We start from the raw sequence: 56,552 nt of genomic DNA, 5'->3' as shown, positions 1-56,552 counted from the left end.
GACATGGTCGAACAAGGCACCTTTCGACGTGATCTTTACTTTCGCCTGAATGTCGTGAGCATCAACCTTGTGCCACTGCGTAACCGGCAAGAGCAAATCATTCCGCTGTTTATGGATATGGTGCAACAAGAAGCGCAATACTTCGACTGCCCCGCGCCTACACCAACCGATACGTTACTCCAACAATTGCTCTGCCACCGCTGGCTGGGTAATGTCCGCGAATTACGTTCGGCAGCCAAACGCTTTGTGTTGGGCATGCGGCCCCTCGATTCGCCGGTAAAAGATGCTCGGTTCATGCCGTTGAAAGAGCGCCTGCAGCAAATCGAAAAGTCATTGATCGAGGAGTCGTTGAAACGTCATGCGGACTGCGTGGAGCGTGTCGCCGCAGAACTGGGCGTTGCCAAGCGAACGCTGTATTACCGTTTGAAGCATTTGAACATATTGACCTAGGCATCCACCTAAACTCGACGAAAACATCTTTAGAAACACTTCAGAAATACTTTAGAAATATAATTCTGGAACGTTTTCTACCTCTTCTGCCACTCAATTGACGAGCCTAGGCTCTGAAGATTTTAGGCATGCTATATGTCTATTATTTAGGCACTGACTATATTGAAATCAGGTGATTAATATGGCTATTGACACTATTACCGGATACAACAGTAATAATATTTACACAAACGGATACGGAAGCGGAAACGATATCACCGGCGCATTCGGCGAGATAGACAACGACACCTTCACGGCGCTTCAACTACAAAATCAGCGCCGGAAAAATGGGCAGAACCACTACCAAACCGTAGAAGGCATGAAGGTCGACTTCAACAACAAACTTATGCAGCAGATTGGCCAATCAAAGGGTTAAGCATCAAACGACTTGTCTCCTCAGTTCATTGATGGAGGAGGCAAGTCCCCACCGATACACTTGGAGTGTCAAATGCTTTCGAAAACCGAGTGGGTCTCACAGCCTCAAACGCTTGTACAAAGAAACGACATGACAACGCCTGCCGACTCCACGCTCGACAGCCATTTTTTTGCCTCCGCGTTGATGAGCGATAGCAGTCCAAAGCCCTCGGCTCCGGCCATTGGCGCTCACTATCTGGCGGAGCAATCCACTGCCCTCAAGAGCAAGTCAGACCTGGTATCCAGAGGGTTGAAAGACTTCGCCAGCGGCAAGCACTCCCTAAAGGCAATGCAAGTGCCCCTGGCGTTGGTTGAAAGCAAGGAACTCCTGTCAGTTTCAGTGAAAGTCATCAAACACAGTATTGCAATGGTGGAAAAAACCACCAATCTGCAATAGGAAACCTATGCGCAGCCGTCTCATCACTTGTTTACTGTTAACACTGGCACTCCTCCTTGCCGGCTGTGGTGAACGCATCGAACTTCACCGCCAACTGTCCGAGCAGGAAGCCAACGATGTCATTGCCGAGCTGGCGGATAAACAAATCCGCGCCCAAAAGACATTGGAAAAGGACGGTGTGGTCGTTCGGGTGAAAACCAGCGACATCGCCCGCGCGGTGCGCACGCTGGAGGCCGCGGGGCTGCCCAGAACCGCGCGTTCCACGCTGGGAGAGATTTTCCGCAAGGAGGGTGTCATCTCCACCCCCCTGGAGGAACGGGCCCGTTACATCTACGCGTTATCACAGGAACTGGAGGCCACGTTATCCAACATCGACGGGGTCATCGTCGCGAGGGTGCATGTCGTGTTACCCGAACGCGTGGCCCCGGGCGAACCCGTTCAACCTGCATCGGCCTCGGTCTTTATCAAGCATGACCCGCGCCTGGACCCCGACAACATCAGACCACGTGTGCGCAGAATGGTCGCCAGCAGCATCCCAGGCATGACGACCACGGTGGACAACCCAGAAAAGCTCACCGTCACCTTCGTACCTGCAACCGCCTATGTCGAACAGGAACGCCTGACCTATTTCGGGGCTTTCTTGGTACCCGAGAAAGATCTGACGTTTTGGCAGACAGCGCTGGCAGCACTGCTGATTGCGTTGGCGCTATCGGCCGCAGGGTTGGCATTCTGGCTTCGGAAAAAACTAAGCCCGCAAATGGCACAGGTCAATGACCCACCAAGCACCGCACTCCATGAATGAGCTGTACCAATGGGCACGCTGGTGGACATCTCCCTGGAGCCATTCGCAACAGGACTGGTGGCCCTTCGACTTGGACTCACCTGCCGCCAAGACACTGTGCCGAAGCCGGCATGAACGCATAGGTGTCGCACTGGGCATTACCCCGTGCCTGCCGATTCACCCCTCCCCAGCCCTGTTGCACTTGGTGCTGGCACCGACCGCGCAACGGGAACTGATGCTGGCGCTGGTCGAGGGCATTTACCATCCACAGCACGACAGCGCCTTGAGCACGGATCAACGCGAATGGTGCGCGCGTCTGTCCATGGCGCTCCCCCCCGCGTCCCACAAACCCAGCGTCGACCCTCTGTATTACCTGCGTAGCTGGGTTGACCCTGCCATCTGGCAGCGCCTGCGGCTCAGCTTCTCCCGCCAGCGGGTGCAACTACTCGAGAGCGCACTTCAGATACCAGCCGCCAGCAAGCTCGACACTGTCTGGCAAGCCGTGATCTGGCGTGCCAGCGCCCTGGCCAACAATGTCACCCTACCCGCGGAGAACCTCAATCATGCTCTGCCGACGCAAGATTGAATTATTGACGTCTTCTGCCAGCCTGTCACAGCCCGTGATCTCAAGGGAACTGCTCGCCGACAACCAGCGCGCAGAACATGTGCTCGACAACGCCCAGGCGCAGGCCGAGACGCTGCTGCAGCAGGCGCAAGAGCAGAGCGCGCAAATACTCAAGCAGGCGCACGAAGAGTTCTGGCAGCGTGCCAACCACCAACTGCAGCGGTGGGAAGCCGAACGACAGACAATCGGCGACCAGTGTGAAAGATTCGCCACTACCATCACCCAACAGGCGCTAAGCAGCTTGCTGGAGATGACCCCTCCCGCTGAGCGCATCAGTGCCTTGCTCAACAAGTTGCTGGACCCACTGATCCCCCGCCCCAACGCCGCGCTGGCCTGCCATCCCGCCGATCAAGCACACGTGGAGCAGTGGCTGCATATCAACACCGAGGTGCGCTGGAGCCTGCGTCTGGACGACGCCCTCCCGCCCCAGACACTCATCCTGGAAACTGAAGAAGGCAGTTTCCACGTTGAATGGCAGCGCGCCGTCGAGAGCTTGTTTCTGCTGGACCCGCAGCCGCCGCGCAAGTAGGAAATATCCAGAAATGCCCGGACATTGCCACTGCATGATCGGCGCCTGGAACCGTTACCAAATTTGAACCACACACAGGGGCACGTCACTGGAGGATGCCCCTATGAACTTTGATTACCGGCAGCACCAACAGCAGTACCGAAAGCTGGACACCGTCACAAAACAAATGGATCAGATGAGAAAAACGCCCTACGAGGAACTGGATAGCGAAACATTCGCGGCGTTGTTGAATCAGACGCTGGACACAAAGATGAGTGCGAACCAGCTTCTGACTACCACTCAGGCCCTGACCAACTACCGGGCCGATCAGGGAAAAATCGTCTTCGATGGTATTCCCTGAGTATGGTTGAGTACAGGACGTGGGCACTCGCGAATCGAGGCCCCCCCTGCCAACACGCTGCAGTCCTCGTCCTCCCCGCAACCTCCGCTTCCGCCAAATTCAGAGACTTCCCATGAATAACAAGACTGACAAGCCTGACTGCTTGCGCAACGTTTCGCCTAATCACACGCAAAAACGTCGCTGTTGGCCCGGTCTGATCGTACTGCCTTGGCTGCTGAGCGCTTCACACAGCAGCTTCGCTGCCATCCCTCCCGAATGGAAAAACACGGCCTACGCCTACGAGGCCGAGCACAAACCGCTGCGCGAGGTGCTCGAAGACTTCGCACAGACCTTTGGTACCCAACTGCAAGTCGAAGGCCTGCTGGAAGGCATCGTCAACGGCAAGATACGCGCAAACACCCCACAATCGATGCTCGACAGGCTGGGCGTGGAACACCGCTTCCAGTGGTATCTGTACAACAACACGCTCTATATCAGCACCTTGGACCAGCAAGAGTCGACGCGACTGGAGGTTTCCTCCGAGACCATCGCCGATCTCAAGCAGGCACTGACTGATATAGGCTTGCTCGACAGCCGGTTCGGTTGGGGCGAGTTGCCCGAGGAAGGCGTCGTACTGGTTTCCGGCCCGCGGCGGTACATCGAGCAGATCAAGCAATTCAGCAGCCAGCGTCGCTCGCCGGACGAGAAGCAAAATGTGTTGAGCTACCCGTTGAAGTTCGCTAACGCGGCGGATCGTTTGGTGGATTATCGTGGAGAGAAGCTGAAAATCCCCGGGGTGGCCAGCATTTTGCGAGGGCTGCTGGAGCCACGTCCCTCGTCGGCTATCTCAGACATGAACTCACGTCCCGCGGCTACCCAGCCCTCCCCTTTGGTGCCGAATGTTCCGCGCCTGGGAAACCCGCTGCTAGGCCAGATGCTCGGCACCAACACCGGGCAACTGGAAACGGGCGCGACACTGACCCCACGCGCTCCTGCGAGCAGCAGCCGCATCCGCGTCGAAGCCGATGTGCGCAACAACGCTGTGCTGATCTACGACTTACCCGAGCGCCAGGTCATGTACCGCGAGTTGATCACCCAACTCGACGTCGCACGCAAGCTGGTGGAAATCGATGCCATTATCCTCGACATCGAGCGCACGCAACTGCGTGAGTTCGGGGTCAACTGGGGCTTCCAGAACAGCCGCTTCAGCGCGGGCTTCACGAATTTCGCACCCGGCACCACTTCCCAGCTATCAATTGAAAACCGCGATCGCTTCTACGCCGACATCCGCGCGCTGGAGGCCAAGGGGCTGGCAACCATGGTCTCCAACCCTTCTGTACTGACTCTGGAAAACCAGCCTGCGGTCATCGACTTCAACCGCACCCAGTACCTCACGCCCGGCCGCGACAACGTAACGATCATGCCGATCATCGTTGGCACCAGCTTTCGTGTCATACCGCGGGTCATCACCAGCCGCGGCAGCCATCAAGTGCATTTGGCGATCGATATCGAGGACGGTAATTTCGGTGCGCCCAACCCCGTGAACGGCAACCCCAATACCAGCCAGGGCAAGGTCAGCACCCAGGCGGTCATGGCGGAAAAACGCTCCTTGGTGGTCGGTGGCTTCCATGTCACCGAAAGCACAGACAAGCAAAACAAGGTCCCGCTGCTGGGGGATATTCCACTGCTGGGCAAGGCGCTGTTCTCCTCAACCGAACGGCAGAACAACCGGCGTGAACGCCTGTTCATCCTGACCCCACGGGTGATCGGCGACCAGTCCGACCCGTCGCGCTACCTGCCGCAGGCCGACCAGGCAGAACTGCAGACCGCCCTTGCGCCGCTGGCCAGGCGCACGGCCCCTCACGCGCCGGTGATCAAGCGCAGCGACATTATCAACACTATGGCGCGCCTGGTCAGTGGCGAAGTGCCCAAGACGTTCAAGGCGGCCCCCATGCCACTGAGCCTGAACACCTTGTGCGATACCCGAAAATTACTTGAGCTAAACACCGAACGCAGCCAGTGGTATGCCGGCCCGGAATACAACGTGGCCGTCGTGGTGCTGCGCAACACGTTCAACCGCAATGTGCGCATCGATGAGAAGGAGTGCAGCAATTCGCACACCCTGGCCGTCAGCGTCTGGCCACGTGCGTGGCTCAAGCCGGGTGAAGAAGCCGAGGTGTTTATCGCCATGCGCCCGGTGGTCAAGGATGAACATCTCGGTGTACCTCGCCCCTCATTGATCAGCCCAGCCCAGAAGGCCAAACCATGAAGCACAAAATGTTATACGCCTCCCTGATCGGCGCGGTGTTGCTTGTCGCCGGTTGCACCCCAACCTGCAAGGGCGACTCCTGCTCTCGCCCGCAATCGTCTCCGAACAAGCTGATCATCTGGTGGCCACCGCAGATGCGCGCCGAACCCGGCCCGGCGGGAGAACGTGCGGACTATCAAACGGTGTCGCTGGAGCGATGACTGCCCCCGAGCTGCCTGCTGCTCAACGCTGTTCAAGCTCAGGCAGCTCGAGGGTTTCACGCTTGGCTTCATCATCCAGCTCACGCAACGTGCGATAGATGATGGCTACGGCCTGCAAGGTTTCCCGAGGGATGCTGGCCCCCAGCTGTTGGGGGTAGAGGGTGCGGGCCAGCCAGACACACTGAATCACCGGAACCTCTGTGGCCTTCGCCCGCGCGATCAACTGGCGAGCATCGGCGTCCGTGCCTTTGTCCACCAATAGAGGCAGCGGGGTTTTTCCAGGGCGGTAATACAAGGCCACGGCAAAGTGTGTCGGGTTGACCACCAGCATGTCGGCCTCCTCCAGCTTGGGCAGCTTGACCTTGGGCTCCTCCTGGGCCAACTGGAAGGCGAGCGAGCGCCGTTGCCCTTTCACGTGGGGGTCGCCTTCCATGTCCTTGTATTCCTTGAGTACCTCCACCTGGGTCATGCGCATGCGCTTGGCAAAAAAGTGTTTTTGCATGGAAAAATCGATCAGCGCCAACACCAGCAGCAACCCCAGACAAGCGTGCAGCAAGTGGCGGAACAACGTGATCAATGCGAGGAGGTAACTTTGCAGGTCGCTATTGGCCAGGTTAATCAATGCACCCAGCGACGGCATGATCACCACGTACAACACCAGACCCAGCAGCAACGCTTTGGCGATACTCAACAACAGGTTGATCAACGACTGTGCGGAGAACATCTGCTTGAGTTGATTGAGCGGATTGAGGCGATTGAAATCGAGTTTCAGGACCTCTGGTGCAAACAGTAATCCGATTTGCATCCAACTGCTGATCAGCTTCATCGCAATCGCCACCCCGGCCATCAACAGGGCGAACGAAAAAAACAGCGCCAGCCCCTCGAACAACACTTCTTCCAGTGCTCGCATAAAGGGTTGGTTCATGCGCGATATCGGCAGCACTATCAACTGCTGGAAACGTTGCATGCTGGTCTCGGCCGTCATCAGCGCGATCTCGCTGATGGCCGTCAACACCAGCAACTTGCCCACATCCTGGCTTTGGGAGACCTGGCCTTTCTTACGCTGGTCCCGCAGTTTTTTGGCCGACGCGGGGTGCTTCTTTTCGCCTGAGTCACTCATGCTGAACCGACCTTGAACAGCAGCGCCAGTGAATGCTTGAGATCACCGAGCAGGCCCATGCGACCGACAATCAAGTCCTGTAACAACGCAAAATACAACAGCAGAATGCCGAGCCCCGCGAGGCATTTGAGCGGCGGCGCCAGCGTGCTCACCTGCAACTGCTGACTGTAAACCCCCAGCAACGCAATACCGAATTCCAGCAATAACAGCACCGCAATGAAGGGCGCGGCGTAGAGCATCATGTGCATGAAGGTGTCGCCGAGCAGATCCACAAACACCCCCATCCCGTTGGCCGACGGCAACGGGAACCAGACCGTGGGCGGCCATATCCGGTAACTGTCCCAGATCACCTGGGTCAGTGCCCCCAAGCCGACGCTGACCATCAACAGAAATATCGCCAGTTGCTTGAACATGTGCCCGCAGGGTGTCGCGTCCGGCCCCAGCGACGGGTTGAGCTGCCCACCGGCCAGGGCGCCGCGCTGGTTGTCCAGCAACGCCCCCACCGACTCGAACATCCAGAACGGCATCGACAGCAACACCCCCAGCACAAGCCCGAGGATGACCTCCTTGAGGACCAACCCGCCAAGCATCAGCATCGAATAGTCCTGACCCGCCAACAGCGCATGGATGCCCGGTGCCGGCAGCAAGGCCAGCACCATCACGATGGCATGCCGGGGCATACCGCGAATATGTTGAAAACAGAATGCCGCCACCAATATGGCGCACGGATAGATCCGCGCCATGGCGATGATCAGGCTCGGTAGATACTCCACATACGGCAGCACAGGCCAGGCCTCAGTTCAGGGCCGAACGGCCGATCATTTCAAAGGTCAGGTTGATCAACTGGATCAACTCAACACCGATCCAGCGGCCGGTAAGGATCAGCGTGATCCCCACCGCCACCAGCTTGATGCCAAAGGGCAGCGTCTGATCCTGAACCTGCATCAGCGCCTGCACCAGCGAGGTCATCACCCCTACCACCACGGCCACGATCAACGGCGGCGCCGACAACACCACCACCAGCAACATGCCCTGCTTGAACAGCACGATAGGTTCCATAAGCGACTCAGAGATAGGAAAGGAACAGGCTGTCGAGCAACCGTGACCAGCCGGAGACCAGCACGAACAGGAGCAATTTGAGCGGTAGGGAGATGGTCATCGGCGAGACCATCTGCATGCCCAGCGCCAAGAGCAGGTTGGAGACGATCAGGTCGATCACGATAAACGGGATGTAGATCAGAAAGCCGATCTCGAACCCGGCCTGCAACTGCGACAACACAAACGCCGGGACCAGCAGGATCAGGTCCTCACGCTGGACCTCCCGGGCCATTTCGGCAGGCCACAGGCGCGCCGTATTTTCCAGCAGATGGGTCAGCACATCCGGGTCAACATTGCGCAGCATGAATGTACGCAGCGGTTGGATGGCCTCCCGGCCGGTCTGCTGCATGCTTTGCACACTGCTGAGGTCCAGCGGCGAAACCTTGACCACCTCCGCTATCTGGTAGCCGACAGGCGCCATGATAAACAGCGTCGCCGCCAGTGCGATGCCGTTGATGGCCATGCTCGGCGGCACCTGCTGCACGCCGATGGCGTTGCGGGTAATCATCAGCACGATCACGATCTTGAGAAACGCCGTGCACACGATCAGCAGCATGGGCATCAATGACAACGCGCCCAGAAACAGCGCCAGAACGAGAGGATCGATTCCTTGCAAGCTCATCGGGAAAAATTCACACGAGACATCTGCAACCCGAGGCGCCCGTCCACCTCCACCAACTGCCCGAGGCCAATGGCTCTGTCACCGTAGTAGAGACCGGCCATGCCCGGTGCGAAACCACTGATGCCCAGCACCGAACCTGGCGCAAGGTTGCGCAGTTCGCCGAGGGTGAGATTCAGCGTTCCACAACGCACATTCAACGCCATGCTCAACTCATCGAATGGCTCGTGGCCAAATACATCCACCACGGGTTCATCCGCCTCAGGCCCGGCCACGCCAGGTACTGCAAAGTCCTCATCCACACCCACGTCCTCGATAGAAGTAACAGTAAGCCGCAACGGCCCGGCGTCATCGTCAATGCAACCGTGCAGTTGCTGCCTGCCGACCTGCAGATGGCCGGGCCCCTGCGCTTGAAAAAATGCTTGTTCGAACACCAGCACATCGCCGGCCTGCAGGCCGCGCACCTGTGCAAAGGGCAGTTGCACACGCCCGACGGTCACGGCGATCGCCAGTTGAAACGCTGCCGGCAGCGGTGCCGCAATGCCCCGCCAGGGGCCGGCCGCGCACAACGAGAGGAAACTCTGTGGCGTCAGCCACATATAGGCATCCACACGGGAGGCTCCCAATGTCACCACCAGACGACAGCCAAAGCCCTCAGGGCGGGCGGACTCGCTCAAGCGAACGTCGCCCAGCAGCCTGCTGATCTGCGGGCTCAAGTGATGTTGGAACAAGGCCCAGAACCACGAATCCGGGTCATTGCCGGACGGGGCCAACGTCACCGGGCACTCGCCCAGCAGGCTGAGTACCGGCCCCGGCTGGGCGAATGCCAGTACCCCGCAAACCGTTTCAAAACACAGCGATGGGGCACTGACGGGCGCAGGCCCAGGCTCCATCCGCAGCTCACCACGGGCTCCGGCCACCTCGAATGGCAAACTCAAGCCACGCCCCAGTCGGCGTCGCGCGGCAACGGTGTCCCCCGGGATCTGCGGCAGCACCAGACGCGAGAGCATCACGCCGGGCGAGCATCGGGCAAATGCAGGCTGACCGGCGAGCCCAGTGCCCCCGCCATACGCTCCTGGCACTGTTGCCGCACGCCGCAGAGCCAGCGCGACGTCGCCTCATGCTCTGCCTCCAATTCAATGCCCCAGACGTTCTGCTCTCGCCGCACACTGGCGTTGATCCGCCCCAGGCGCGGCATGTACAACGTCGCCTGCAACGGCCATTGCGCCGCACCCAACACCTGGGGTGCCAGTTGCTCGGCAAGCGCGTCGATCATTGCGACAGCGGCCGGCATCCCCGTGCCCGACTGGGCAGCGCCATACCCTGTGTGCGCAGCGTCATCACCAAACAACTGGGCAAATAACCGTCCTTGCTCCCAAGGCACCACACCAGCCATTGCCGGGTCGCGGTCCTCGCGCGATTCACGCGGCCGTGGACGTTCGTATGGCTTGCTTGAAACCTGGGTCATATCGGCTCCTGAGCCAACAAATTGGATAATTCCTGAAGTTTTTCCACCTGGCGCAGGCACGCGGTGACCTGCTTCTGGGCGGCACTGACGTGGATTTGTTTTTCTTCCTGCTGTCCCTGCAACGCGTACAGTTGCCCCTGCTCGTGACGGGTGCTGGCGCTCAGGGCCTGCTCTTGTACGGCCCAGGATTTCAGCGCCTGAAAACTCAGCACCTGGCCCTGATGCCGGCCGAGCAGCTCGGCACTTCGCTGAGCCTCATCCTGCCGGGTCTGCTCGAGACGTTCCTCGGCCTGGCGGATATGCACAAGCAGAGTCTGCTGGGCACGTTTTGCCTCACTCAGGGCACGCTCGGCACGGTCTGCCCGGTGCCGACGCAGGCGACGCAGGGTCTCGATCTCACCCAGCAATCCGTTAGAAAGGGACATGGCCGGTCAGCTCCTTAAGTTGTTCCAGCGTGGTCATCATCGGTGTGGGTTCGCGCAGATCCTGGCGCAGAAAACTGTCGACCGCCTGGCGACTGTCCACCGCCAGGTCGGTGAGAATGTCGCTGCCGGCCTGGTACTCTCCCAGCTTGAGCATCAACTCGATCTGCTGATACGCCGACAACAGGCGCCGCAACGCCGTGCCGGCGCGAATATCCTCGGGGTCGGCGACGTTGCTCAAGATCCGTGAAAGGCTGGCCAGCACATCCACCGCCGGGTAGTGCCCGCGCTCAGCGAGTTTGCGCGACAGCACGATGTGGCCATCAAGCAGCGAGCGAACCTCGTCTGCCACCGGATCACTCATCGAGTCCTGTTCGATCAGCACCGTATAGATCGCGGTAATCACGCCCTCGTTTGTCAGCCCGGCGCGCTCGACCAGGCGCGGCAACAGGCTGTAGACCGAAGGCGGCAAGCCGCCGCGGCCCAACGGCTCGCCGGCGGCCAGGCCGATTTCACGCTGGGCCCTGGCAAAACGCGTCAGCGAGTCGATCAGCAACAGCACCCGCTGGCCCTTGCTGCGGAAACCTTCGGCCAATGCCGTCGCCGTGAACGCCGCACGGGCACGTTCCATGCTGGAGCGGTCCGAAGTGGCACACACCAGCACCGCCTTGGCGCGCAACTGCTCATCCAGTTCATGATCGAGGAACTCGCGCAGTTCCCGGCCTCGCTCGCCGATCAGGCCGAACACAATCACATCGCACTCCACGTTCCGCGCGATCTCGGCCAGCAGCGTGGTCTTGCCGCAACCGGCCCCGGCGAACAAGCCGACGCGCTGCCCCTCGCCCAGGGTCAACAGGCCATCGATGGAGCGCACGCCGGTGGCCAGCGCCCGGTTGATGCGCGGCCGCTCCGTAGGTAGCGGTGCCTCGCACAATACGGCGCTGGTGTCCGGGCTATCGGACTCGACAAAAGCACTCGGCCCTTCCCCTGCGATCGGGCGTCCGAAGCCGTCCAGCACCTGGCCCAGCAACGCCTCGCTGACCTGCACCCGATGCGACACCCCGAGGCGCTCCACGCTGGCGCCCACGCGCACGCCTTCCAGGTTGCCCAATGCACTGAGCACCGCATCCTGCTGATCGAAACCGATGATTTCGGCCAGCATGTAATCGCCGGCCTTTTTTTCCACCTGGCACAGGTCGCCGATGCATGAATGGGGCAACCGGCATTGCAGCAACATGCCATTGACGCGTTGAATACGACCCCGCATCGTCACCGGCGCAAAGCCGGCCAGCGCTTGTGCCTGGCGCTGCTGCCAGGCGTCCAGCCGCGCTTGCAGATCCGCACTCACCAACGCACCTCGTAACGCTGCGCGCCATCGAACACCACCTTGTTGTTATCGATCAAGACCAGGCGCAGGCCTTCCACTTCATCACCGACAAACAGCCGGCTGCCCTCCTCCAGCACCACATGACCGTTCGACCCGCCGACGATCTGCACAATCTTGAATGGCAACGAGTTATCGTGCAGGCGCACGCGGCTGATCACGGGCACGCTGCTGTCGAACATCTCGCCGTAGCGATCGAGCATGCGCGTCACCAGGTCCATGTCCTCCTGTGACACATCCCCGCTGAGCGCGACCTGGTCATTGATCACTTGCACGGTGACCCGCTGGCCCAGTTCGCGCTCGTTGAGCATCTTCAGCAACTGCTTGCGCACGTCGAACGGCGAAGCGAGTTCGTCCTTCTGCACCGCGGGCGGCATCAAGGAGGCTTGAGCGTCTTTCTCTCCCGTGGAGACCAGGCCCACGAGCATAATGATGACTGCCCCCACCAGCGCCAGGCTGATCAAGCGCTTTTGCTGCACGTTTGAGATGGCGGATAACTTCAGCCCCCGCGCCGGTTCAACCGGCAGTGGCGCAGGTTCAACCGGCACCGCAGAGGACGCGCCAGGCCAGGGCTGATCAGCCAGGCTGACACACAATCGAGTGGAGCCCACCGAAAACGGCACTCCCAGCGCAAGGCTCGTGATCTGCGCCAGCACCTGCCCATCGTGCCCGTGCAGCAACCCCGCCTCGGCCTGCACCGACCAGTTCTGACCGGTCAGCCGCAACCGTGCGTGGTGCTCGGCAACCCCCGGGTCATCGAGTACCAGATCGGCGTCCGCGTGAGCACCGATGCTCCACTGTTCACCAAACAACGGCAGTGCCGCCCCTTGATGCAAACCGTCCAGGACACGCAGTTCGAACATCATCGAGCGCCTCTCTCTGCCCGTAGCAACAGCCTGTTCATGCCACGGCTCCGCGCATCAACTCTTCCTGCCCAAGGTCAAAGCGCCCCAGCACTTTGACTTTGGAGGTGCTGCCAAGCTCGGCAAAGGACAGCACCGGTACATGGTTGAATTCATCGATCAGCAAGGTCCGCAGCGGACTGCGCAGGTCTTGAGCCACCAGCATCACGCTGCGGGTTTTGGCGCGTACGCTGAATGCCTGGTTGAGCAGGTTGACCAGCGCCGTGCTGTGATCGTTTTCAAGGGCGAAGAACACACCGCTCTGGGTCTGGCGCAGCGCTTCGCGCAGGATATTTTCCGTCTGCGGCGACAGCAGCCAGGCATGCAGGCCATCGGCCTCGCTGTACTGGTGAAAGATCTGCGATTTGAGGGCGATACGCGCGTAATCGGCCAAAGCCTCGGGTTCACGCTCATGCTGCCCGTAATCGATCAATGACTCGACGATCAGCCGCACGGCACGCAGCGGAACGCCTTCGCTGGCCAGGCGCTGCAGTACCGACGAAAACCGCGAAAGCGGCATAATGCGTTGCAGTTCCTGCACCAGTTCTGGCTGGTTCTGCTCCAGCCAACTGAGAATCGACTTGCTCTCCTGAATGCCCAGGAACCGCGGCCCGCTGAGCATCATCGCGCGCGTCATGCGCTCGACGATCAATTGCTGGGCAGTGAACCGTTCGAGGTCGGGATCTTCCAGCAAAGGGTCATCCGGCGCGAGCCACAGCCAATCCTGCTCGTCGCGCTCGATGCGTCCGCGCTCACCCTGCTCAGGGGGCTGTGCAAACGCCGCATACTCGACAGCGATGCGGTCGCTCAGGGTCGCCACCATCACCGGAACTTCATGCACGCAAAAACGCATCTCATCGACTGCCAACGTGTCGCTGAACTCGGCGTCGAACGGTGGCAATGTCAGACCGATATTGGCCACCAGCGCATTCCTGGCCTGGCGGACTTTCCTGACGATGTCCAGGATCTCAGGCGTGTCGTAAAATACCGGATTGAACTGCAGCAAGTACGGCCGCGACGGGTCGAAGCCGCGCACGTCCTCATCGCCGTTCTCTTCCGGGCGAACCGGCTGCTGCGGTTCGGTTCGCGGCGCCTGCTCGCGCTGACGCTGGCGCATCAGGTAATAACCCAGGCCGCCGGTCTTTAGCGCGATCAGGATAAAGACCAGGGTCGGCATGCCAGGCACGATCGCAAATGCAAGCATGCCAACCGAGGCAATCACCCAACTCTTGGGCTCGCTGGTCATTTGCCGGGCAATTTCGGCGCCCATGTTACTGACCCCTTTGCGGCCATCCGGCGCTACGCGGGTGATGATCATGCCGGCCGTGAGCGAAATCAGCAGCGCGGGGATCTGCGCAATCAGGCCGTCACCGATGGTCAGCACGGAGTACAGCGAGATGGACTCTGCCGCGCTCAAGCCGTGCTGGAACATGCCGGTCGAGAAACCACCCAGCAGGTTGACCACTACGATGATCAGGCCTGCAATGGCATCGCCTTTGACGAATTTCATGGCGCCATCCATCGCGCCGAACAATTGGCTTTCGCGAGACAGCTGCTCGCGCTTGTCCCGCGCCTGCGTACCGTCGATCAGCCCGGCACGCAGGTCACTGTCGATGGACATCTGCTTGCCGGGCATTGCGTCCAGGCTGAAACGTGCCGACACCTCGGCCACACGCTCGGAGCCCTTGGTAATTACCAGAAAGTTCACCAGCGTCAGGATCAGGAAGATCACCATGCCCACCGCCAGGTTGCCCCCAACCACGAAATTACCGAAGGCCTCGACGATTTCACCGGCATCCTGTTCCAGCAGGATCAGGCGCGTGGTGGCAATCGACAGCGCCAGGCGGAACATGGTGGTCAGCAACAAAATCGACGGAAACGACGAAAACGCCAACGGCCCCGGCAGGTACAGGGCCAGTACGATCAACAGGCACGAGATGCAGATATTCACCGCAATGAGGATGTCCACCAGCCAAGTGGGCAGTGGCACGATAAAGATAAACACAATGGCCATGACCACCACGGCGCCCAGCACTTCGGCGCGCTGCGCAACCTTGAGCAGCAGCCCATTGATGCTCGACAGCGCAGTCACAGGCCCCTCCTCTGAGCAACCGGCCCCCCAGGCCCCCGCTCGACCCGGACACACTCATCCATCACCAACAAAAAGTTGTGCAGCGCGTCTCGGCGCGTCTGGCCGTCCAGCCAAATACCCAGGGGTATCTGTTGAATCACTGGGTACAGCGCATTGAGGGAGACCAGCGGGCTAGGCCGGCCAGGGGCCAACAGATCATCCGCCAGGCGCTGCACTTCAGAGGCCGCAACGCCCGTACCGGCATAGCCCAGCAGGCGCTGCAACAGGCTCACCGCATCCTGCTCAAGGTTCAGGCGCCGGATCAACGACTCGCAGTTGGACAACACGCCGCTCAGCTGTGAGCAGCTTTGCAGCCCCCGCAGCAACGAGCGCAACAAAGCGGTAGGCACCGACGGCACGTGAGCCGCGATGTCGTCCGACAAGGCGCCCCGCATGACCTTCAGGCCTTGCGAAAACCGTTCGGCACCGTACACGCGCAACAGCTCTTTCATCATCGTCGCCAGGGACTGACGAGTGACCACGCTGGCGTAATAGAGGTCGCGCACCGCCTGGCGTTCTTGCGGGTCGGCACCCGCGGCCTGCAAGGTCATGGCGATGTTCAGGCCGGCCTGGATTTCCCGTTTAAAGCGAATATTGAGCCTGGCAAGGGCATCCTGGGCCAACCTTGCCTCGTCTTTGTCCCTTGCGGCCTGCGCCTGGGCCATTACCTGGTGGAGCACCACAAACGTTCGCGCTGGATCGTTGCCGGTGATTTCCAGCAGTGTGTCGATACTTGGCTCGCGCATCAGATAGTGCCGCACCATGCGGGTGATCGCGGCAAGCTTCGCCTGAGCCGGGTGGCCCAACTGGTCGTAAAGCTGCGCCAGTTGCTCGATAGGCATAACGCTCTCACCCACCGCCTGCCGCTTCGGCACGTTGTTAAACATCAGGTCCTGATTGAAGGCAAGCTCATCGACACCCGGACTCCTCGTCTGCACCTGGGCGGCATCGACGTTGGGCGGATCCTGTTGCAGGACTTTTTGTACATCGCTGGGCGATTCAACTTTCATAAACAGATCAGGATTGGAAGAGTGTTTCCCTATGTGGCAAACCGTCTCCAAACAGTTCCATCAAAATCATCGACGCAGGCTTTTTGAAAAAGCCTGCACAACACCATCAAGGATATTTGCAAACTCTTGCGCAAACACACCTCGCACAAAGATATATATCCTTATAAATCATATATTTATGTAGTTTTTTAGTTTGGCACAGCCAGTGCTAAAGGGGTTCTCGTCGAAACCATTTCGGCAGCGTCTACCCTGAGGAAAAACAACATGAATATCCCAATTGAAGCTCTGGCTCACCTCGTTGGCAGCTCGCCTCAATTCATGCTCCAACTGACAGACGACCAGCAAAAGAAACTTCGGCGCTTCATTCACAAGCGTGTGCTCAACCCGGAAGATGCAGACGACATTCTGCAACTGACCTACCTGGAAGCCTGGCGCAACCGCGAGCGTTTCAGCGGCAACGCCACCCTCAGTACCTGGATGTGCGGCATTGCGCAAAACCTGATCCGCAATCACTTCAGGCGCCTGTACGCCAAGCCCGTGCATTGCGAGTTTGACGAGGCGCTCTGGCATGGACACGAAGACAATCACAACCTGGATTGGGAATTTGAGATCAACCGTCGCCTGGAGAAAACCTTGAGCGCCATCGACCACCTGCCGGCCGAGATGCGCAAGACGCTGTACGCGTCACTGGAAACCGACGGCAGCTACCAGGACACCGCCGACGTGCTGGATATTCCGATCGGCACAGTACGCTCACGCCTGTCGCGCGCCCGCGAACAACTCAAGCGTGTCACCCACAGCCCGATGCCCCGGTAAGCCAGACCCCGCGTTGGGCAGCAGGGATATCTGCCCAACCGAGTCGCACACCGGAAAATCGACGCAAAGCCCATGGGGGAACACCGACAGTGGCACGCCACTCGTCGCCGTTTCAGCCGATTTTGCTTAAACAGTTGAAAGCGCAGATAAAAATTCAAAATAAATACTTGACGCATTAGCGTTCTGAGCGAATAATGCGCGCCACTTGGCTACATAGCTCAGTTGGTTAGAGCATAGCATTCATAATGCTGGGGTCCGGGGTTCAAGTCCCTGTGTAGCCACCAAGTACTAAAAACGGCTTACCGAAAGGTAGGCCGTTTTTTTATGCCTGCAAGAAAGTGCAGCGCACATGCGCGCAAAAAAAACCACCATCTGTACGGCGACGCTCCCCTGGCCCACTGCTAGTGTCCAACCTCCCCACACGGAGTGCCTCCCCGATGAAACTGGATATCTACCAAGTCGACGCGTTCAGCTCCCACGTCTTCGGCGGTAATCCCGCAGCGGTCTGCCCACTGACCGAATGGCTGCCCAACGAACAACTGCATAACATCGCCGCCGAGAACAACCTCTCGGAGACCGCGTTTTTTGTACCGCGCGGCGAGGTCTATGAGTTGCGCTGGTTTACCCCGCAAGTCGAAGTGGACCTGTGCGGCCATGCCACGTTGGCCGCCGCCTGGGTGTTGATCCACAAACTGGCCGGTGCACCTGAGGTGCTGCGCTTTGCCACGCGCAGCGGCGAGCTTCGCGTGACGCGCAACGGCGACGAGCTGGCGATGGACTTTCCGGCCAAGCAGCCCCAGCCGTGCGAGCCTCCAGCAGGGATGTTGAGCGCGCTAGGCATCGAACACGCCGAGGTGTTCAGCACCGATGACTACATCGTGCTGGTGGACGATGAAGCCCAGGTCGCCGCACTGACCCCGGATTTCGCCAGCCTCAAGGGCTTGCCCAAACGCGGCATCGCGGTGACCGCCAAAAGCGCACGGTTCGACTTTATCTCGCGCTGGTTCGGACCGAACGTGGGCGTCAATGAAGACCCGGTCACCGGCTCCGCCCATACGTCGCTGACGCCGTTCTGGGCCGAACGCCTGGGCAAGTCGGTGTTGACCGCCGAGCAAGGCGGCACACGCCGTGGCCAGTTGCGCTGCGAGCTCAAGGGCGAGCGCGTGATCATCTCCGGCAGCGCAGTGCTTTACCTGCAAGGCACGATTTACCTGTAAAAAGCGCTCCCCCAAGGACAACAGATCATTCTCAAAATGAACGGAGTTCAACGCGTGCTTTCGATTTCCCGCCGGCAGTTGTCGGTCATGGTGGCAGCCCTCGCACTGGCGGCCTGCCATACCCCGGCCACCGATCAACCACCGGCACCGGAGCTGGGCTCGGGCTACCGTACCGACCTCGCCACCCGCCATGCCGAGCGCCATATGGCAGCGGCCGCCAACCCACTGGCCGCCGAAGCCGGGCGCCAGATGTTGCGCCAGGGCGGTTCGGCAATTGATGCGGCGATTGCGATGCAAGCCGTGTTGACCTTGGTGGAACCGCAGTCGTCGGGCATTGGCGGCGGTGCGTTCATCATGCTGTGGGATGGCAAGAACGTGCGCGCCTACGACGGCCGCGAAACCGCACCGGCCGGGGCGAGGGAGCGTTTGTTCCTGCGCCCCGACGGTACGCCGATGGGGTTTGCCGAGGCGCAGATCGGCGGGCGTTCGGTCGGCACGCCGGGGGTGCTGCGTGCGCTGGAACGGGCACACAAAGACAGCGGGCATTTGCCCTGGGCCACGCTGTTCGAACCGGCGATCCGCCTGTCGGAAGAGGGTTTCGCGATTTCCCCGCGCCTGCACGCGCTGATTGCCGCCGACCGTTATATCCCCCAGTCCCCCGACATGGCGGCTTACTTCTTGAATGCCGATGGCACGCCAAAGGCCACCGGCACACGCTTGAAAAATCCGGCGCTGGCCGCCGTATTCAAACGCATCGCCAACGAAGGGCCAGACGCGTTGTATCGCGGGCCGATTGCCGCTGAAATTGCCCGCAAGGTGCAAGGCCATCGCAACGCGGGAAGCCTGTCCCAGGCTGACCTCAAGGGCTACTCCGCCAAGGAACGTACGCCACTGTGTACCGACTACAAACAGTGGAGAGTCTGCGGCATGCCGCCACCGTCGTCGGGCGGGATTGCCATCGCGCAAATCCTGGGCACGCTGCAAGCCCTGGAAAGCCGCGACCCGCCACTGGCAATCGCATCGATGAAACCGCTGAAGAGCGCTTCCCCCGCTGGCCTGGAACCTGTGCCTGAAGCCGTGCACCTGCTCGCCGAAGCGGGCCGCCTGGCCTTCGCCGATCGCGGGCTGTACGTGGCCGATGCGGATTTCGTCCCCGTGCCGGTCGCCGGTCTCGTCGCCCCGGACTACCTGGCCAGGCGCGCCGCGCTGATCGGTGAGCGCAGCATGGGCATCGCCAAGCCGGGCCAGCCTGCGGGCATCCAGGTGGCGTACGCACCGGACCGCTCGCCATTGCGCATTTCCACGTCGCAAGTGGTGGCGGTGGATGACCACGGCGGCGCCGTGTCGATGACCACCACCGTCGAGGCGGCATTCGGTTCGCACCTGATGGTCCAGGGTTTTTTGCTCAACAACCAGATGACCGATTTCTCGTTCATCCCCGAAGAACACGGCCAGCCAGTCGCCAACCGCGTCGAACCAGGCAAACGCCCGCGCTCGGCGATGGCCCCGACGTTGGTGTTCGACCGCAACAGCGGCGAGTTGCTGGCCACGGTGGGTTCACCGGGCGGCTCGCAGATCATCGAGTACGTGAGCAAGTCCCTGGTGGCCATGCTCGACTGGAAACTCGACCCACAAGCCGCCATCAACCTGCCCAACTTCGGCAGTCGCAACGGCGCCACCGAGTTGGAAGCCGGCTTGTTCAGCCCGGCGTTGAAACAGGCGTTGAAGGACAAAGATCACACGCTGAATGAAATCGACATGACCAGCGGCATCCAGGCCATCGTGCGCACGCGGGATGCCCAGGGCAAGGTGTCATTGAGCGGCGGCGCCGACCCGCGGCGTGAAGGCCAAGCCCTGGGCGACTGAACATTCAATCGACGGAGAGCACCCCATGCAGCAAGCAGACAATCTCGGCGCCCTGCCCGGCGTCGATCACGGTTTTTGTACGATCAACGACCCACTGCGCCCGGATGACGTGTTCATCTGCAAGCAGGTGCACAGTGCAACGGTGATTGAGTGGGAGGCGGATCAGCAGAGCAACACGGTTCCGGCCGACGGGGTGTTCACCGGCGAGCGGCAACCGATCGCGGTGATCACCGCCGACTGCCTGCCGATTCTCATCGCCGCAAAAAACGCCGCAAGAGTGGCGGCGGTACATGGCGGCTGGAAGGGGCTGCAAGCGGGAATCATCGCCAATGCCGTGCAGCGCTTTGCCGAGGAAGGGATTGCCGCCAAGCAGTTGCTGGTGGCAATCGGGCCGTCGATCAAACCGTGCTGCTATGAAGTGAGCGAAGGGTTTATCGGGCAGCTCCAGGCTGATCAGGGACACCTGTGGTCGGACGCTCCGGCGCCGTGGAGCGTTGTGCAACCTGCGCCGCTGCTGCCAGCGCAAATTGCGCCGCCCCAGGCGCAACAAACGGGCAGCGCCTGGTTCGACCTCAGCGGGTACGGCGTGATGCTGTTGCAAGCAGCGGGCATTCGGCGCGAGCAGATCGAAGTCAGCGCGGTGTGCACCTACTGCACCTCGCCAGCGTTTGCCAGCTATCGGCGCAGGACGCACCACCCGGACGAGCCCAAGACCCTGCTGTATTCGTGGATTGCTCGTAGAGCGATCAGCGACTGATCTTCAACCCCCTGCGCCCCACATGCCGCTCCAACGCCAACTCAATCAACCGGCTCACCAACTCGCTGTAACTCATCCCCGTCGCCTGCCACAGCTTGGGATACATGCTGATGCGGGTGAAGCCGGGCAGTGAGTTGATTTCGTTGATCAGCACTTCGCCGTCGTCAGTCAGGAACACGTCGACGCGCGCCAGGCCGGAGCAGCCCAAGACTTCAAATGCCTCCAGGGCCAGGCGGCGAATGCGTTCGCTGGCCTCGGCGCTGATCGCCGCCGGCACTACGACCTGAGCGGCCTGGGCGTCGATGTATTTGCTGTCGTAGGAATAGAAACCACTGCTCACCACGATTTCACCGCAACCGCTGGCGATGGGATCGTCGTTGCCCAGCACGGCGCATTCGATTTCGCGCCCCCGCACCGCAGACTCCACCAACACTTTTTCATCAAAACCCAACGCCAGCTCAACGGCGGCGTGGTACTCGGCTTCGTCAGCGACTTTGCTCACGCCGATCGACGAGCCCTGGTTGGCCGGCTTGACGAACATCGGCAGGCCGAGCTTGCTCACGACCGCGTCAAAGCTTGTGCGGGCCGCGTTGCGCCGGGTCAGGGTGATGAACGGTGTGACAGCAATCCCGGCATCGCGCAGCAGGCGTTTGCTGATGTCCTTGTCCATGCACACCGCCGAGCCGAGCACGTCGGAGCCGACGAAAGGCAGGTCGGCCATACGCAGCAAGCCTTGCAGGCAGCCGTCTTCACCCAGGCTGCCGTGGACAATCGGGAATATCACATCGACATGAGCCAGCAGATCGCCGCCGGAGGTTTCCACCAGTTGTTGGCTGGCTTTGCCTGGCACCACCGCCAGCTCGCGGTTGGACTGGTTGAGCGCGATCAGCGCTGGGTCTTCCCCGTTGATCAGGAAGTTCGAGGTGTCGTTGAGGTGCCAGTGACCGGCCTTGTCGATGCCGATCAGCACCGGCTCGAAGCGCGTGCGGTCGAGGGCATCGACGATATTGCGCGCCGACTGCAGCGAGACCTCGTGCTCGGCCGAACGCCCACCAAAAATAATTCCTACACGCAGCTTGCTCATGACTCGGCCTCACGGTTGAAAGTAAGGCTTCTTACCACGGGCCGTCAGCGATTCGCTACCAGATGCGCGCCGAACAACAGGTAGCAACTGCCGGCAAAACGGTCCAGCCACTTGCGCGAACGGCTGTACAGGTTGGCCATACGCTGGCTGGAAAACACCAGAGCGACGCAGGAATACCAACTGAAGGACAAGGTGGCCATGGTCATCACCGCCAGGGTCAACAGCATCGGCGACGGCGAAGGTGGCATGGTGGAAGCGAAAATGGTGGCGACAAACAGCGCGGCCTTGGGATTGGACAGGTTACCCAGCAAACCCAGACGCCACGCGCAGAACAACGAGCGCCGCGGCTCATCCGCCAGCAAGCTCTGCGCCATGGTCGGCGCCGAGCGCTTGAACAGTTTCAGCCCAAGGTAGATGAGGTAGCAACCGCCGATAATCTTGAAGGCCAGGTACAGCATCGGTGCGGCAGTAAACAGCGACTTGATCCCCAGGCCACCGGCCAGCCCCCACATGATGGTGCCCGTGGCCACACCGGCCGATGCCACCACGCCATGGCGGCGCGAGCAACTGGCGGCCAACTGCGCGGCATTGAAGAAGTTGGGGCCTGGTGTCACCACGGCCACGGTCCACAACAGCGCCAGTGAGACCAGCGGTGCCGCATAGGCGGGGTTGAAAACGTCCATGGGAGGCAACTCCATCAGCGCAGGGTACGAACGGCGATCATAGACCTCGCCGTTACCCTGCACAATCGTACAAGACCTCGGCAGACAGGGAACGCAGACTCGGTTAACGTGTTTCCACCTCAATTTGTGACAAGCCACCATGGGCAATCCAACTTCCCCTCTCGACTGGATGCACCGCGCCCCTCACGCCAGCGGCATGGACCGTATCGAGGCGTACTTTGCCGGCTTCGCGTTCGACCCGCATCGCCATGACACTTACGCCATCGGCCGTACGTTGTTCGGCGTGCAGAGCTTTCACTATCGCGGCTGCATGACCCACAGCCTGCCCGGCACAACCATGGTGATTCATCCTGACGAAACCCACGACGGCCGCGCCAGCAGCGAGGAGGGCTTCAAGTACCGGATGATTTACGTGGAGCCGGCGCTGATCCAGCAGATCCTCGGCGGCAAGCCGTTGCCATTCATTCCCTTTGGCCATACCACCGACCCGCGCCTGTTCCGCGCCAGCGAAGTCCTGCTGCAAAGCCTGGACTGCCCGATTGATCCACTGCAGGAACAGGACGCGATGTATGACCTGGCGCAAGCCCTGAGCGAGGCGTCCGGGGTGATCACCAGCCGCAAGAGCTTCGACTACGTCGCCGCCGAACGCGCGCGGGAATTCATCCACAGCGCCCTGGGCCGCAGCATCACCCTGGATGAAATGGCCGAGCACGCCGGGCGTGACCGCTGGGCGTTGTCGCGAGATTTTCGCTTGTTGTTCGGCACCAGCCCCTACCGTTACCTGACCATGCGCCGCCTGGACCTGGTACGCAGCCTGCTGGCACAGGGGCAATCGCTGGTGAATGCGGCGATGACTGCCGGGTTCACCGACCAAAGCCATATGACCCGGCAATTTCGCAGCACCTACGGCATGCCGCCGTCGCGCTGGGTGAAGATGCTCGGGCGCTGGTAGGGCTTAAAGCTGGCGCCCGATAATCGGTTCGCCGATGCTCAGGAAGTTGCCGCCGGCAATGTGATGCAAGGTACGCAACGAATCCTGGCCGTCGAAGTGCCAGTGGCCGTCGCTGAACACCCGCGTATCGGCATACGCCGCAACCACTTCGCCAAGGAACAAATCGTAGGTGTCCTGGTTGTGCGGTTCAGGCAGCAGGCGGCATTCCAGCCAGGCGACACAACCTTCCAGCAACGGCGCCTCGGTATGTTCACCGCTGAACACCTGTAGGCCGTAGGTGGCGAATTTGTCTGTCTCGGTGCCAGTCGTGTTACCAACGGTCTGTACGAGATCGGCCTGGGCCACGCACGGTACTTGCAGCACGAAGGTGCCACTGGCCTCCAGCAACTGGCGGGTCCAGGTGGACTTATCCAGTACCACGGCGACTTTCGGCGGTTCGAAATCCAGCGGCATCGCCCAGGCGGCAGCCATGATGTTGCGCTGGCCGTTATGCGCCGCGCTGACCAGCACGGTCGGCCCGTGGTTGAGCAAGCGGTAGGCCTTGGACAGCGGAACGGGGCGACGGTGGGTCGGGCTCATGAAAGGTCGGCTCTTCAAACGAGAAAAAACCTACGATACCTCAAGCATGAACCCGACGGGTCAGTTGGTCAGCTGGTTGGCGAACTGGCCCACCGCACTGACGACCTTCTGCGCGCCGTCCTGGATCTCGACGATCACCGTGCCCGCTTCAGCCGCCAGGGCCAGGCCTTGCTCGGCTTGCAGGCGACCGTCGGTCATCAGCGCCACCGCGTCGCGGGCCATGTCCTGGTTCTGACGGACCACCCCGACGATTTCCTCGGTGGCCTTGCTGGTGCGTGACGCCAATTGCCGCACTTCATCGGCCACCACCGCAAACCCACGGCCTTGCTCACCGGCGCGCGCGGCTTCGATGGCCGCGTTGAGCGCCAGCAGGTTGGTCTGCTCGGCAATGCCACTGATGGTCTTGACGATACTGCCGATCACTTGGGACTGGGCATTCAGCGCCTCGATGCCTTCGCCGGCCTGTTGCATGTGCGTGGCCAGGTCACGCATCACGTCCACTGCCTGGGTCACGACCCTGGTACCACGCTGGGCGCTTTCATCGGTATGCAGCGAGGTGCCATAGGCGATGTTGGCCGCGTCGGACACCGCTTGCTCACGGTTGACCTGATCGGTGATCACCGTGGCGAACTTGACCACTTTGTACAAGCGATCGGTGGCGTCCATCACCGGGTTGTAGGTCGCCTCCAGCCACACCACGCGGCCATGGCTGTCGATCCGCTTGAAGCGCGCTGCCACAAACTCACCGTTGTTCAGGCGCTTCCAGAAGTTCTGGTACTCGGCACTGTTGTATTCCTCCGGTTCGCAGAACATGCGGTGATGCTTGCCCTTGATCTGCGCCAGGCTGTAACCCATGCCGCCCAGGAAGCGATCATTCGCGGTGAGCACATGGCCACTGAGGTCGAACTCGATCACCGCCGTGGAACGCACCAACGCGGCAATCAGGTTTTCATGCTCGCGCGACGCCTCGATGGTGCGCGTGAGGTCGCTGGAATAAATCGAAAAATGCTTGACGCGCCCGTCCGAACCGCGCACCGGTTGCACGATCGAGCGCAGCCAGGCTTCCTCGCCACTGCCGCGCATCAAGCGCACGGTGCCGGCGTAGTGTTCGCCACGCGTCAGGGCGTTGTTGAAGCGCTGCTGGAACTCGTCCCGGCGCACATGGGCCGGCACCAGCTCTTCAACAGGGCGCCCCAACAACTGCGTGCTCTGGTAACCCAACTCTTGCAGGAAGTTGCTATTGGCCCATTCAATACGGCCTTCGGCGTCCAGCGTCAGGCACAGCATCTCGCTTTCCAGGCTCTCCTTGACCTGCTCCAAGCTGGACAGTTCTTCGCGAAGAGCGGACAGCTCCTGCTTCAGGCGGGTGTTGAACATGGGGCACCGATGGTCAATGGGAGAGAAGGATCTGACCTGCATCGGCCCTGCCGGCGTTTTCTTAATAGGCCTTTAGCCCCGGGCCCAACTATATTTTTGCTCCCCTCAGCCGCCATTGCTGCGGCACGCGCCCATCACTTGATACTCAAGCGTCGTCAGCTTGCCGCTGGAGTCTTCATAGGTCATGCGCGACGGCACCGGGCGGCAGCCGCTGATCGGCGGCGTCACGCTGACCACCTTGGCAATATCCAGTGGCATGCCGTAGCGATACACCTGCACCTGGGGCGCGGGCTTGCCATTGCGCGCGGCGTAATCGGCCATGGCCTTTTCATTGCGCTCCATCATCAAGGCAAAGGTCCGGTCGCCGCCGCCTTCGGCCAAAGCACCGAACGACAAGACTGCCGCCAATACACCCAGGCCAAGTTTATAAAAGTTCATCACAAGTTCCTCGTTCAAAGTTGAGTGCCCAGAGTAACGAGCGAACCCTGACGCGACGTTCACCAGAACATTACTTATTTGTTAGGTAACCGTGAGATTCCAAAATTGTAATGTGCGTGCCACTTCGCTGTTATCTGTGATTTGCAACTATCAGCCCGGGCCAAATCAATAAGAACGCCCACCTCTATAAGAAGCTGATCACTGCCAATACCGAGGAGCGCAACATGCACAGTGCTTACTACACCCTTCCCTTTTCATTGATTGCGGCGCTGCCCCTGGCCGCCGTGGCCGTGGAAGACAAGCCCGAAGGTTTTATCGAAGGCAGCAGCGTGAACGTGCTGGCACGCAATTTCTACTTCAACCGCGATGACCGCAAGGGCCAGTCCAGCCCTACCGGCAATGGCTACTCCGAAGCCTGGGCGCAGGGGTTCATTGGCAAGTTCGAATCCGGCTTTACCCAGGGCACGCTCGGTTTTGGCCTGGACGCGTTTGCCATGTACGGCCTCAAGCTCGACTCGGGCACCGGCCGCAGCGGCGGCAAGGGCTCGTTTGGCGTGCTGCCGGTGGACAGCGGCAACCATCCAGAGTCCGACTACAGCAAATTCGGCGGCGCCGCAAAATTGCGCGTGCTGGACACCGTGATCAAGGCCGGTGACGTGTTCCCGCTCACGCCGGTGGTGGCGTACGGCGACTCGCGGCTGTTGCCGGAAAGCTTTCGTGGCGTGACCGCGCAAAACACCAGCCTGGAGGGCCTGAGCCTGCAAGGCGGACGTTTGAGCGGTATGAGCCAACCCACCGAGAGCGGCATGGACAAAGGCTTTGCGACGTTCTATGCGGGCAAGGTCGACTCACCGTGGATCGGCTATTTCGGCGGTGATTACCAACTCAACAAACACCTGAGCCTGAGCCTGTACAGCAGCCGCTTGAAGGACGCCTGGGACCAGTACTACTTCGGCAGCGCCGCCAACTACCCGCTGAACGATGAGGTTTCGCTGTTCGGCGACTTCAACTATTACAAGGCGGTGGATGAGGGCAAGAAACGGCTGGGTGAGTTCGACAACACCATCTGGAGCGCCAGGCTCGGCGTGAAGATGGGCGCCCACAGCGTGGCCGTGTCGCACCAGCGCAACAACGGTGATGACGACTTCGATTACCTGCGCCAGTCGGACTCGATCTTCCTCAACAACTCGATCCAATACAGCGACTTCAACTCCCCCAAGGAGCGTTCGTGGATGGTGCGCTACGACCTGGACATGCAGCCGTTCGGCATTCCCGGCCTGTCGTTCATGACCCGCTACGGCAAAGGCACCGGCGCCGACTACAGCAACGCCAACACGGTGTACATGCGCCGCGATGCAGCAGGCGACCCGCTGACCGATCAGCGCCGCTGGGAGCGCGACATCGAAGCCAAATATGTGGTGCAAAGTGGCAACTTGAAAGACCTGTCGCTGCGCTTGCGCCAAGCCACGGTGCGTTCCAGCGCATTCGAGTCGGACCTGGAAGAAGTGCGCTTGATTGCCGAATACCCACTGGCGATTCTCTGAATCATTACATTCGTTCGCGCTTGACTAACATCTGTTCACAACTAGCCAGTTATCAAAACTGTAATATTGGCCTCACCTTCTCGTTAAGTTGAACTTTATAGACTGGCTTCAACTTGCAACACCGAGCACATTCATCTCTGAAGCTTTTGTGTAGCTCCTTTGGAAAGAGATGGATTTTTAACGCCCCATTGGGGCGTTTTTTTTGCGTGCTCACTTAGTTGCGACAGAACGTCGCAGTTGACCCTGAAGTCACTTCACGGTTCAGAATTTTCCTACTCCCCCAACAACAGCCTCCATAAGGAAATGGACTCCCTTCTCTTTTCGAAAAAGGTAAATCCCCATGCGTATCCTTGTGGTTGAGGACGAGCAAAAAACCGCCGCTTATTTGCAGCAAGGCCTGACTGAAAGTGGCTACGTGGTCGATTGCGCCGCCAACGGTATCGACGGCCTGCACCTGGCCCGGCAGCATGCCTATGAACTGGTGATTCTCGACGTCAACCTGCCAGGCAAGGATGGCTGGGAAGTACTCGAACAACTGCGCCGCGACGGCAGCCAGCGCGTGATGATGCTCACCGCCCGTGGGCGCCTGGATGACAAGATCAAGGGCCTGGACATGGGGGCCGATGATTACCTGGTCAAACCCTTCGAGTTTCCCGAATTGCTCGCGCGGGTGCGTACGTTATTGCGACGCAGTGAACATATCCCACAGCCGGAAGTGTTCTGCGTGTCGGACCTGGAACTCGACCCGCGCCGCCATCGCGCCTATCGCGGCAACCGCAGGATCGACCTGACCACCAAAGAGTTCGCCCTGCTCCAGGTACTGATGCGCCAGACCGGCGAAGTGATGACCCGTACGCAGATTATTTCCCTGGTGTGGGACATGAATTTCGACTGCGACACCAATGTGGTGGAAGTCTCCATCAGCCGCCTGCGCGCCAAGGTGGATGACCAGAGCGAGGTCAAGTTGATCCACACCATTCGTGGCGTCGGCTACGTGCTGGAAGCGCGCCCATGAAGACCGGCAGCCTGTCGATGCGCCTCGGCCTGACGGTCAGCCTGATGGGTGCCGGCCTGGTGTTGCTGCTGGCCAGCCTGGCTTACCTGGCCCTGACCCATGAGCTGGAAAAACTTGCGCGCAAGGGCCTGGAAAGCAAGATGGAACAGATCCAGCACAGCCTCGCCCAGGGCCTGGACGCTCGCGACATCCGCGCGCGCCCGCACTCGCTGTTGGACTTGGTCGTCGGCCACGATAACTTCTACCTGAGCATCGTCGGCACCGCGCCCGACGAGCGTGTGCTGCTCAGCGTCGGTGACAAGCCCCAGGTGCCGCTGCTCACCGACTACCCGCACCGGGAAACCCTCGGCTACCTCAACTGGGAAGACAGCGACGGCAACCAGGTGCTCAGCGCATCCAGCCTGATGCGCCTGGCCAGTGGCGAACGCGTGCGCGTGCTGCTGTCCCTGGACCGCATGGACGACCAGGCCCTGCTCAGCGCCTACCTGCGCGCCACGGTGGTGGCATTGCCCTTGCTGTTGCTATTGATCGGCATGGGCGCCTGGTGGCTGGTGCAGCGCGGGTTGGCACCGTTGAAGCAGTTCAGCCACGTCGCCGCCCAAGTCACCACCCAGGACCTGACCCATCGCCTGGCCCTGGACAACCTGCCCCAGGAACTGCGCGAGCTGGCCCAGGGCTTCAACGTGATGCTCGACCGCCTGGACGCGGGCGTGCAGCAACTGTCGCAATTCTCCGACGACCTGGCCCACGAACTGCGCGCGCCCCTGACCAACCTGATGGGCAAAGCCCAGGTCACACTGTCACGCCAACGGCCGTCGGAGGAATACAAGGCCGCGCTGGAATCCGGCACCGAGGAGCTGGAGCGTTTGTCACGTATCGTGTCCGACATGCTGTTCCTGGCCCAAGTCAGCCACCCGGCGGCGCGTGCCTCGTTTGTGCCGGTGTCGTTGACCGATGAAGCCCGTCGGGTCATGGAATTGTTTGCCCTGAGCGCCGAAGACAAACAGCTCAACCTGACCCTCAGCGGCGATGCCCAGGTACAGGGTGATCGCCTGATGATCCAGCGCGCCCTCTCCAACCTGCTGTCCAACGCGATCCGCCACAGCCCACGCGGTGGGCACATTGCCCTGCTGGTGGAAACGTATGCGCAACAGGTGTCCGTGTCCGTCAGCAACCCCGGTGCGGGCATTGACGCCCGGCATTTGCCGCACCTGTTCGAGCGTTTCTACCGCGCCGACAACAGCCGCGCCCGCACCGAAGGCGGCACCGGCCTGGGGTTGGCCATCGTGCGCTCGATCATGACCCTGCACCAGGGCCAGGCCGAGGTACGCAGCCCACCGGGTGGCATCACCTCGTTCCGCCTGATATTCCCCCTCCCCCGCGACCAGCCTATGTAGTGAGCGGGCTTGCCCCGCGCCGGGCGGCGAAGCCGCCCCAATAAGACCGCCGCGATGTTTCAGGGAGACCGGGGTGCCTGGATTTGGGGCGGCTTCGCCGCCCGGCGCGGGGCAAGCCCGCTCACTACACGTCAGTCTTGTTCTTTGTGGTGTGCCCATTGGTACAACGCCGGCAGCACCAGCAAGGTCAGCAACGTCGAGGAAATAATCCCGCCGATCACCACGGTCGCCAGCGGCCGTTGCACTTCGGCGCCGGTGCCAGTGGCAAGTGCCATGGGGATAAACCCGAGGGACGCCACCAGCGCCGTCATCAACACCGGGCGCAAACGGGTCAACGCACCTTCGTTGATCGCCACCGACAGCGAGCGCCCTTCCTCGCGCAGGTTACGGATGAACGCAATCATCACCAGCCCGTTGAGCACCGCCACCCCGGACAACGCGATAAAGCCCACCCCCGCCGAGATCGACAGCGGAATATCCCGCAGCCATAGCGCCATGATCCCACCCGTCAGCGCGAACGGAATCCCGGTAAACACCAGCAGCCCGTCCTTGAGGTTGTTGAACATCATGAACAACAGCCCGAACACCAACAGCAGCGCCACCGGCACCACGATACGCAAGCGTTCGGAGGCTTCCTTCAACTGCTCGAACTGGCCGCCCCAGGTGGTCCAGTAACCCGCCGGCACCTTGACCTTGGCATTGATTGCCGCTTCGGCCGCGGCCACGAACGAGCCAATGTCACGCCCGCGTACGTTGGCGCTGACGATCACCAGGCGCTTGCCGTTTTCGCGACTGATCTGGTTGGGGCCGAGCACCAGATCCAGGCTGGCCACCTGGGACAAGGCGATAAAGCCCAACTGGCCGGATGCGTTTGCGGGCACCGGGATCAACAGTCGCGACAAGCCGTCAATATCAGTGCGCAGCGCGTCGGACAAACGTACGACCATGGCGAAACGCCGGTCGCCTTCGTACAAGGTTCCGGCCTGGCGTCCTCCGACGGCCACGGCGATGGTGTCCTGGACATCACCGACATTCAGGCCAAAACGTGCGGCCTTGTCGCGGTCGATATTGATGGTCAGCACCGGCAGGCCAGAGGTCTGTTCCACCTTCACTTCCGAAGCGCCATCAAGGCCCTTGAGCGTATCGGCGATGGCGTCGGCGGTCTGGTTGAGCACCGCCATATCATCCCCAAACACCTTCACCGCCACATCACTGCGCACTCCGGAAATCAGCTCGTTGAAGCGCAGCTGGATCGGTTGCGAAAGTTCGTACGCGCTGCCCGGCACAATCGCACTGGCGCGCTGGATGTCGGCAATCAGGGTTTCACGGGATTTGCTCGGGTCTGGCCATTGGTCCTTCGGCTTGAGCATCACGTAACTGTCGGAAATATTCGGCGGCATCGGGTCGGAAGCAATTTCCGCGGTGCCGGTGCGGGCAAACACCCGCTCGATTTCCGGCACCTGGGCCATCAAGGTGGTTTCCAGTTGCTGCTGCATGTGCACCGATTGCGTCAGGCTGGTGCCGGGCACGCGCAAGGCCTGCTGGGCAAAATCACCTTCGCTGAGGCTGGGGATAAATTCGCTGCCCATGCGGCTGGCCAGCACCCCGGAGCCGAGGATGCTCAGCAGCGCCAGGCCGAATACCAGCGGCCGCCGCGCCATCACCCCCTCCAACACCGGCGCATAGGCCCGACGTGCAGTGCGCATCACCAGGTTTTCTTCTTCCTTGACCTTGCCGGTGACAAACAGCGCAATGGCCGCCGGCACGAACGTCACCGACAGGATCATCGCGCCAAGCAAGGCGATCACCACGGTGAAGGCCATGGGATGGAACATTTTCCCAGCCACGCCGGTGAGGGCGAAGATCGGCAGGTACACCACCATGATGATCAGTTGCCCGAAAATCAGCGCCCGCCGTGCTTCCTTGGCGGCGGCGAACACTTCGTGCAGGCGCTCGCTGCGGGTCAACAAGCGGCCGTGACGCTGCTGCGCATGGGCCAGGCGACGGATCGCGTTCTCGACGATCACCACCGCGCCGTCGACGATGATGCCGAAGTCCAGCGCACCGAGGCTCATCAGGTTGGCGCTGACTTTGTTGGTGAACATGCCGGTAAAGGTGAACAGCATCGCCAGCGGGATCACCATCGCGGTGATCAGCGCCGCACGGATATTGCCGAGAAACAGGAACAACACCGCGACCACCAGCAGCGCGCCTTCGAAGAGGTTTTTCTTGACGGTGGCAATGGCTTTTTCGACCAGGTTGGTGCGGTCATACACCGTGACCGCCACCACGCCTTCGGGCAGTGATCGGTTGATCTGTGCGAGTTTTTCCGCCACGGCCTGGGACACGCTGCGGCTGTTTTCACCAATCAACATGAACACCGTGCCCAACACCACTTCACGGCCATTTTCGGTGGCGGCGCCGGTACGCATCTCACGGCCGATGTCGACCTCAGCGACGTTTCGCACACGAATCGGCGTACCGTCCGACGTGGTGATGACGATGTTGGCAATGTCGTCGATCGACGCCACCTGCCCCGGTGCGCGGATAAGCAGTTGCTCGCCGCTGCGCTCGATGTAACCGGCGCCGACGTTGGCGTTGTTGCGCTCAAGCGCGGTGACCAGGTCGTTCAAGGTCAAGCTGTAGGCGGCCAGGCGCTTGGGGTCGGGGGCGATCTGGTATTCCTTGGCAAAGCCGCCGATGGTGTTGATCTCGGCCACGCCCGGCACGTTGCGCAGTTGTGGCTTGATGATCCAGTCCTGGATCACGCGCAAGTCGGTTGGCGTGTAGGGCGTGCCGTCGTCCTTGAGTGCGCCGTCCTTGGCCTCCACGGTCCATAGGAAAATTTCCCCAAGGCCTGTGGAAATCGGCCCCATTGCAGTCTCGATGCCAACCGGCAATTGTTCTCGGGCGACTTGCAGGCGCTCGTTGACCAGTTGGCGGGCGAAGAACAAGTCGGTGCCGTCCTTGAAAATCACCGTTACCTGGGACAACCCGGAGCGCGACAGTGAACGGGTCTGCTGCAACCCCGGCAGGCCGGCCATGGCGGTTTCGATGGGAAAGGTAACGCGCTGTTCGGTCTCCAGCGGCGAGAAACCCGCCGCCGCCGAATTGATCTGCACCTGCACGTTGGTGATGTCAGGCACTGCGTCGATGGGTAGCTTCTGATAGCTGGCGATACCGACACCGGCCATCAACAGCACCGCCAACAGCACGATGATGCGCTGCTCGATGGCGAATTGGATAAGGCGCTCAAACATGGAGAATCACTCGCAGGATCAATGGGCGTGCTCGGCGGAGCCCTTGCCCAGCTCGGACTTGAGGATGAAGCTGCCAACCGTCGCCACTTGCGCACCGGCTTCCAGGCCTTTTCGCACTTCGACGTAGCCGTTTTCGCTTACACCAAGTTCAAGATGGCGGGTGACGAACCCGTGTTCGGTGCGCTCGAACACCGAGGGTTTGTCCTCGACGGTCTGGATCGCCGCCTCGGGCACGCTGACCGGCGCCTGGAAGCTCTCGGTGGCCAGTTGCACGCTGACAAACAAGCCGGGGCGCCAGGCATCGTCGGGGTTCGGCACGCTGACGCGAACGGTGGCGGTGCGCGTCTGTTCGCCGAGCAGATTACCGACGTAGGCCACGGTGCCACGGACTTCGGTGCCCATTTCGCTGGAGCTGACCTTGACGGGTTTGCCGACGCGGACCTTGTTCAGGTCTTTGGGAAACACTCCAAAGGTGACCCACACCTGGGACAGGTCCGACAGGGTGAAGGCGTTGCTGGTTTCGCTGACCACCTCGCCGACGCCGAGGTGTTTTTCCACCACCACACCGGCAAATGGCGCGCGCAATTCGTAGCGATTTCCTCCGACGAGTACGGCGCTGCCACTCAGGGCGCTCATCTTCTGACGGGCGTTGTTCAGGGCGATTTCGGCTTCCTGTAGGGTTTGGCGTGCCAGCAGGTAGTCCTGTTCGGCAGAGATTTTGTCCTGCCACAACTGACGCTCACGCTGGAAGGTGGTGCGGGCCAGTTCGACCCGGCGTTGGCTGGCGGCCAGTTCACTGCGCAGGTCGGAAATCTGCTGGCTGGCGATCACTGCCAACAGCTCACCCTTTTTTACCGACTGGCCGAGGTTGACCTGCACCGACTCCACCACGCCCGCCGTACGCGGGACGATGTGCGAGGTGCGGTCCTCGTCGAAACGCACCTCTGCCGGCACGGTCAGCAGCGTGCTGAGCGAGCGCGGTTGGGCCTGGGCCAGTTGAATGCCGGCGGCCTGGATCTGCTGCTCGGTGAGTTCAAGTTCGCCTTCTTCTTCAGCGGCCTTGGCAACACTGCACAGCAGCAGGCTCAAGGCGACGGCGAGCGCTACGCCATGTTTGTGGTTCATAGAAAGCTCCAGGAAAAATCAAAGACGGGTGAGGTCGCCGTAGATCCGTTCGATGCGCACCCAGGCCTCCGTGGCCTGGGCGGTGGCGGCGAGGTATTGGGTGCGAGCGGCAATCAGCGTGCGCTGGGCGTCGAGGACATCGAGGAAGTTGAACTTGCCCATCTCGAAACCACGGGTGGCGCTGTCCACCGCGCTTTGGGCGGCGGGCAGGATCTGCTGGTTGAACGTGCGCACTTCGCTATCGGCGGTTTGCCACAGGTCCAGGGCCTGGCGGGTTTCGGTGCGCAGGCGCAGTTCGGTGGCGTTGCGCAGGTCGCGGGCCTGGTCGGCGCGACGACTGGCGGCGAGCACGTTGCCCTGGTTGCGGTTGAACAGCGGGAGCGGCATCGACAGGCCGACCAGGTTGACCCGCTCACGCGCGCCAGCGTCGTATTGGCTGCCGATGGACACGTCGAGGTCGGGGATGCGCTGGGCTTTTTCCAGGCCGACGCTGGCTTCGCTGTGCAGGATCTGCAATTCGGCCAGGCGCAGTTCGGCCGTCTGTTCAAGGCGCGCCAGCAACTGGGCGGCGGGAGGCAACGGCAGTTTTTGCGTGGCGACGCCCTGGAAATCGACGACGGCGCTGCCAGTGCTGGCGGCCAGGCGGCGATAGGCATCGTTGAGGCCCATCTGTGCACGGTTGAATTCAAGGCGGATTTGCGACACTTGCACCTGGGCGCGGGTGGCTTCCACCGGCGAGGTTTTGCCCGCCGTCACGCGACCGTTGGCGACCACCAGGCCACGTTCGGCCAGCTTCAGGGAGCGCTGCGCGAGGTCAAGGCGCTCCTGGGCGCGCAGGGCGCCGTAGTAACTGTCGATCACGTCGGCGCGCAGGGTGTTGCGGCGCTGTTCCAGGGTCAGTGCGGCGGCGTCCTGAGCGCGAGTGGCCACATCGATACGCGCGCCGCGCTTGCCGCCCAACTCCAGGGTCTGGCTGAGTTTGACGCTGGTGGTGCGCGTGTCACGGCGGGTGTCTTCGGCATCCACGGAAAGCACGGGGTTGGGTATCAGCGCGGCCTGCTGGCGGCCGCCCTCGGCGATGTTGATGTCCCACTGCGCAGCGGCGAGGTCAGGGTGGTTGGCGAAGGCATTCTGCAAGGCGGAATCGAGGGTGAGGGTTTGCGCTTGGGCCGTATTGGCAGCCACCCACAACAACGTCGCCCCCAGCAGATGTTTAACGGAAATTGGCATAACGAGAGCTCCACGCCCATGAAGTACAAGCGGCTGGAATGTAGCGCTCACGACTTATCAGGGCGGTGGAGACAAGATTACAAATCCGACAGCAATGGCTCTGGGCTGGCACTTTGGGCGGGGGCAGCAGGTCGCACCAAAACGGCACATGAACACCCTGCGCAAAGCCCTCGCGCCCATCGCCGTATTGCTGCTGACCATCGGCGCCGGCGGCGGCCTCAAGCAAACCCTGCTGGATGCGGGCGTGAGCCAGACCATCAGCAAGGTCGCCGAAGGTGCGCAAATGCCGTACCTGCTGCTGGCCTGGCTGATCGCCGTGGCGTTGCGTCAGGCCACCGGCTCGGCGACGGTTGCCACGACCACCACGGCGGGAATTCTCGCGCCGATGATGGCGGGGTTGGCGGCGACACAGAGCTCACTGGTAGCGCTGGCGATTGGCGCGGGCTCGGTGTTCTTTTGTCATGTGAACGACGCCGGGTTCTGGATGGTGCGCGAGTATTTCGGGTTGCAGTTGAAACAGACGATTTGGGTGTGGTCGGTGTTGCAGACGATTGTGTCCGTTGTCGGTTTGATCGGTACGCTACTGCTCTGGCACTTTCTGACCTGATCCTCAGCTCGCCAAGGTGTGGCGCTTACCGAACAGCGCCACACTCCCCACGCCCACCGCCCCCATCACCACGCAATAGCCCACGCAAATCCACGGGCTCGTCGGCATCAGTGCAATCAACAGCAGCGGCGTGGTGCTTGCCCACAGCGCGTAGGCAATGTTGTAGGTAAAGGAGATCCCCGAGACCCGCACCGGCGCCGGAAACAAGCCGACCATCACCGACGGCACCGCGCCGACCACCCCGCAACTCAAGCCCGCCACGGCGTACGCAGCGCCGAGCCAGATGCCGCCGTTGATCAGGCTGGCATACAGCACGGCAATGCCCACTGGCAGCAGCAGGCTGTAGACCAGCACTGCGCGCCAGGCACCGATGCGGTCCACCAGCAGACCGGCGAGGACGCAGCCGATGTTGAGGAAGACGATGCCCAGCGCGCTCAATGCAAAGGTATGGCTGGGACTCATGCCGAAGGTTTTCTGCATCATGGTCGGGGTGATGACGACGAGGACGACCACGGCGGAGGTGAGCACGCAGGTGAGGATCATCGCCGGCAGCAGCACGGCGCGATGGTCACGCAGCACGGTACGCAGCGGCAGTTCGGCGGCGGCATGGCGGCGGGCCTGCATTTCGAGGAACACCGGGGTTTCGCTGAGCCAGCGGCGCAGCCACACCCCGATCACGCCGAACACGCCGCCGAGCAGGAAGGGGAAACGCCAGGCGTAGTCGAGGATCTCGGCAGGCGTGAATATTTGCGCCAGCAGTGTGGCGGTCAGCGCCCCAAGCAGGTAGCCGAAAGTCAGCCCGGCTTGCAGGAAACCCAACGCGTAGCCACGGTGATGGGGCGGCGCGTGTTCCGCGACGAAGGTCCAGGCACTGGGCACTTCGCCGCCCACGGCGGCACCTTGGAGCACCCGTAGAAACAGCAGGATCAGCGGTGCGAAATAACCGATTTGCGCGTAAGTCGGCATGATCCCGATCAGCAGGCACGGCAGCGCCATCATCAGGATGCTCAAGCTGAATACGCGCTTGCGTCCCAGGTGGTCGGCGAAATGTGCCATCAAGATGCCGCCCAGCGGACGCGCCAGGTAGCCGGTGACGAAAATTCCGAAACTTTGCAGCAGGCGCAGCCATTCGGGCATTTCTGGCGGGAAAAACAGTTGGCTGAGGGTCAGCGCGAAGAATACGAAGATGATGAAATCGTAGATCTCCAAGGCGCCGCCCAGGGCGGCCAGGCCCAGGGTTTTGTAGTCGGAGCGGGAAAAACGCTGCGCCTGGGAGGAAAGGATGGCAGTCATGGTGAGGCTCGGCAGACAAACAAAATGGCGTGCAGGTTATGAGCTGGGCGGGATGATGGCAATCGCGCAAGATGTATTTGTTTTCCCCATGGATCGATGGAGATAACTGCATTCCCTTGCCGATGGGCGCAGTCGCAAGGTTGGCAGCGCACTTCAAATGGCGGGCTTCTGGCTTGCGGCGTGACGCAACACCTTTCTGATTAGACGCGTGGGGTTGTCCTACTTCAGACGATGCCCTCCCCTGACTCCTTTCGCCAGCACCTTTGATTAACCTGACTCGGCTTCCCTCTCACGAACCACCAAGGAAAATCCGATGACGCCCCTGTCCAAATCACTGGAAGAGTTGATCAACGATATTTACAAGGACGACAACGTTTCGTTCGTCGAGTACAGGGCCCTGCGCGACGATGCTGATCGCCGCATGGCGGCCGTTATCAAGGAGTTTGGCCTGCACAACAACGTGACGGCCTTCCAGAAAGCGATGGACGTGACGATGCAGCTATTGCAGACCAGTGTCATCGACGCCAAAAAAGCCAAGCTGACCGACACCGGCGAGGCAATCGTCAAGGATGCACTGACGGCCCAGGTGGAGTATTTGCGCGCCGGCAGCCAACTGGCACTGCGCCTGCTGTGACCTTCTGACGTAACCCCCTGTCTTCGTTCCGTCACATTGCATTGCTACCGTCCTGCGAAATATCTTGCAACATCTCGCCAGCAAGGACTCCCGCAATGAGTGATGAGCACGAAGACCGCCCCTCCCCCGATTCCACCGCCCAAGCGCCAGTAGACAGCAGCCGTCGGCGCTTCCTGGGGGGCGCGGCGGTGCTGGGGGTTGGCGCGACCTTGAGTGCCTGCGGCAATCCCAGCGAGGCCCCGGGCAAGCCGACGGCGCGACCACTTACACCGCAGGAGCTGGACAAGGCCTTGCACGACCAGGTGAAAACCGTGGTGGTGATCTACGCCGAGAACCGCAGCTTCAACAACCTGTTTGCAGATTTCCCCGGCGTTGAGAAACCGCTGTCGGCGCTCAAGCCTGCCGACGCGCAGCAACGCGACCGCGACGGCAGCCTGCTGACCACCCTGCCTGCGGTCTGGGGCGGCGTGTTGCAAGTCGGCCCGCAAAGCGTCGACGGGGTGACGTACCCCAGCGAAGTGCAATTCCAGCAGGGCCTGCCCAATGCGCCGTTCGCCCTCAAGGGCCCGAACGCTGAAGACCTGCCCTTGGGCCTGGTGACCCGCGACTTGTGGCACGTGTTCTACCAGAACCAGATGCAGATCAATGGCGGCAAGAACGACAACTTTGTCGCCTGGGGCGATTCCGGCGGGCTGGTGATGGGGTATTACGCCCAGAGCCGTTATTCCCTGCGCCTGTGGGACGTGGCCAAGGAGTTTGTGCTCTGCGATAACTTCTTCCAGGGCGCGTTTGGTGGCTCGTTCCTCAACCACCAGTACCTGATCAGCGCCACCGCGCCGTTTTACCCGAACGCCGCGCAGTCGGTGGCCAAGGCACAGATCGCCACCCTGCAAAGCGATGACCCCACCGACACACGCCTCAAGCCCCTGGACAAGTCCCCGGCCAGCGCCATGACCGGCGCGCCGCAGTTCGGCCCCAGCGCACTGACCCCGGACGGTTATGGGGTCAACACCCTCGCCCCGCCCTACTGGCCGACCTGGATTCGCGACCCGCAAAACCCGGACTACGCCAAGGCCGACCTGCCCAACGTGCTGGTGCCGCAAACCCACGAACACATCGGCGACAAGCTGTCGAAAAAGAACGTCGACTGGGCCTGGTATGCCGGTGCATGGCAGGCGACGCTGGACCAGTTCAAGGACTCGGGGGGTATCCCCAAGATCCCGAACTTCCAGTATCACCACCAGCCGTTCAACTACTTCAAGCAACAAGGGCCGCAAAACCGTGCCGAACGGGACAAGCGCCTGCGTGATGGCGGTTTGGGCGATGAGTCGAGCACCAACAGGTTTTTCGCCGACGCCCAGGCCGGCAAGCTGCCTGCCGTGACCTTCTACAAACCCCAGGGCAACCTGAACATGCACGCCGGTTACGCCGACATAGCCTCCGGCGACCGCCATATCGCCCGCGCCTTGAAGGTGCTGCAAGAGAGCCCGCAGTGGAAAAACATGGTAGTGGTCGTCACCGTCGATGAAAACGGCGGCTGGTGGGACCACGTCGCGCCGCCCAAGGGTGACCGCTGGGGCCCTGGCACGCGGATTCCGGCGTTGGTGGTGTCGCCGTTTGCACGCAAGGGCACGGTGGATCACACGGTGTACGACACGGCGTCGATCCTGCGCCTGATCACCCGGGTGTTCCAGCTGGAAACCCTCGATGGCCTCAAGCAGCGTGATGACGCCATGATCGCCCGCGGCCAGAAGCCCATGGGTGACTTGAGCAACGCCTTGCAGTTCAACCTGTAGGTTTTCTTATCCAATAACGACATGCCCGGCGATTTAGCACGCGGTTTTCCTGGTCAGCCGCTACTGTGTGGGAGTGGGCTTTCATCCCGCGCAGACGGGCTTTCGCTGACAAGGAATCACACATGTTCAAACCGACCAGGTTGTCCCTCACCCTGGCCGCACTGATGGCCAGTGCGGTCGTACAGGCCGACGTCGAAGTACCGCTGGGCAGCACGCAACGTGTCACTCAGCTGTTCGCGTTCCCCAATAACTGCAACGTGATCTGTTTTCGGCCCTGGTCGCTGGAGCAGACGGCCGAGCATTATCTGAACCAGAGCCTGCAACGGGACGGTTACAGCAGGGCCAAGGTCAGCGTGAAGAACCACGACGGCCAGGTTGTCGCGACCTTCAGCGGTGTACCCGAAGATTACGGCCAGCCCCTAAAGACGTTACTCAACACCGCCGACCTGGCCTACCAAGGCGCCAGCAAGCTCAACAGCGACGGCAAGTGGGCCTACAACTGGTATTTGTTCCTGCCGCTGGGCATGGCCCTGGAAAACCGCAAGAGCATCGAGCTGCTGCACTTCCCGCCGGACTACTCGCTGACCCAGGCCCAGGATTACCTGGAATCCAGTACCACCGACCGCTGGGCCGCGCTGCTCACCGACAACGGTATCCCGGCCACCGAAACGCCGGCCTACCAGACCATCATCGACATCGCGCCGATCGCCGCGCCGTCCAATGCCGGCAAGGATCTGGAAGGCGTCTACAGCTACTTCACCGATTATCAGACGCGCATGGTCAAGGAACTGAGCCTGTCGCCCAAAGGGTCGTTGCCGATGGTGGCGTTCGGCGCTCCGGTGCGCAATTGGATCAAGCAACAATACGGGCAGAGCGTGGCCGTGCTGGGCCTGGCCCAGATCAGCCCGCAAGCCGGCGAAACCGTTGCGGTGCTGGGCGCCAACCACCCGAGCTACATCTGGTACGCGGCCGATCCTGCGACCTATGACGGCAACGAGCAGAAGGCCGACGAAGCGGGTTTGAAGGTCATGGGCCAGGACTTGAGCGCCGCCTGCTGGCAGGCGGGCATGGGGCAAAAGCCCGCGAGCGATCCGAATGTGTTGCTCAAGGCGTGCATGAACACCTGGCAGGTCACGCGCAAGGAGCAGACCTGCGAGTTGTTCTACACCTCCGTGCGCGGCTTGACCCCGGAAAAAGCCAACGCCCAATGCGCCACGCCGACGACCAAGGCGCAACTGCGCCTGCTCAAGAACCCCGCCCCAACGCCTACTATCACGGTGCCGGCGCTGTAAGTCGTACCGGCAACGGGGGATTTCTACTGTCAAAGTTGACAGTAGAAATCCGATCCAAGTTGAGCGAGGCTTGGAGCGCACCCATCCGCTGCAAGACTGGAAGTCAGCCACTACCCGCAGGTCGATGCAGCCGAACCCAGGAGAGTTATGAAAACTCGCGCCATGGATAAGGCTAAAACCGTTGCGAGCGACTGCCTTTACCCCTTCAAGTCCCACCTCGGCACGGGCTACCCCTCGACCGAGCTGTTCGAGGTGGTGCACGACGCAGATGGCACAGCGGCCGGGATCAAGGCTCGTGTGGCCTTTGACAGTCGTGTACGCATTGCCAAGCTCTCAGGCTACGCCCTGAGCGAACGACGCCTGCATACCTTGCAGCTGTCTTCACGCATCCACCTGTACGACTGCTGGTTTTGCGGGCTGATCTCGCACTCCTGCAAACCGAACGTATTCCTCGATTTGCATTACCTGGAAGTCTGGACCTTGCAGGAAATTGCGGCCGGCGAGTGCTTGACGATGGATTACGCCAACACCGAGGACGTGTTGTACCGGCAGTTCGCCTGCCAATGTGGCGAGTTGAACTGCCGCGGCTGGATCACCGGGCGCAATGAGCCGCTGAACGCCGAAGGCCAGGCGTTCATGGCCCAATGGCGCGAACGCAAGCGACCTTAGGCTTCGCCCAACGGACGCAGGCGATATTGCGGCGGCAACTGCTCGAAACCACTGATGGTGGTGTTCAAGCTCTTCCAGCGACCATCCTTGATGCCATAGATGCAGCCATGGATCGACAGGCTCTGCCCACGGTGCCAGGCGTTTTGCACGATGCTGGTGTGACCGACGTTGGCCACCTGCTGGATCACGTTCAGCTCGCACATGCGATCCACGCGCTCTTCCTCGGTGGGCAACTGGGCCAGCACGTCGCGGTTTTCGTAGTACAGGTCACGAATGGTGCGCAGCCAGCCGTCGATCAGGCCGAACTGGCGGTCTTGCATCGACGCCCGCACGCCGCCGCAGCCATAGTGGCCGGTGACGAGGATGTGTTTGACCTTGAGCACGTCCACCGCGTACTGGATCACCGACAGGCAGTTGAGGTCGGTGTGCAGCACCACGTTGGCCACGTTGCGGTGGACGAACAGGTCGCCCGGCAACATGCCGACAATCTCGTTGGCCGGCACGCGCGCGTCGGAGCAACCAATCCATAGGTATTCCGGGGTTTGCTGGCGGGCGAGCTTGGCGAAGAATTCGGGATCTTCCTGTTTGATCGCATCCGCCCAGCGTTCGTTGTTATCAAGCAGGTCTTGTAGTTCGTTCATCAGGGAAAGCCTCAGGAATGGTGCGCAGTTTTGTGACTGACAACCCCCCGTCCGGGTCACGCCTGGCGCAAATAAGCTTGAATCTTTGGGGTGGTGCGCCTGTCCACACACTATAAGCCCCACAGTATGAGGATTGGCCATGACTGAATCACGACGCCCTACAGAGCCTGTTGAAGATGACAAGGGCAATCTGGCGGATTACGACTTGAGCATTGTCGATGAGGACGGGATTGACGCGGGGAATCGGCTGGATGAGGCCGAACGCGAACCAATAGACGGTAATCGCTGACACACCGCAGTTACCCATGTGGGAGCGGGCTTGCTTGCGAAGAGGGAGTGTCAGTCAACCGATTCATCGACTGACCCGCCGCCTTCGCGAGCAAGCCCGCTTCCACATTGGAGGGTCGTGTTCAGTCGACCAGGGTGCAGGCCATGACAACGGCGTCCTCACGCCCACCCACTGCGGGGTAGTAATCGCGGCGACGGCCGATTTCGTTGAAGCCATAACGCTCGTACAGACGAAACGCGCCGGTATTGCTGTCGCGCACCTCCAGGAAACACTCCCGCGCACTGGCTGCATACGCCCGCGACATCAGGTGTTCCAGCAGCGCCAGGCCCAGGCCACGGCCCTGGTTTTCCGGCTTGACGGTGATATTCAGCAAATGCGCTTCATCAAGGATGATCTGCACCACGCCGTGCCCCACCTGCTGCTCGCCTTCGAACATCAACCAGATCTGGTACTTGCCCAGCCCGTCAAGAAAGATCCCACGGGTCCAGGGATGGCTGAACGCTGCGTATTCGATTTTCAGCACGGCGTCGAGGTCGGCCTCGGTCATCGGGCGGAAGGATAAAGCCTCACTCATCAGTTGTTTTCCAGCGCGCCATCAGCCGGCGCATGGCTTGCCAGACATCAGCCTTACGCTGTGGCTCTTCCATTAATAATTCCAGGCCCGGCAGGGCCCATACCGAGCCCAGGCCTTCGACCTGCAGCTCGCGATACCAGGCTTCGGCATTGGCTTCGCCGGCAAAACGCACGGCGGGCAGGCCGATCAGCCACAGGCACACACAGGGCTCGTCTTCCAGGCGCGCCGAGACAAAACCTTGCACAAAATCACGCGCGGCTTCCGGGCCCTGGTCCATGGTGCCGCGTACCAGCAGCGGCCAGCGTACCGGCTCGCCGACGATCTGCGGGCTGTCGGGCAGGCCGGCGGCGCGCAGCATGTCCTTGAGCAGCATGTAGGCCGGGTCGCGGGTCTGGAAACGTTCGCCGGTGGGCAGTTCCACCAGCAGCAGGCAGCGCCCGGCCCGCAGCAGTTGCAGGGCGAAACGCGGCGGCGGCGCTACCGGGGCCCTGACCACCGGTGCAGGCGCTTCGGCCGCCACCGCCTTGGTCACCGGCGACGGGCGCGGCACTTCGACCTTGGCACGCTCCACCGCAGGCCGCACGGGCGCTTCGGGCTTGACCAGCGCCACCGGCGCAGCCGCCTCCTCGCCCGAAGACTCGAATGCCTCGTAGGGCTCAAGCGCTTCCAGCAGCTCGGGCCGCGACGGCGCGGCAAACGGCAGTTCGGTGCGGGGCAGCCAGTTGACCACCTGCATGGCGGTCAAGTAAGCGCGACGTCGGGACTCGATAAGCACAGCTCGGCCACTTGTGGATAACTAAAGAGCGGCGATTCTACCGTTGTTCGGCAACAATCGCCCACTGCGTACTGACCGGCTGTGGATAAATCCCCGGCCTGATGCAGTACAATCGCGACTTTTCATCGCCAACCAGCCGGCCATTCCCATGATCGAACCCAAGCGCGTCCTGCGCGCCCTCGCCGAACACTGGGCCTTACTTGAGCCACTGTGCGAACACTTCGACCAAGGCACCCTGAGCCTTGCCGAGCTGCGCGCACAACTGGCCGCCCAACAACTGGACAGCACGCCACAGGACATCACCAGCCTGCTGGACGTGTGGATTCGCCTGGACATCCTGGTGCCTGTCGCCAAAAGCCCGAACCGTTTCGAGCTCAACGCGCAGATCCACGACTTCCTGGCTTATCTTCGCAAGGAGCACCGGCTTGGCCTGTGCCTGGAAATCGAAGCCTACCTGCGCCATCTCGAACGCCTGGCCGGGTACATCCAGGACGCTTTCGACATCCGTGATGGCCACGACCTCGCCCGCCAACTGCGCCTGCTGGATATGCGCGTGCGGGACGTGCTGAAAAAGCTCGCCAACGACGAACAGGCCCTCGCCGCCGTAGCCGATCGCGCCAAGACCAGCGACCGGCAGATTCCGTTGCGCCAGCGTTATGCCGAGGTCCTGGCGACCTGGGACGAATACGTCGAGCCGATGATCCAACTGGTGAACGCCGATGGCGCCTTCGAACAGGGCGTGCGCAAGGTCGAGAACGTGCTGTTGCGCCTGCTCACCGAGCAACAGCGTCTCGGCCACCTGGTGGACGACGACATGCTGCTGCGCACCCACGCACGCATCCTGGAAATGCAGACCAGCGCCCAACTGACCTTGCGCCATGCGCGCGAGCTGCTGCTGCCACTGCGCGAAGAAGCCCGTCGGCACAACGCCGTGACCCGCGGTGCGGCGCTGGCGCTGTCAGCGATCCGCCGCAAGGGCCTGGACGCCGTGCCGCAGGCGGCGATGCCGATGTTCACCCGCCCGCAAAGCACCTTCCTCGGCAGTGCCAGCCAGGTGGAGGCTTATGTGTACGCCCTGGCGAATTTCGAGCCGAAACCGGCGCGCTTCCCCAAGGCGCACAAATCCCACAAGGGCGACGCCCAACGTGCACCGCGCACGGTCAAGGAAATGCTCGAGCGCTGCGAAGACGCGTTGCCGATGCCGGACCTGATGACCTGGCTGCTGGAGCAGGAACCGGACGGCGCCACCGACGAATTGCTGTACTGGTTCTCGCGCCTGTCCCGCGAAAAACGCTTCAAGCGCGAACGCCTGGAACGCCGCGACTACCACACCACCGAGCACCAGGTCAGCCTGCGCTCCTTCGCCCTGCTCCCGGCCAGTACTGACGCCGCCGAGCATTCTGCGAGTACACCTCATGCATCTTGATCTATCCGAACTGTCCCAGCTGGCGCCGATCTTTCGCGAGCTGTTCAAGGGTTACCACGTCAGCCGCCGCGACCCGGAGCTGTACGCCCAACTGTCGAACTTCCAGGACCAGTACCGCACGCTGTTCAAGGCCCTGGGCTTTGAGCTGGTGTGCGACACGCGGGGCTTCTACTACTTCGTGCCAGACACCGCCGTGGCCGCCGCGCAGGTCAACAAGACCGCGCAGCGCCTGGCGTTGTTCACCTTCATCATCGTCGAACATTTGGCCGACCAGGGCCGCGACCCGATTGCCGTGCTCGACGGTGGCAGCCTGGGCCGCGATGAACTGCCGTCGCTGCTGGAGAAGTACCGTGACCTGTTTATCCAGGCCGAAGTGCAGACCCAGGAAGAACTCGAAGAAAAGATCATGCGCCGCATGACCCAGCTGGGTTTTGCCAGCGAAGACAACGGCATCTATCGCTTCCTGCCGCCGATGCACCGTTTCCTCGACGTGTGCCTGTCGGTGCAGCAGGACCGTGACCTCGCGGCCAGCATCCACAGCGTATTGCCACTGCCGGCGCCGGTGATCATCGATGAAGACAGCGACGAGAAATTGCTGAAAACCGATGACCCGCTGGACTTGAGCGACTTTGCCGAAGAAAGCGAAGAAGACGCGCTGGCCCGTGCCATTGCCGAAGAACAGGAGACCGACGCATGAGTAAGGAACGCTACGGCATCCGCCGCTTCGCCCTATTGAACACCGCCGGTTACAGCCTGGGATTGTTCCCGCTGGAAGAGCCGCTGTCGGTATACGGCGCGAACAACCTGGGTAAATCCGCGTCGATCAACGCCTTGCAGTTCCCGATTCTGGCGCGCATGTCAGACATGAGCTTCGGCAAGTACACCCTGGAACAATCGCGGCGCTTCTACTTCGCCACCGACACCAGCTACATCCTCGTGGAAGTGTCCCTGCCCCACGGCCCGCATGTGATCGGCGTGGTCGGTCGCGGCCCGGGCGGTGGTTTCGGGCACCAGTTCTTTGCCTACGCCGGCAAGCTGGACCTGGCGCACTACCAGAAAAACGACACCTGCCTGCGACAGAAAGAACTGTTCACCAACCTGGAGCGCGAAGGCCTGAAAGCCTACGAACTCAAGCCCGATGAACTACGCCGCTTGCTGGTGGGCGGCCACACGTCGATCCCCCTGGACCTGACCCTGATTCCGCTGCGCTCCACCAGCGAGCAGAGCCTGAAGACCTTCCGCGCGCTGTTTATCAACCTGCTGCACATGCGCGAAATCACCGCGGCCAAGCTCAAGCAATTGTTCCTCGATGCCTTCGAACACAGCCTGCGTTCCGGCAGCGTGGATTACATCGCCGCGTGCGAAGAAGCCTTCCGCGATGTGCGACGCATGGAGCAGGACTACAACTCGCTGGTCGCCGCCGGGCCGCTGGTCGAGGCGTTGTCCAATGGTGTTCGCCAACGCGATGTATTGCGCGGCAAGCTGCATCGCCTGTCACCGTTGCTGGACTCGTTGCTGGGCACTTGGTCGGACTACGCCAGTGCGCGCAAGGAAGAGCTGACCATCCAGGCCGAGCACTACCGCAGCGAACAGGACGCGTTGCAGAACGATCAGCGCGGCGGCACCCAGGAGCTGATGCGCCTGGAGCGGGAAATCAGTGGTATCCAGCGTTGGCTGGGCGAGCTGTCGGTGCTCAAGCATCGCTTTGCGCTGGTCGATGATGTGAAGGTGCTGGAGCAGCAATTGCTCGCGGCCAAGGATGCCCACGATGAACTGGCGGGCGCCCTGGCGCAGTCGCGGCAGTTCAGCGCCGAGGATCTGGACGAACGCCTGCGCGAGCTGGAAAAGCGCTTGAAGTCGGTCAAGCAGCAGCTCGATCACGCGGATAACAACAGCTACGCCAAGTTGCGCGAAGAATTCTCACAGCAAGATGTTGAGCGTCTGATGCGTCTGTTCAACAGTTCGTTGTTCAGCCTGCCATTGGGCGAGCATGGCATCACGCTGGACGAGGAGGGTCAGTGGGTCAAGTCCCTGGAGCAGATCCTCGATGGCTTCAAGGGTGAACGCTTTGAAGTGCCGGGGCTGTCCATCGACATCTCCCATATCGAACCGCCGGCATTGCAGGCCCTGGCGGATCGCGCCGCGTTGCGCGACCAGAAAGAGCGTCTGGAAAAAGAACTCAAGCAACTGAAAACCCAGCAGGCCGTGGCCTCCGACCGTGCGGCGAGCAAGACCCAGACCGAAGCGCTGTACCAGCAAGTACTGGATGCGCAGAAAGCCCTGGAAGACTTCCGCCGCGCACAGACCCTGAGCGCGGAAGAAGGCGAGAAGCTGGAAAACCTGGCGCAGATGGAAGCGGCGCAGGATGAGTTGAAACGCTCCAGCGATGCGTTTACCGAACGGGTACAGCAACTGTCGGCCAAGCTGCAATTGGTCGGTCGTCAGATCGGCGATATGGAAGCCAAGCAACGCACGCTGGATGACGCGCTGCGTCGTCGCCAGTTGTTGCCGGCGGACTTGCCGTTCGGCACTCCGTTCATGGACCCGGTCGACGATTCCATGGACAACCTGTTGCCGCTGCTCAATGACTATCAGGACAGCTGGCAAGGCTTGCTGCGCGCCGATGGCCAGATCGAGGCGCTGTATGCCCAGGTGCGCCTCAAGGGCGTCGCCAAGTTCGACAGTGAGGATGACGTCGAGCGTCGCCTGCAACTGCTGATCAACGCCTATGCGCACCGTACCGATGAAGCGCTGACCCTGGGCAAGGCGCGGCGTGCGGCGGTTACCGATATTGCGCGGACCCTGCGCAATATCCGCAGCGACTACGACAGCCTTGAGCATCAACTGGCGTTGTTCAACCGCGAGATCAACAAGCGTCAGGTCTCCAACCTGCAGAGCTTCCGCATCGTGCTGGCGCCGAACAAGGAAGCGCTCAAGCATATCGACCAGATCATCCACAGTGCCGGTCAGTATGAAGAAGGCGAAACCCTGTCGGTGTTCGACCTGAGCCAGAGCGCCGAGCAAGACAACAAGAACGAAGAGGCCAAGGAATACCTGGCCCGCCTCGTGGCCGCCAACCATAACCAGTTGGGCCTCAAGGATTTGTTCGAGCTGGCGTTCGAGATCACCAAGGTGCATGGCCAGCCGGTGATTCACACCGACATCGATGGCGCGGCGTCCAACGGCACCACCATGACCATCAAGGCGCTGACCAACATGTATTTGTTGCTGCACTTGATGGACCGCGACCAGGCCGGGCGCGTGCGTTTACCGTACTACCTCGACGAGGCGGCGGACATCGATGAGAAGAACCAGGCGGCGCTGCTGGAAACCAGTCTGCAGTTGGGCTTTGTGCCGATCCTGGCCAGTGTGAAGCCACAGGTTTCCGCCCAGGTGGCGATTGACCTGGAAGGTGGCAGCGGGCCGAACGGGATCTATATCGACGAGGCGGATTGGAAGTACATCCGTCGCCACGATGTGGTGAAGGCGACGCTGAATGTGCAGGCCGATGAGCCGGAGTTGGATGAGGTCTGATTTTTTCAGCTGAAATGAAAAGGCCCCTGGGTGTGAATCCAGGGGCCTTTTTTTGTATTGGCTGTGCGGGCCTCTTCGCGGGCAAGCCCGCTCCCACATTTGACCGAGTCCATCCTTTGGAAAGCGGTCGGGTGTAGGAGCGGGCTTGCTCGCGAAGACCGCGCCTCGGCCTACTTGCCGAGTGGAATCTTCGGTGCCCAGGTCAGCCATTCATCCTCGAACTTGTCGAACAGCGGGAAGGTCTGCCGTGCCAGCGCGGCATTGCCCATGCGCTCGCCGTCTGGCGTGGCGAAGGCGATACCACCGGCGACCAGGGTCTCCAGGGATTCGGTTCGCACCGTCGCGCCCTTGAACAGGCCGAAGTCCAGACCAAAGCCGCTGGTGTTCCAGAAACGGCTGCCGCTGCGCACCAGTGGCGCGTACTTGGGCTCGATCAGAATGTGGATCAGCACGCGGTCGGCGGTCTGGCCCAGTTCGTAACCGGTGACTTTACCCACCGTCACTTCACGGTACGTCACTGGCACGCCTTCCTTCAGCGAACCACGGCGGGCGGCGCTGAGGGTGAGGCTCAGGCCGGCCTCTTGATGAACGACTTCTGGCGGTTGGTCCAAGGCCACGAAGCTTTTTTGCGGGCCGGCGTTCTTCACTGCAGGCTGGACTTCGATGTATTGGCCGGTGACCAGGGTTTCCAGGTTGGAGGTTTTCATCAGGCCCAGCTCAGGTTTGACCACCCAGAACTGGCTGCCGACGCGCGCAATGCGATCCGCCACTTGGGTAATGCGCGCGCTGAGCAGCACCGACTGCATGTCTGCGCTGAGGTCGACGCTTTCGATCTTGCCCACATCCAGGCCTTTGAAACGCACTGGGGTGCCTGGGCGCATGCCATCGGCACGGTCGACCTTGATGGTTACCAAGGTGCCGTGTTGATTGGCCGCCTCACGGTCGGTGAACAGGCGGAAACGCGGAATGCGTTTTTTCAGCGGTACGTTCTGCTCCGGGGTTTCGAAGGCAATGCCACCGGCCATCAGGCTGGCCAGGGACTCACTCTTGACCTGGATTCCACCAGTGAGGCCGCCGGTCAGGGTAACGCCGCTGGCGTTCCAGAAACGCGTGGAACCGTTGACCAGGTTTTCGTATTCCTTCTCGATGTGTACGCCGATCACCAGTTGTTTGTTCTTGCGCGAGAACTGGTAGCTCTGCACCGAACCGACCTTGACCTGCTTGTATAGAATCGGACTGCCCACGTCCAGGGAGCCGAGGTTGTCGGTGAACAGCACCATGTGAAGGCCCGGTGAGCGCAGGTCCAGCGGCGGCGCCTTGGCACGCGCGACGAATTCGCGTTGCGGCGCGCTGCCTTTGTCGCCGGGGCGGATGGCGATGTAGTTGCCTTTGACCAAGGCTTCAAGGCCCGTGATACCGGCCAGGGAGATCGACGGTTTGACTACCCAGAATTGGGTGTCTTGCACCAGATAGTCTTCGGCCAGCGGGTCGAGGGTCAGTTCGGCGTTGGCACTGGACAGGGACGGGTCGATCTTCAGGGTCTTCAGGCTGCCGACCTGGATACCTTTGTACATCACCGGCGTGCGACCAGCCTGCAAGCCTTCGAAGTCGGTGAGCTTGACCTTGACCTTGATGCCGGCAGCGGCGGCGTCAAAATCTTCGTACAAACGGAAAGGCAGGCTCGGGTCGGTCGGCGGGCTGTCCTTGCGGTTCTCTGGGGTAGCGAAGGCAATGCCGCCGGCGACGATGCTGGAGAGCGACTCGCTACGCACCTTCACGCCGGAGAGGTTGGCGTCGATGCTGATGCCGCTGGCGTTCCAGAAACGCGTGTGTTTGCGCACCAGGCTGGCGTAGGTCGGTTCGATGTAGACCTTGATTTCGACGGTGCTCTGGTCCTCGGAGAGCAGGTAGCTTTTGACTTGGCCGACCTGGATCTGCTTGTAGAACACCGGGCTGCCTCGGTTCAATGAGCCGAGGCGGTCGGCTTTGATCGTCAGGTGCAGGCCGGGCTTGGCGTCCGATAGCGGTGGTTCTTCAGAGAGCGCCTTGAATTTGCGTGTGGGCTCACCGTCACCCGGGCTGGCGGCGATGTAGTTGCCCGAAACCAGGGTCTCCAGACCGGTGATACCGGCGAGGCTGACGCTTGGCTTGACCAGCCAGAAACGGGTGTTGGTCTTGAGGTACTGATCGACGTCCTTATTCATCTCGATGGTGGCGATCACCCCGCGATTACTGCCTTCGTCGTCCAAGGCCAAGGCCTTGACCTTGCCCACGGTCATACCTTTGTAGACCACTTCGGTTTTGTTGACCTGGATACCTTCGCCGCTTTCAAAGCGCACCTGGATGTCGATGCCCTGCTGGGTATAGGCGCGCCACCCCAGCCAGCCGCCGATGATCAGGGCAATCAGGGGAAGCACCCAAATGGCCGACCAGTTGGAGGCCGGGCGGGTTTTAGCTTTAGGCAAATCACTCATGGTCGTCGTCCGACTCCGTGTTATCCCAAATCAGTCGGGGATCAAAAGTTACTGCGGCAAGCATCGTCAAGATCACCACACTGGCGAACGCCGCAGCGCCGAGATTGGCCTCGACACTGGCAAGCCGCCCAAAGTTTACAACCGCCACCAGGATGGCGATCACGAAAATATCCAACATGGACCAACGGCCAATGAACTCGATAAAGCGGTACATCACAATGCGCTGTCGCGCGGACAGTGGCTGGTGACGCTGCACCGAGAACAGTAGCAGACCGATGCCGACCAGCTTGAACGTCGGCACCAGGATACTGGCGATGAACACCACGGCGGCAATGGGGAACATGCCGTGCTGCATCAGTTGGATCACGCCGGCCATGATGGTGCTCGGGTCGCCCTGGCCGAGGGAGTTGATGGTCATGATCGGCAACAGATTAGCGGGAATGTACAAGATAGCGGCCGTGATCAGCAGCGCCCACGTACGCGCGAGGCTGTTCGGGCGACGGGCGTGGATCAGCGCGCCGCAACGGGTGCAGATTTGTTCATCGGTGTCCGAGTCTTGTTTGTTCAACTCATGGCATTCGGTACAAATCAGAATGCCTGCATCAATCGCCCGCATGATCATCCTCTCCTGACAGCGCTTGCCAGATCTGGTGCGGCGACATCACCACCTCAAGTAGTACCTGAACCATTAATAGGCTGACGAAACAGACCAGTCCCAGGCCGACGGTGATGGAGGCCATGTCGGCGAGTTTTACAATCGCGACCAAGACACCCATCAGGTAGACCTCCAGCATTCCCCAGTCTTTCATGTGGTGATAGATACGGTAGAGCAGCAGTCCGTAGCTGCGACCGATGTTCCAGCGAATGCTGAGCAGGACTGCCAACTGGCAGAGCAGCTTGAGCAAGGGAATCCCCATGCTGCACAGGAAGACGACGACGGCGACGCCTTGCATGCCGGTATCGAACAGGCCGACGACGCCGCTCCAGACGGTATCTTCAGAGGTTTGCCCAAGTAGATTGAGCTGCATGATCGGTAAAAAGTTCGCCGGGATGTACAGCAACAGCGCGGCGAGCACCAAGGCGAGGCTGCGTTCAACGACATTATGGCGATGGGCGTACAACTCGTAGCCGCAGCGGGGGCATTGGGCTTTTTCGCCCAGGGCGAGTGCTGGCTTGCGCATCAGCAAGTCGCACTCATGGCATGCCACCAGGTCGTCCAGTGGTAAATCCGACACCTCAAGGGTATCAACCGGATCAGACATAGATAGGGCTCTGACTCTAAAAATGGTTAGGTGCCTATTCTAGTGGTCTGGTTCAGAAATAACTGTGCAAATTTGTCGGGGCTTAATTGCTTTTCGACCGCCCAAAACAAAACCCCATCTGCTTTCGCAAATGGGGTTTCGGAATTTAATCTTGACGATGACCTACTCTCACATGGGGAAACCCCACACTACCATCGGCGATGCATCGTTTCACTGCTGAGTTCGGGATGGGATCAGGTGGTTCCAATGCTCTATGGTCGTCAAGAAATTCGGGTACTGAGTCGTGGCTTGTGCCTCGCTTCAGCAAATTGGGTATGTGATAGCTTTCGGTGTTTTGTGAGCGTCGAACTTTCGGTTTATTTCGTCTTCACACACCGCAATCTGGCCTTTCGACGCAAATTGCTTGGGTGTTATATGGTCAAGCCTCACGGGCAATTAGTATTGGTTAGCTCAACGCCTCACAGCGCTTACACACCCAACCTATCAACGTCGTAGTCTTCGACGGCCCTTCAGGGAACTCAAGGTTCCAGTGAGATCTCATCTTGAGGCTAGTTTCCCGCTTAGATGCTTTCAGCGGTTATCTATTCCGAACATAGCTACCCGGCAATGCCACTGGCGTGACAACCGGAACACCAGAGGTTCGTCCACTCCGGTCCTCTCGTACTAGGAGCAGCCCCTCTCAAATCTCAAACGTCCACGGCAGATAGGGACCGAACTGTCTCACGACGTTCTAAACCCAGCTCGCGTACCACTTTAAATGGCGAACAGCCATACCCTTGGGACCGGCTTCAGCCCCAGGATGTGATGAGCCGACATCGAGGTGCCAAACACCGCCGTCGATATGAACTCTTGGGCGGTATCAGCCTGTTATCCCCGGAGTACCTTTTATCCGTTGAGCGATGGCCCTTCCATACAGAACCACCGGATCACTAAGACCTACTTTCGTACCTGCTCGACGTGTCTGTCTCGCAGTCAAGCGCGCTTTTGCCTTTATACTCTACGACCGATTTCCGACCGGTCTGAGCGCACCTTCGTACTCCTCCGTTACTCTTTAGGAGGAGACCGCCCCAGTCAAACTACCCACCATACACTGTCCTCGATCCGGATAACGGACCTGAGTTAGAACCTCAAAGTTGCCAGGGTGGTATTTCAAGGATGGCTCCACGCGAACTGGCGTCCACGCTTCAAAGCCTCCCACCTATCCTACACAAGCAAATTCAAAGTCCAGTGCAAAGCTATAGTAAAGGTTCACGGGGTCTTTCCGTCTAGCCGCGGATACACTGCATCTTCACAGCGATTTCAATTTCACTGAGTCTCGGGTGGAGACAGCGCCGCCATCGTTACGCCATTCGTGCAGGTCGGAACTTACCCGACAAGGAATTTCGCTACCTTAGGACCGTTATAGTTACGGCCGCCGTTTACCGGGGCTTCGATCAAGAGCTTCGCGTTAGCTAACCCCATCAATTAACCTTCCGGCACCGGGCAGGCGTCACACCCTATACGTCCACTTTCGTGTTTGCAGAGTGCTGTGTTTTTAATAAACAGTCGCAGCGGCCTGGTATCTTCGACCGGCATGAGCTTACGGAGCAAGTCCTTCACCCTCACCGGCGCACCTTCTCCCGAAGTTACGGTGCCATTTTGCCTAGTTCCTTCACCCGAGTTCTCTCAAGCGCCTTGGTATTCTCTACCCAACCACCTGTGTCGGTTTGGGGTACGGTTCCTGGTTACCTGAAGCTTAGAAGCTTTTCTTGGAAGCATGGCATCAACCACTTCGTTAACTAAAAGTTAACTCGTCATCAGCTCTCGGCCTTAAGATCCCGGATTTACCTAAGATCTCAGCCTACCACCTTAAACTTGGACAACCAACGCCAAGCTGGCCTAGCCTTCTCCGTCCCTCCATCGCAATAACCAGAAGTACAGGAATATTAACCTGTTTTCCATCGACTACGCTTTTCAGCCTCGCCTTAGGGACCGACTAACCCTGCGTCGATTAACGTTGCGCAGGAAACCTTGGTCTTTCGGCGTGGGTGTTTTTCACACCCATTGTCGTTACTCATGTCAGCATTCGCACTTCTGATACCTCCAGCAAGCTTCTCAACTCACCTTCACAGGCTTACAGAACGCTCCTCTACCGCATCACTTACGTGATACCCGTAGCTTCGGTGTATGGTTTGAGCCCCGTTACATCTTCCGCGCAGGCCGACTCGACTAGTGAGCTATTACGCTTTCTTTAAAGGGTGGCTGCTTCTAAGCCAACCTCCTAGCTGTCTAAGCCTTCCCACATCGTTTCCCACTTAACCATAACTTTGGGACCTTAGCTGACGGTCTGGGTTGTTTCCCTTTTCACGACGGACGTTAGCACCCGCCGTGTGTCTCCCATGCTCGGCACTTGTAGGTATTCGGAGTTTGCATCGGTTTGGTAAGTCGGGATGACCCCCTAGCCGAAACAGTGCTCTACCCCCTACAGTGATACATGAGGCGCTACCTAAATAGCTTTCGAGGAGAACCAGCTATCTCCGAGCTTGATTAGCCTTTCACTCCGATCCACAGGTCATCCGCTAACTTTTCAACGGTAGTCGGTTCGGTCCTCCAGTTAGTGTTACCCAACCTTCAACCTGCCCATGGATAGATCGCCCGGTTTCGGGTCTATTCCCAGCGACTAGACGCCCTATTAAGACTCGCTTTCGCTACGCCTCCCCTATTCGGTTAAGCTCGCCACTGAAAATAAGTCGCTGACCCATTATACAAAAGGTACGCAGTCACAGAACAAAGTCTGCTCCCACTGCTTGTACGCATACGGTTTCAGGATCTATTTCACTCCCCTCTCCGGGGTTCTTTTCGCCTTTCCCTCACGGTACTAGTTCACTATCGGTCAGTCAGTAGTATTTAGCCTTGGAGGATGGTCCCCCCATATTCAGACAAAGTTTCTCGTGCTCCGTCCTACTCGATTTCATGACTAAGAGATTTTCGCGTACAGGGCTATCACCCACTATGGCCGCACTTTCCAGAGCGTTCCGCTAATCTCAAAGCCACTTAAGGGCTAGTCCCCGTTCGCTCGCCACTACTAAGGGAATCTCGGTTGATTTCTTTTCCTCAGGGTACTTAGATGTTTCAGTTCCCCTGGTTCGCCTCTTGCACCTATGTATTCAGTACAAGATAACCATCTTATGATGGCTGGGTTCCCCCATTCAGACATCTCCGGATCAAAGTCTGTTTGCCGACTCCCCGAAGCTTTTCGCAGGCTACCACGTCTTTCATCGCCTCTGACTGCCAAGGCATCCACCGTATGCGCTTCTTCACTTGACCATATAACCCCAAGCAATCTGGTTATACTGTGAAGACAACATTCGCCGAAAATTCGAATTTCTCAACTAAGAGAACTCACAAATTTTACCTTAGCCTGATCCGTTACCAGTGAAAGTAACGTTCAGTCTATCTTTCTATCACATACCCAAATTTTTAAAGAACGATCTAATCAAAGACTAGAAATCAACATTCACCATCGTCACGATGGAATGCTCATTTCTAAGCTTTCAACAAACAGAAACAGTAGTGGTGGAGCCAAACGGGATCGAACCGTTGACCTCCTGCGTGCAAGGCAGGCGCTCTCCCAGCTGAGCTATGGCCCCGTATTTCTACAGGCGTTTCCCACACAAAATTGGTGGGTCTGGGCAGATTCGAACTGCCGACCTCACCCTTATCAGGGGTGCGCTCTAACCAACTGAGCTACAGACCCAATTTCGGGCTGCTTCTTTATCGTCTTCTTCAA

The 56,552-nt window shown here is 60.5% G+C and carries 50 protein-coding genes, 3 tRNA genes, 2 rRNA genes and 3 pseudogenes (1 of these 58 only partly in view); 27 read left to right on the top strand and 31 right to left on the bottom strand.

The window, feature by feature from the left end; all coding sequences use genetic code 11:
* The 9 genes from AC3ISR_RS03690 to hrpT form a co-directional block, all read left to right on the top strand.
* On the top strand, positions 1-450 hold the final stretch of the coding sequence (locus AC3ISR_RS03690) for a sigma 54-interacting transcriptional regulator (RefSeq protein ID WP_463984574.1). 465 nt of this gene lie to the left of the window's left edge; only the last 450 of its 915 coding nucleotides appear in the window; the start codon falls outside the window, past its left edge; the stop codon is at positions 448-450.
* 181 nt (positions 451-631) lie between these two features.
* Positions 632-865 carry a hypothetical protein gene (locus AC3ISR_RS03685; RefSeq protein WP_192297790.1) on the top strand — a complete coding sequence of 78 codons (234 nt, stop codon included), beginning with the start codon at positions 632-634 and terminating at the stop codon, positions 863-865.
* A 129-nt stretch (positions 866-994) separates the two neighbouring features.
* Complete coding sequence (locus AC3ISR_RS03680; protein ID WP_192297791.1) at positions 995-1,300, top strand: hypothetical protein; 306 nt, start codon at positions 995-997, stop codon at positions 1,298-1,300.
* 7 nt (positions 1,301-1,307) lie between these two features.
* On the top strand, positions 1,308-2,102 hold the full coding sequence (gene sctJ / locus AC3ISR_RS03675) for a type III secretion system inner membrane ring lipoprotein SctJ (RefSeq protein WP_192297792.1): 795 nt from the start codon (positions 1,308-1,310) through the stop codon (positions 2,100-2,102).
* Positions 2,095-2,667 carry a type III secretion protein gene (locus AC3ISR_RS03670; RefSeq protein ID WP_463984572.1) on the top strand — a complete coding sequence of 191 codons (573 nt, stop codon included), beginning with the start codon at positions 2,095-2,097 and terminating at the stop codon, positions 2,665-2,667. The genes sctJ and AC3ISR_RS03670 overlap by 8 nt, the downstream gene beginning before the upstream one ends.
* Positions 2,645-3,235: a type III secretion system stator protein SctL gene (gene sctL / locus AC3ISR_RS03665; RefSeq protein WP_225595296.1), complete on the top strand. Its 591-nt coding sequence runs from the start codon at positions 2,645-2,647 to the stop codon at positions 3,233-3,235. The genes AC3ISR_RS03670 and sctL overlap by 23 nt, the downstream gene beginning before the upstream one ends.
* 103 nt (positions 3,236-3,338) lie before the next feature.
* A complete protein-coding gene (locus tag AC3ISR_RS03660; RefSeq protein ID WP_192297794.1) occupies positions 3,339-3,575 on the top strand; it encodes a hypothetical protein in 237 nt (78 codons plus the stop codon).
* 112 nt (positions 3,576-3,687) lie between these two features.
* On the top strand, positions 3,688-5,823 hold the full coding sequence (gene sctC / locus AC3ISR_RS03655) for a type III secretion system outer membrane ring subunit SctC (protein WP_463984571.1): 2,136 nt from the start codon (positions 3,688-3,690) through the stop codon (positions 5,821-5,823).
* Positions 5,820-6,023: an HrpT family type III secretion system protein gene (gene hrpT / locus AC3ISR_RS03650; RefSeq protein WP_192297796.1), complete on the top strand. Its 204-nt coding sequence runs from the start codon at positions 5,820-5,822 to the stop codon at positions 6,021-6,023. Before sctC ends, hrpT begins: the two co-directional genes overlap by 4 nt.
* A 22-nt stretch (positions 6,024-6,045) precedes the next feature.
* Here hrpT and sctU read toward each other — a convergent pair whose 3' ends face one another.
* From sctU to sctW, 11 genes are read right to left on the bottom strand one after another with little or no spacing between them, the layout of a single operon-like run.
* Positions 6,046-7,143 carry a type III secretion system export apparatus subunit SctU gene (gene sctU / locus AC3ISR_RS03645; protein ID WP_463984570.1) on the bottom strand — a complete coding sequence of 366 codons (1,098 nt, stop codon included), beginning with the start codon at positions 7,141-7,143 and terminating at the stop codon, positions 6,046-6,048.
* A complete protein-coding gene (sctT, locus tag AC3ISR_RS03640) occupies positions 7,140-7,928 on the bottom strand; it encodes a type III secretion system export apparatus subunit SctT (protein ID WP_192297798.1) in 789 nt (262 codons plus the stop codon). The genes sctU and sctT overlap by 4 nt, the downstream gene beginning before the upstream one ends.
* Positions 7,929-7,938: 10 nt before the next feature.
* Complete coding sequence (gene sctS / locus AC3ISR_RS03635) at positions 7,939-8,202, bottom strand: type III secretion system export apparatus subunit SctS (protein ID WP_192297799.1); 264 nt, start codon at positions 8,200-8,202, stop codon at positions 7,939-7,941.
* A 7-nt stretch (positions 8,203-8,209) separates the two neighbouring features.
* Positions 8,210-8,863 (bottom strand): type III secretion system export apparatus subunit SctR, encoded by a 654-nt coding sequence (gene sctR / locus AC3ISR_RS03630; RefSeq protein ID WP_463984569.1) that lies wholly within the window; start codon positions 8,861-8,863, stop codon positions 8,210-8,212.
* On the bottom strand, positions 8,860-9,870 hold the full coding sequence (locus AC3ISR_RS03625) for a FliM/FliN family flagellar motor switch protein (protein WP_463984568.1): 1,011 nt from the start codon (positions 9,868-9,870) through the stop codon (positions 8,860-8,862). Before AC3ISR_RS03625 ends, sctR begins: the two co-directional genes overlap by 4 nt.
* Positions 9,870-10,328, bottom strand: a complete 459-nt coding sequence (locus tag AC3ISR_RS03620; protein WP_463984567.1) for a type III secretion system HrpP C-terminal domain-containing protein — start codon at positions 10,326-10,328, stop codon at positions 9,870-9,872. The genes AC3ISR_RS03625 and AC3ISR_RS03620 overlap by 1 nt, the downstream gene beginning before the upstream one ends.
* Positions 10,325-10,753 (bottom strand): type III secretion system stalk subunit SctO, encoded by a 429-nt coding sequence (gene sctO, locus AC3ISR_RS03615; RefSeq protein ID WP_463984566.1) that lies wholly within the window; start codon positions 10,751-10,753, stop codon positions 10,325-10,327. Before sctO ends, AC3ISR_RS03620 begins: the two co-directional genes overlap by 4 nt.
* A complete protein-coding gene (locus AC3ISR_RS03610) occupies positions 10,740-12,098 on the bottom strand; it encodes a FliI/YscN family ATPase (protein ID WP_192297804.1) in 1,359 nt (452 codons plus the stop codon). The genes sctO and AC3ISR_RS03610 overlap by 14 nt, the downstream gene beginning before the upstream one ends.
* Entirely contained in the window at positions 12,095-12,997 is a 903-nt protein-coding gene (locus tag AC3ISR_RS03605; RefSeq protein ID WP_192297805.1) for an FHA domain-containing protein, read from the bottom strand. The genes AC3ISR_RS03610 and AC3ISR_RS03605 overlap by 4 nt, the downstream gene beginning before the upstream one ends.
* Before the next feature lie 37 nt (positions 12,998-13,034).
* Entirely contained in the window at positions 13,035-15,128 is a 2,094-nt protein-coding gene (sctV, locus tag AC3ISR_RS03600; protein WP_192297806.1) for a type III secretion system export apparatus subunit SctV, read from the bottom strand.
* Positions 15,125-16,177, bottom strand: coding sequence for a type III secretion system gatekeeper subunit SctW (gene sctW / locus AC3ISR_RS03595; protein WP_192297844.1), 1,053 nt, complete (start codon positions 16,175-16,177; stop codon positions 15,125-15,127). Before sctW ends, sctV begins: the two co-directional genes overlap by 4 nt.
* Positions 16,178-16,441: 264 nt before the next feature.
* On the opposite strand from sctW, the gene AC3ISR_RS03590 reads away from it, so the two are divergent.
* From AC3ISR_RS03590 to AC3ISR_RS03570, 5 genes are all read left to right on the top strand, one after another.
* The gene (locus AC3ISR_RS03590; RefSeq protein WP_192297807.1) at positions 16,442-16,993 is read left to right on the top strand and encodes an RNA polymerase sigma factor; all 552 of its coding nucleotides are present in this window, start codon (positions 16,442-16,444) and stop codon (positions 16,991-16,993) included.
* Between the two features lie 207 nt (positions 16,994-17,200).
* Positions 17,201-17,277, top strand: a tRNA-Met gene (locus tag AC3ISR_RS03585).
* Positions 17,278-17,430: 153 nt separating this feature from the next.
* Complete coding sequence (locus tag AC3ISR_RS03580; protein WP_463984565.1) at positions 17,431-18,210, top strand: PhzF family phenazine biosynthesis protein; 780 nt, start codon at positions 17,431-17,433, stop codon at positions 18,208-18,210.
* A gap of 36 nt (positions 18,211-18,246) precedes the next feature.
* Positions 18,247-20,076: a gamma-glutamyltransferase family protein gene (locus AC3ISR_RS03575; protein ID WP_463984564.1), complete on the top strand. Its 1,830-nt coding sequence runs from the start codon at positions 18,247-18,249 to the stop codon at positions 20,074-20,076.
* 25 nt (positions 20,077-20,101) lie between these two features.
* Positions 20,102-20,833 (top strand): purine nucleoside phosphorylase YfiH/LACC1 family protein, encoded by a 732-nt coding sequence (locus AC3ISR_RS03570; RefSeq protein WP_463984563.1) that lies wholly within the window; start codon positions 20,102-20,104, stop codon positions 20,831-20,833.
* Here AC3ISR_RS03570 and ddlA read toward each other — a convergent pair.
* Positions 20,823-21,917, bottom strand: a complete 1,095-nt coding sequence (ddlA, locus tag AC3ISR_RS03565; protein ID WP_192297811.1) for a D-alanine--D-alanine ligase — start codon at positions 21,915-21,917, stop codon at positions 20,823-20,825. The genes AC3ISR_RS03570 and ddlA overlap by 11 nt on opposite strands.
* A 44-nt stretch (positions 21,918-21,961) precedes the next feature.
* On the bottom strand, positions 21,962-22,600 hold the full coding sequence (locus AC3ISR_RS03560) for a LysE family transporter (protein ID WP_192297812.1): 639 nt from the start codon (positions 22,598-22,600) through the stop codon (positions 21,962-21,964).
* Positions 22,601-22,739: 139 nt separating this feature from the next.
* On the opposite strand from AC3ISR_RS03560, the gene AC3ISR_RS03555 reads away from it, so the two are divergent.
* A complete protein-coding gene (locus tag AC3ISR_RS03555; protein WP_192297813.1) occupies positions 22,740-23,552 on the top strand; it encodes an AraC family transcriptional regulator in 813 nt (270 codons plus the stop codon).
* Between the two features lie 3 nt (positions 23,553-23,555).
* Here the strand turns inward: AC3ISR_RS03555 and AC3ISR_RS03550 are convergent, their stop codons facing one another.
* From AC3ISR_RS03550 to AC3ISR_RS03535, 4 genes and pseudogenes are all read right to left on the bottom strand, one after another.
* Positions 23,556-24,131 (bottom strand): flavin reductase family protein, encoded by a 576-nt coding sequence (locus AC3ISR_RS03550; RefSeq protein WP_192297814.1) that lies wholly within the window; start codon positions 24,129-24,131, stop codon positions 23,556-23,558.
* 60 nt (positions 24,132-24,191) lie between these two features.
* Positions 24,192-24,620: pseudogene (locus AC3ISR_RS03545) on the bottom strand (methyl-accepting chemotaxis protein); the annotation flags it as partial.
* A gap of 111 nt (positions 24,621-24,731) precedes the next feature.
* Positions 24,732-25,418: pseudogene (locus AC3ISR_RS03540) on the bottom strand (PAS domain-containing protein); the annotation flags it as partial.
* A 195-nt stretch (positions 25,419-25,613) separates the two neighbouring features.
* The gene (locus AC3ISR_RS03535; RefSeq protein WP_226456576.1) at positions 25,614-25,946 is read right to left on the bottom strand and encodes a DUF2790 domain-containing protein; all 333 of its coding nucleotides are present in this window, start codon (positions 25,944-25,946) and stop codon (positions 25,614-25,616) included.
* Between the two features lie 224 nt (positions 25,947-26,170).
* On the opposite strand from AC3ISR_RS03535, the gene AC3ISR_RS03530 reads away from it, so the two are divergent.
* The 3 genes from AC3ISR_RS03530 (at position 26,171) to AC3ISR_RS03520 (ending at position 29,902) form a co-directional block, all read left to right on the top strand.
* Complete coding sequence (locus AC3ISR_RS03530) at positions 26,171-27,490, top strand: OprD family porin (RefSeq protein WP_192297817.1); 1,320 nt, start codon at positions 26,171-26,173, stop codon at positions 27,488-27,490.
* Positions 27,491-27,830: 340 nt separating this feature from the next.
* Positions 27,831-28,505, top strand: a complete 675-nt coding sequence (locus AC3ISR_RS03525; protein WP_192297818.1) for a heavy metal response regulator transcription factor — start codon at positions 27,831-27,833, stop codon at positions 28,503-28,505.
* Positions 28,502-29,902 (top strand): heavy metal sensor histidine kinase, encoded by a 1,401-nt coding sequence (locus AC3ISR_RS03520; protein WP_463984562.1) that lies wholly within the window; start codon positions 28,502-28,504, stop codon positions 29,900-29,902. Before AC3ISR_RS03525 ends, AC3ISR_RS03520 begins: the two co-directional genes overlap by 4 nt.
* A gap of 131 nt (positions 29,903-30,033) precedes the next feature.
* On the opposite strand, the gene AC3ISR_RS03515 is transcribed toward AC3ISR_RS03520, so the two are convergent.
* The 3 genes from AC3ISR_RS03515 to AC3ISR_RS03505 are packed head-to-tail and all read right to left on the bottom strand — an operon-like array spanning position 30,034 to position 35,517.
* On the bottom strand, positions 30,034-33,162 hold the full coding sequence (locus tag AC3ISR_RS03515; protein WP_226456579.1) for a CusA/CzcA family heavy metal efflux RND transporter: 3,129 nt from the start codon (positions 33,160-33,162) through the stop codon (positions 30,034-30,036).
* 18 nt (positions 33,163-33,180) lie between these two features.
* Positions 33,181-34,287, bottom strand: coding sequence for an efflux RND transporter periplasmic adaptor subunit (locus AC3ISR_RS03510; protein WP_192297821.1), 1,107 nt, complete (start codon positions 34,285-34,287; stop codon positions 33,181-33,183).
* A gap of 18 nt (positions 34,288-34,305) precedes the next feature.
* On the bottom strand, positions 34,306-35,517 hold the full coding sequence (locus tag AC3ISR_RS03505; RefSeq protein ID WP_463984560.1) for a TolC family protein: 1,212 nt from the start codon (positions 35,515-35,517) through the stop codon (positions 34,306-34,308).
* A gap of 94 nt (positions 35,518-35,611) precedes the next feature.
* Here AC3ISR_RS03505 and AC3ISR_RS03500 point away from each other — a divergent pair.
* Positions 35,612-36,124, top strand: a pseudogene (locus AC3ISR_RS03500) (GntT/GntP/DsdX family permease); the annotation flags it as partial.
* Positions 36,125-36,127: 3 nt separating this feature from the next.
* Here AC3ISR_RS03500 and AC3ISR_RS03495 read toward each other — a convergent pair.
* The gene (locus tag AC3ISR_RS03495) at positions 36,128-37,417 is read right to left on the bottom strand and encodes an MFS transporter (RefSeq protein WP_192297823.1); all 1,290 of its coding nucleotides are present in this window, start codon (positions 37,415-37,417) and stop codon (positions 36,128-36,130) included.
* A gap of 313 nt (positions 37,418-37,730) precedes the next feature.
* Here AC3ISR_RS03495 and AC3ISR_RS03490 point away from each other — a divergent pair, with 313 nt between their 5' ends.
* From AC3ISR_RS03490 to AC3ISR_RS03475, 4 genes are all read left to right on the top strand, one after another.
* The gene (locus AC3ISR_RS03490; protein WP_192297824.1) at positions 37,731-38,051 is read left to right on the top strand and encodes a hypothetical protein; all 321 of its coding nucleotides are present in this window, start codon (positions 37,731-37,733) and stop codon (positions 38,049-38,051) included.
* Positions 38,052-38,146: 95 nt separating this feature from the next.
* On the top strand, positions 38,147-39,847 hold the full coding sequence (locus AC3ISR_RS03485; RefSeq protein ID WP_192297825.1) for an acid phosphatase: 1,701 nt from the start codon (positions 38,147-38,149) through the stop codon (positions 39,845-39,847).
* A gap of 122 nt (positions 39,848-39,969) precedes the next feature.
* Entirely contained in the window at positions 39,970-41,139 is a 1,170-nt protein-coding gene (locus AC3ISR_RS03480) for a hypothetical protein (protein WP_192297826.1), read from the top strand.
* A 147-nt stretch (positions 41,140-41,286) separates the two neighbouring features.
* Positions 41,287-41,808, top strand: a complete 522-nt coding sequence (locus AC3ISR_RS03475) for an SET domain-containing protein-lysine N-methyltransferase (protein ID WP_192297827.1) — start codon at positions 41,287-41,289, stop codon at positions 41,806-41,808.
* Here the strand turns inward: AC3ISR_RS03475 and can are convergent.
* On the bottom strand, positions 41,805-42,449 hold the full coding sequence (can, locus tag AC3ISR_RS03470) for a carbonate dehydratase (protein ID WP_003188288.1): 645 nt from the start codon (positions 42,447-42,449) through the stop codon (positions 41,805-41,807). The two genes, AC3ISR_RS03475 and can, sit on opposite strands and share 4 nt — an antisense overlap.
* Positions 42,450-42,588: 139 nt before the next feature.
* On the opposite strand from can, the gene AC3ISR_RS03465 reads away from it, so the two are divergent.
* Complete coding sequence (locus AC3ISR_RS03465) at positions 42,589-42,738, top strand: hypothetical protein (protein WP_192297828.1); 150 nt, start codon at positions 42,589-42,591, stop codon at positions 42,736-42,738.
* A gap of 121 nt (positions 42,739-42,859) precedes the next feature.
* Here AC3ISR_RS03465 and rimI read toward each other — a convergent pair whose 3' ends face one another.
* Both rimI and AC3ISR_RS03455 read right to left on the bottom strand, forming a co-directional pair.
* Positions 42,860-43,312, bottom strand: coding sequence for a ribosomal protein S18-alanine N-acetyltransferase (rimI, locus tag AC3ISR_RS03460; RefSeq protein WP_005784514.1), 453 nt, complete (start codon positions 43,310-43,312; stop codon positions 42,860-42,862).
* Positions 43,305-44,048, bottom strand: a complete 744-nt coding sequence (locus tag AC3ISR_RS03455; protein ID WP_463984585.1) for an energy transducer TonB — start codon at positions 44,046-44,048, stop codon at positions 43,305-43,307. The genes rimI and AC3ISR_RS03455 overlap by 8 nt, the downstream gene beginning before the upstream one ends.
* A gap of 187 nt (positions 44,049-44,235) precedes the next feature.
* Between AC3ISR_RS03455 and mksB the strand changes: the two genes are divergently transcribed.
* The 3 genes from mksB to mksF are packed head-to-tail and all read left to right on the top strand — an operon-like array spanning position 44,236 to position 49,047.
* A complete protein-coding gene (gene mksB, locus AC3ISR_RS03450) occupies positions 44,236-45,513 on the top strand; it encodes an Mks condensin complex protein MksB (RefSeq protein ID WP_192297829.1) in 1,278 nt (425 codons plus the stop codon).
* Positions 45,503-46,210: an Mks condensin complex protein MksE gene (mksE, locus tag AC3ISR_RS03445; protein WP_192297830.1), complete on the top strand. Its 708-nt coding sequence runs from the start codon at positions 45,503-45,505 to the stop codon at positions 46,208-46,210. Before mksB ends, mksE begins: the two co-directional genes overlap by 11 nt.
* On the top strand, positions 46,207-49,047 hold the full coding sequence (gene mksF / locus AC3ISR_RS03440) for an Mks condensin complex protein MksF (protein WP_192297831.1): 2,841 nt from the start codon (positions 46,207-46,209) through the stop codon (positions 49,045-49,047). Before mksE ends, mksF begins: the two co-directional genes overlap by 4 nt.
* A gap of 170 nt (positions 49,048-49,217) precedes the next feature.
* Here mksF and AC3ISR_RS03435 read toward each other — a convergent pair whose 3' ends face one another.
* The 7 genes from AC3ISR_RS03435 to AC3ISR_RS03405 all read right to left on the bottom strand — a co-directional run bounded on the left by AC3ISR_RS03435 (position 49,218) and on the right by AC3ISR_RS03405 (position 56,519).
* Positions 49,218-51,521: a PqiB family protein gene (locus AC3ISR_RS03435; RefSeq protein WP_192301270.1), complete on the bottom strand. Its 2,304-nt coding sequence runs from the start codon at positions 51,519-51,521 to the stop codon at positions 49,218-49,220.
* Positions 51,514-52,137, bottom strand: a complete 624-nt coding sequence (locus AC3ISR_RS03430) for a paraquat-inducible protein A (RefSeq protein ID WP_489324579.1) — start codon at positions 52,135-52,137, stop codon at positions 51,514-51,516. Before AC3ISR_RS03430 ends, AC3ISR_RS03435 begins: the two co-directional genes overlap by 8 nt.
* On the bottom strand, positions 52,124-52,783 hold the full coding sequence (locus AC3ISR_RS03425; protein ID WP_192301268.1) for a paraquat-inducible protein A: 660 nt from the start codon (positions 52,781-52,783) through the stop codon (positions 52,124-52,126). Before AC3ISR_RS03425 ends, AC3ISR_RS03430 begins: the two co-directional genes overlap by 14 nt.
* A gap of 149 nt (positions 52,784-52,932) precedes the next feature.
* A 5S ribosomal RNA gene (gene rrf / locus AC3ISR_RS03420) occupies positions 52,933-53,048 on the bottom strand.
* A gap of 149 nt (positions 53,049-53,197) precedes the next feature.
* A 23S ribosomal RNA gene (locus tag AC3ISR_RS03415) occupies positions 53,198-56,089 on the bottom strand.
* Positions 56,090-56,336: 247 nt separating this feature from the next.
* Positions 56,337-56,412: transfer RNA gene (locus AC3ISR_RS03410), tRNA-Ala, on the bottom strand.
* 30 nt (positions 56,413-56,442) lie between these two features.
* Positions 56,443-56,519 (bottom strand) — tRNA-Ile (locus tag AC3ISR_RS03405).
* Between the last annotated feature and the right edge of the window lie 33 nt (positions 56,520-56,552).

The sequence above is a fragment of the Pseudomonas sp. GL_117 genome, from assembly GCF_057835125.1.
The sequence above is the reverse complement of the archived record's forward strand: the minus strand, read 5'-3'. Positions and strand labels throughout refer to the sequence as shown.

What these genes read in the sequence shown, in the direction of transcription:
- AC3ISR_RS03550 (WP_192297814.1), bottom strand. Translation starts at nt 24,131, where the DNA reads ATGAGCCCGACCCACCGTCGCCCCGTTCCGCTGTCCAAGGCCTACCGC.
- AC3ISR_RS03660 (WP_192297794.1), top strand. Translation starts at nt 3,339, where the DNA reads ATGAACTTTGATTACCGGCAGCACCAACAGCAGTACCGAAAGCTGGAC.
- rimI (WP_005784514.1), bottom strand. Translation starts at nt 43,312, where the DNA reads ATGAGTGAGGCTTTATCCTTCCGCCCGATGACCGAGGCCGACCTCGAC.
- AC3ISR_RS03455 (WP_463984585.1), bottom strand. Translation starts at nt 44,048, where the DNA reads ATGCAGGTGGTCAACTGGCTGCCCCGCACCGAACTGCCGTTTGCCGCG.
- AC3ISR_RS03430 (WP_489324579.1), bottom strand. Translation starts at nt 52,137, where the DNA reads ATGCGGGCGATTGATGCAGGCATTCTGATTTGTACCGAATGCCATGAG.
- AC3ISR_RS03605 (WP_192297805.1), bottom strand. Translation starts at nt 12,997, where the DNA reads ATGTTCGAACTGCGTGTCCTGGACGGTTTGCATCAAGGGGCGGCACTG.
- AC3ISR_RS03425 (WP_192301268.1), bottom strand. Translation starts at nt 52,783, where the DNA reads ATGTCTGATCCGGTTGATACCCTTGAGGTGTCGGATTTACCACTGGAC.
- AC3ISR_RS03515 (WP_226456579.1), bottom strand. Translation starts at nt 33,162, where the DNA reads ATGTTTGAGCGCCTTATCCAATTCGCCATCGAGCAGCGCATCATCGTG.
- AC3ISR_RS03495 (WP_192297823.1), bottom strand. Translation starts at nt 37,417, where the DNA reads ATGACTGCCATCCTTTCCTCCCAGGCGCAGCGTTTTTCCCGCTCCGAC.
- mksF (WP_192297831.1), top strand. Translation starts at nt 46,207, where the DNA reads ATGAGTAAGGAACGCTACGGCATCCGCCGCTTCGCCCTATTGAACACC.
- AC3ISR_RS03685 (WP_192297790.1), top strand. Translation starts at nt 632, where the DNA reads ATGGCTATTGACACTATTACCGGATACAACAGTAATAATATTTACACA.
- AC3ISR_RS03505 (WP_463984560.1), bottom strand. Translation starts at nt 35,517, where the DNA reads ATGCCAATTTCCGTTAAACATCTGCTGGGGGCGACGTTGTTGTGGGTG.
- AC3ISR_RS03580 (WP_463984565.1), top strand. Translation starts at nt 17,431, where the DNA reads ATGAAACTGGATATCTACCAAGTCGACGCGTTCAGCTCCCACGTCTTC.
- AC3ISR_RS03560 (WP_192297812.1), bottom strand. Translation starts at nt 22,600, where the DNA reads ATGGACGTTTTCAACCCCGCCTATGCGGCACCGCTGGTCTCACTGGCG.
- can (WP_003188288.1), bottom strand. Translation starts at nt 42,449, where the DNA reads ATGAACGAACTACAAGACCTGCTTGATAACAACGAACGCTGGGCGGAT.
- mksB (WP_192297829.1), top strand. Translation starts at nt 44,236, where the DNA reads ATGATCGAACCCAAGCGCGTCCTGCGCGCCCTCGCCGAACACTGGGCC.
- AC3ISR_RS03480 (WP_192297826.1), top strand. Translation starts at nt 39,970, where the DNA reads ATGTTCAAACCGACCAGGTTGTCCCTCACCCTGGCCGCACTGATGGCC.
- sctR (WP_463984569.1), bottom strand. Translation starts at nt 8,863, where the DNA reads ATGAGCTTGCAAGGAATCGATCCTCTCGTTCTGGCGCTGTTTCTGGGC.
- sctW (WP_192297844.1), bottom strand. Translation starts at nt 16,177, where the DNA reads ATGAAAGTTGAATCGCCCAGCGATGTACAAAAAGTCCTGCAACAGGAT.
- sctL (WP_225595296.1), top strand. Translation starts at nt 2,645, where the DNA reads ATGCTCTGCCGACGCAAGATTGAATTATTGACGTCTTCTGCCAGCCTG.
- AC3ISR_RS03590 (WP_192297807.1), top strand. Translation starts at nt 16,442, where the DNA reads ATGAATATCCCAATTGAAGCTCTGGCTCACCTCGTTGGCAGCTCGCCT.
- AC3ISR_RS03535 (WP_226456576.1), bottom strand. Translation starts at nt 25,946, where the DNA reads ATGAACTTTTATAAACTTGGCCTGGGTGTATTGGCGGCAGTCTTGTCG.
- AC3ISR_RS03510 (WP_192297821.1), bottom strand. Translation starts at nt 34,287, where the DNA reads ATGAACCACAAACATGGCGTAGCGCTCGCCGTCGCCTTGAGCCTGCTG.
- ddlA (WP_192297811.1), bottom strand. Translation starts at nt 21,917, where the DNA reads ATGAGCAAGCTGCGTGTAGGAATTATTTTTGGTGGGCGTTCGGCCGAG.
- sctC (WP_463984571.1), top strand. Translation starts at nt 3,688, where the DNA reads ATGAATAACAAGACTGACAAGCCTGACTGCTTGCGCAACGTTTCGCCT.
- AC3ISR_RS03575 (WP_463984564.1), top strand. Translation starts at nt 18,247, where the DNA reads ATGAACGGAGTTCAACGCGTGCTTTCGATTTCCCGCCGGCAGTTGTCG.
- AC3ISR_RS03670 (WP_463984572.1), top strand. Translation starts at nt 2,095, where the DNA reads ATGAATGAGCTGTACCAATGGGCACGCTGGTGGACATCTCCCTGGAGC.
- AC3ISR_RS03625 (WP_463984568.1), bottom strand. Translation starts at nt 9,870, where the DNA reads ATGCTCTCGCGTCTGGTGCTGCCGCAGATCCCGGGGGACACCGTTGCC.
- AC3ISR_RS03570 (WP_463984563.1), top strand. Translation starts at nt 20,102, where the DNA reads ATGCAGCAAGCAGACAATCTCGGCGCCCTGCCCGGCGTCGATCACGGT.
- AC3ISR_RS03485 (WP_192297825.1), top strand. Translation starts at nt 38,147, where the DNA reads ATGAGTGATGAGCACGAAGACCGCCCCTCCCCCGATTCCACCGCCCAA.
- AC3ISR_RS03620 (WP_463984567.1), bottom strand. Translation starts at nt 10,328, where the DNA reads ATGACCCAGGTTTCAAGCAAGCCATACGAACGTCCACGGCCGCGTGAA.
- sctU (WP_463984570.1), bottom strand. Translation starts at nt 7,143, where the DNA reads ATGAGTGACTCAGGCGAAAAGAAGCACCCCGCGTCGGCCAAAAAACTG.
- AC3ISR_RS03680 (WP_192297791.1), top strand. Translation starts at nt 995, where the DNA reads ATGACAACGCCTGCCGACTCCACGCTCGACAGCCATTTTTTTGCCTCC.
- AC3ISR_RS03520 (WP_463984562.1), top strand. Translation starts at nt 28,502, where the DNA reads ATGAAGACCGGCAGCCTGTCGATGCGCCTCGGCCTGACGGTCAGCCTG.
- AC3ISR_RS03435 (WP_192301270.1), bottom strand. Translation starts at nt 51,521, where the DNA reads ATGAGTGATTTGCCTAAAGCTAAAACCCGCCCGGCCTCCAACTGGTCG.
- hrpT (WP_192297796.1), top strand. Translation starts at nt 5,820, where the DNA reads ATGAAGCACAAAATGTTATACGCCTCCCTGATCGGCGCGGTGTTGCTT.
- sctJ (WP_192297792.1), top strand. Translation starts at nt 1,308, where the DNA reads ATGCGCAGCCGTCTCATCACTTGTTTACTGTTAACACTGGCACTCCTC.
- AC3ISR_RS03475 (WP_192297827.1), top strand. Translation starts at nt 41,287, where the DNA reads ATGAAAACTCGCGCCATGGATAAGGCTAAAACCGTTGCGAGCGACTGC.
- AC3ISR_RS03490 (WP_192297824.1), top strand. Translation starts at nt 37,731, where the DNA reads ATGACGCCCCTGTCCAAATCACTGGAAGAGTTGATCAACGATATTTAC.
- AC3ISR_RS03525 (WP_192297818.1), top strand. Translation starts at nt 27,831, where the DNA reads ATGCGTATCCTTGTGGTTGAGGACGAGCAAAAAACCGCCGCTTATTTG.
- AC3ISR_RS03555 (WP_192297813.1), top strand. Translation starts at nt 22,740, where the DNA reads ATGGGCAATCCAACTTCCCCTCTCGACTGGATGCACCGCGCCCCTCAC.
- AC3ISR_RS03465 (WP_192297828.1), top strand. Translation starts at nt 42,589, where the DNA reads ATGACTGAATCACGACGCCCTACAGAGCCTGTTGAAGATGACAAGGGC.
- mksE (WP_192297830.1), top strand. Translation starts at nt 45,503, where the DNA reads ATGCATCTTGATCTATCCGAACTGTCCCAGCTGGCGCCGATCTTTCGC.
- sctS (WP_192297799.1), bottom strand. Translation starts at nt 8,202, where the DNA reads ATGGAACCTATCGTGCTGTTCAAGCAGGGCATGTTGCTGGTGGTGGTG.
- AC3ISR_RS03530 (WP_192297817.1), top strand. Translation starts at nt 26,171, where the DNA reads ATGCACAGTGCTTACTACACCCTTCCCTTTTCATTGATTGCGGCGCTG.
- sctO (WP_463984566.1), bottom strand. Translation starts at nt 10,753, where the DNA reads ATGTCCCTTTCTAACGGATTGCTGGGTGAGATCGAGACCCTGCGTCGC.